This window comes from Mycobacterium sp. IS-2888 (assembly GCF_001954215.1).
Taxonomy (GTDB): Bacteria; Actinomycetota; Actinomycetes; order Mycobacteriales; family Mycobacteriaceae; genus Mycobacterium.
The window spans coordinates 1-56,974 of record NZ_MBET01000056.1 but is presented as its reverse complement, the minus strand read 5'-3'; the positions used below and the strand labels follow the sequence as shown (position 1 = coordinate 56,974).

53 protein-coding genes and 1 other RNA gene (1 of these 54 cut by a window edge) are annotated in these 56,974 nt (G+C 67.9%); 28 read left to right on the top strand and 26 right to left on the bottom strand.

Annotated features, from left to right (window positions below):
- Window positions 1-381, top strand: the 3' portion of a protein-coding gene (locus A5745_RS10050; RefSeq protein WP_076115931.1) for a CAP domain-containing protein. The gene continues 96 nt to the left of window position 1, outside the view; only the last 381 of its 477 coding nucleotides appear in the window; its start codon lies beyond the left edge, outside the window; the stop codon is at window positions 379-381.
- A 22-nt stretch (window positions 382-403) separates the two neighbouring features.
- On the top strand, window positions 404-604 hold the full coding sequence (locus A5745_RS10045) for a hypothetical protein (RefSeq protein ID WP_076058474.1): 201 nt from the start codon (window positions 404-406) through the stop codon (window positions 602-604).
- A gap of 3 nt (window positions 605-607) precedes the next feature.
- Here A5745_RS10045 and A5745_RS10040 read toward each other — a convergent pair whose 3' ends face one another.
- The 3 genes from A5745_RS10040 to A5745_RS10030 form a co-directional block, all read right to left on the bottom strand.
- A complete protein-coding gene (locus A5745_RS10040; RefSeq protein WP_076115949.1) occupies window positions 608-2,062 on the bottom strand; it encodes a molybdopterin-dependent oxidoreductase in 1,455 nt (484 codons plus the stop codon).
- Between the two features lie 88 nt (window positions 2,063-2,150).
- Entirely contained in the window at window positions 2,151-3,764 is a 1,614-nt protein-coding gene (locus A5745_RS10035) for an LCP family protein (RefSeq protein ID WP_076115930.1), read from the bottom strand.
- A 126-nt stretch (window positions 3,765-3,890) separates the two neighbouring features.
- Window positions 3,891-4,724, bottom strand: coding sequence for a lysophospholipid acyltransferase family protein (locus A5745_RS10030; RefSeq protein WP_076115929.1), 834 nt, complete (start codon window positions 4,722-4,724; stop codon window positions 3,891-3,893).
- A 64-nt stretch (window positions 4,725-4,788) separates the two neighbouring features.
- Between A5745_RS10030 and A5745_RS10025 the strand changes: the two genes are divergently transcribed.
- Genes A5745_RS10025 through A5745_RS10015 form a run of 3 tightly spaced genes read left to right on the top strand, consistent with a single transcriptional unit; the run spans window position 4,789 to window position 8,401 of the window.
- Window positions 4,789-5,667, top strand: a complete 879-nt coding sequence (locus A5745_RS10025) for an SDR family NAD(P)-dependent oxidoreductase (protein ID WP_076115928.1) — start codon at window positions 4,789-4,791, stop codon at window positions 5,665-5,667.
- Entirely contained in the window at window positions 5,664-7,427 is a 1,764-nt protein-coding gene (gene fadD6, locus A5745_RS10020) for a long-chain-acyl-CoA synthetase FadD6 (RefSeq protein WP_076115927.1), read from the top strand. Before A5745_RS10025 ends, fadD6 begins: the two co-directional genes overlap by 4 nt.
- Before the next feature lie 35 nt (window positions 7,428-7,462).
- Window positions 7,463-8,401, top strand: coding sequence for an alpha/beta fold hydrolase (locus A5745_RS10015; protein WP_076115926.1), 939 nt, complete (start codon window positions 7,463-7,465; stop codon window positions 8,399-8,401).
- A gap of 80 nt (window positions 8,402-8,481) precedes the next feature.
- Here the strand turns inward: A5745_RS10015 and A5745_RS10010 are convergent, their stop codons facing one another.
- Window positions 8,482-9,975 (bottom strand): aldehyde dehydrogenase family protein, encoded by a 1,494-nt coding sequence (locus A5745_RS10010; protein WP_076115948.1) that lies wholly within the window; start codon window positions 9,973-9,975, stop codon window positions 8,482-8,484.
- Window positions 9,976-10,028: 53 nt separating this feature from the next.
- Here A5745_RS10010 and A5745_RS10005 point away from each other — a divergent pair, with 53 nt between their 5' ends.
- A complete protein-coding gene (locus A5745_RS10005; protein ID WP_217695277.1) occupies window positions 10,029-11,135 on the top strand; it encodes a Zn-dependent alcohol dehydrogenase in 1,107 nt (368 codons plus the stop codon).
- 14 nt (window positions 11,136-11,149) lie between these two features.
- Here the strand turns inward: A5745_RS10005 and A5745_RS10000 are convergent, their stop codons facing one another.
- Both A5745_RS10000 and A5745_RS09995 read right to left on the bottom strand, forming a co-directional pair.
- Entirely contained in the window at window positions 11,150-11,344 is a 195-nt protein-coding gene (locus tag A5745_RS10000; RefSeq protein ID WP_076115924.1) for a ferredoxin, read from the bottom strand.
- Window positions 11,341-12,510: a cytochrome P450 gene (locus tag A5745_RS09995; protein WP_076115923.1), complete on the bottom strand. Its 1,170-nt coding sequence runs from the start codon at window positions 12,508-12,510 to the stop codon at window positions 11,341-11,343. Before A5745_RS09995 ends, A5745_RS10000 begins: the two co-directional genes overlap by 4 nt.
- Before the next feature lie 112 nt (window positions 12,511-12,622).
- Here A5745_RS09995 and rnpB point away from each other — a divergent pair.
- An RNA gene (gene rnpB / locus A5745_RS09990) (RNase P RNA component class A) lies at window positions 12,623-13,023 on the top strand.
- Between the two features lie 13 nt (window positions 13,024-13,036).
- On the opposite strand, the gene A5745_RS09985 is transcribed toward rnpB, so the two are convergent.
- The 3 genes from A5745_RS09985 to panB all read right to left on the bottom strand — a co-directional run bounded on the left by A5745_RS09985 (window position 13,037) and on the right by panB (window position 16,847).
- The gene (locus tag A5745_RS09985; RefSeq protein WP_076115922.1) at window positions 13,037-14,581 is read right to left on the bottom strand and encodes a CYTH and CHAD domain-containing protein; all 1,545 of its coding nucleotides are present in this window, start codon (window positions 14,579-14,581) and stop codon (window positions 13,037-13,039) included.
- Window positions 14,582-14,681: 100 nt separating this feature from the next.
- Window positions 14,682-15,845 carry a cellulase family glycosylhydrolase gene (locus A5745_RS09980; RefSeq protein ID WP_076115921.1) on the bottom strand — a complete coding sequence of 388 codons (1,164 nt, stop codon included), beginning with the start codon at window positions 15,843-15,845 and terminating at the stop codon, window positions 14,682-14,684.
- Window positions 15,846-15,989: 144 nt separating this feature from the next.
- Window positions 15,990-16,847 (bottom strand): 3-methyl-2-oxobutanoate hydroxymethyltransferase, encoded by an 858-nt coding sequence (gene panB / locus A5745_RS09975; RefSeq protein WP_076115947.1) that lies wholly within the window; start codon window positions 16,845-16,847, stop codon window positions 15,990-15,992.
- 131 nt (window positions 16,848-16,978) lie between these two features.
- Here panB and A5745_RS09970 point away from each other — a divergent pair, with 131 nt between their 5' ends.
- The 8 genes from A5745_RS09970 (at window position 16,979) to A5745_RS09935 (ending at window position 27,946) form a co-directional block, all read left to right on the top strand.
- Window positions 16,979-18,370, top strand: a complete 1,392-nt coding sequence (locus tag A5745_RS09970; protein WP_076062258.1) for a wax ester/triacylglycerol synthase family O-acyltransferase — start codon at window positions 16,979-16,981, stop codon at window positions 18,368-18,370.
- Window positions 18,371-18,429: 59 nt separating this feature from the next.
- A complete protein-coding gene (locus tag A5745_RS09965; protein ID WP_076115920.1) occupies window positions 18,430-19,986 on the top strand; it encodes an alpha/beta hydrolase in 1,557 nt (518 codons plus the stop codon).
- Between the two features lie 130 nt (window positions 19,987-20,116).
- Window positions 20,117-21,682 carry an alpha/beta hydrolase gene (locus tag A5745_RS09960; protein WP_139329533.1) on the top strand — a complete coding sequence of 522 codons (1,566 nt, stop codon included), beginning with the start codon at window positions 20,117-20,119 and terminating at the stop codon, window positions 21,680-21,682.
- A 104-nt stretch (window positions 21,683-21,786) separates the two neighbouring features.
- A complete protein-coding gene (glnA, locus tag A5745_RS09955; RefSeq protein ID WP_076062263.1) occupies window positions 21,787-23,127 on the top strand; it encodes a type I glutamate--ammonia ligase in 1,341 nt (446 codons plus the stop codon).
- A 51-nt stretch (window positions 23,128-23,178) separates the two neighbouring features.
- Window positions 23,179-26,187 (top strand): bifunctional [glutamine synthetase] adenylyltransferase/[glutamine synthetase]-adenylyl-L-tyrosine phosphorylase, encoded by a 3,009-nt coding sequence (locus A5745_RS09950; protein ID WP_076115918.1) that lies wholly within the window; start codon window positions 23,179-23,181, stop codon window positions 26,185-26,187.
- The gene (locus A5745_RS09945; RefSeq protein WP_076115917.1) at window positions 26,184-26,837 is read left to right on the top strand and encodes a PaaI family thioesterase; all 654 of its coding nucleotides are present in this window, start codon (window positions 26,184-26,186) and stop codon (window positions 26,835-26,837) included. Before A5745_RS09950 ends, A5745_RS09945 begins: the two co-directional genes overlap by 4 nt.
- Complete coding sequence (locus tag A5745_RS09940) at window positions 26,834-27,694, top strand: TIGR03619 family F420-dependent LLM class oxidoreductase (RefSeq protein WP_076062267.1); 861 nt, start codon at window positions 26,834-26,836, stop codon at window positions 27,692-27,694. The genes A5745_RS09945 and A5745_RS09940 overlap by 4 nt, the downstream gene beginning before the upstream one ends.
- Before the next feature lie 33 nt (window positions 27,695-27,727).
- Entirely contained in the window at window positions 27,728-27,946 is a 219-nt protein-coding gene (locus A5745_RS09935) for a hypothetical protein (protein WP_076062269.1), read from the top strand.
- 27 nt (window positions 27,947-27,973) lie between these two features.
- Here A5745_RS09935 and A5745_RS25035 read toward each other — a convergent pair whose 3' ends face one another.
- On the bottom strand, window positions 27,974-28,111 hold the full coding sequence (locus A5745_RS25035) for a hypothetical protein (RefSeq protein WP_254848539.1): 138 nt from the start codon (window positions 28,109-28,111) through the stop codon (window positions 27,974-27,976).
- A gap of 7 nt (window positions 28,112-28,118) precedes the next feature.
- On the opposite strand from A5745_RS25035, the gene A5745_RS09930 reads away from it, so the two are divergent.
- The 4 genes from A5745_RS09930 to A5745_RS09915 all read left to right on the top strand — a co-directional run bounded on the left by A5745_RS09930 (window position 28,119) and on the right by A5745_RS09915 (window position 31,059).
- The gene (locus A5745_RS09930) at window positions 28,119-28,490 is read left to right on the top strand and encodes a hypothetical protein (protein WP_254848538.1); all 372 of its coding nucleotides are present in this window, start codon (window positions 28,119-28,121) and stop codon (window positions 28,488-28,490) included.
- A gap of 180 nt (window positions 28,491-28,670) precedes the next feature.
- Window positions 28,671-29,939, top strand: coding sequence for a hypothetical protein (locus A5745_RS09925; protein ID WP_175879800.1), 1,269 nt, complete (start codon window positions 28,671-28,673; stop codon window positions 29,937-29,939).
- Between the two features lie 19 nt (window positions 29,940-29,958).
- Window positions 29,959-30,816, top strand: coding sequence for a phytanoyl-CoA dioxygenase family protein (locus A5745_RS09920; RefSeq protein WP_076115915.1), 858 nt, complete (start codon window positions 29,959-29,961; stop codon window positions 30,814-30,816).
- 24 nt (window positions 30,817-30,840) lie between these two features.
- Entirely contained in the window at window positions 30,841-31,059 is a 219-nt protein-coding gene (locus A5745_RS09915) for a hypothetical protein (protein WP_139329532.1), read from the top strand.
- Between the two features lie 16 nt (window positions 31,060-31,075).
- On the opposite strand, the gene A5745_RS24315 is transcribed toward A5745_RS09915, so the two are convergent.
- Window positions 31,076-31,450: a hypothetical protein gene (locus tag A5745_RS24315; protein WP_240563053.1), complete on the bottom strand. Its 375-nt coding sequence runs from the start codon at window positions 31,448-31,450 to the stop codon at window positions 31,076-31,078.
- A gap of 175 nt (window positions 31,451-31,625) precedes the next feature.
- The gene (glnA, locus tag A5745_RS09905; protein WP_076062279.1) at window positions 31,626-33,062 is read right to left on the bottom strand and encodes a type I glutamate--ammonia ligase; all 1,437 of its coding nucleotides are present in this window, start codon (window positions 33,060-33,062) and stop codon (window positions 31,626-31,628) included.
- Window positions 33,063-33,288: 226 nt separating this feature from the next.
- Between glnA (A5745_RS09905) and A5745_RS09900 the strand changes: the two genes are divergently transcribed.
- Window positions 33,289-33,714, top strand: a complete 426-nt coding sequence (locus A5745_RS09900) for an RDD family protein (RefSeq protein WP_076062281.1) — start codon at window positions 33,289-33,291, stop codon at window positions 33,712-33,714.
- Between the two features lie 10 nt (window positions 33,715-33,724).
- Here A5745_RS09900 and A5745_RS09895 read toward each other — a convergent pair whose 3' ends face one another.
- The 5 genes from A5745_RS09895 to sucB form a co-directional block, all read right to left on the bottom strand.
- Window positions 33,725-34,477, bottom strand: coding sequence for a DUF4191 domain-containing protein (locus A5745_RS09895; RefSeq protein ID WP_076115913.1), 753 nt, complete (start codon window positions 34,475-34,477; stop codon window positions 33,725-33,727).
- A gap of 31 nt (window positions 34,478-34,508) precedes the next feature.
- Window positions 34,509-35,462, bottom strand: coding sequence for a lipoyl synthase (gene lipA, locus A5745_RS09890; RefSeq protein ID WP_076115912.1), 954 nt, complete (start codon window positions 35,460-35,462; stop codon window positions 34,509-34,511).
- Window positions 35,462-36,166 carry a lipoyl(octanoyl) transferase LipB gene (gene lipB, locus A5745_RS09885; protein ID WP_076115911.1) on the bottom strand — a complete coding sequence of 235 codons (705 nt, stop codon included), beginning with the start codon at window positions 36,164-36,166 and terminating at the stop codon, window positions 35,462-35,464. Before lipB ends, lipA begins: the two co-directional genes overlap by 1 nt.
- Window positions 36,167-36,227: 61 nt before the next feature.
- Window positions 36,228-37,151, bottom strand: a complete 924-nt coding sequence (locus A5745_RS09880) for a TIGR01777 family oxidoreductase (protein WP_076062287.1) — start codon at window positions 37,149-37,151, stop codon at window positions 36,228-36,230.
- Between the two features lie 4 nt (window positions 37,152-37,155).
- On the bottom strand, window positions 37,156-38,967 hold the full coding sequence (gene sucB, locus A5745_RS09875; protein WP_076115910.1) for a 2-oxoglutarate dehydrogenase, E2 component, dihydrolipoamide succinyltransferase: 1,812 nt from the start codon (window positions 38,965-38,967) through the stop codon (window positions 37,156-37,158).
- A gap of 207 nt (window positions 38,968-39,174) precedes the next feature.
- Here sucB and A5745_RS09870 point away from each other — a divergent pair, with 207 nt between their 5' ends.
- Complete coding sequence (locus A5745_RS09870; RefSeq protein WP_076115909.1) at window positions 39,175-40,953, top strand: SDR family oxidoreductase; 1,779 nt, start codon at window positions 39,175-39,177, stop codon at window positions 40,951-40,953.
- Window positions 40,954-40,960: 7 nt separating this feature from the next.
- Here A5745_RS09870 and A5745_RS09865 read toward each other — a convergent pair whose 3' ends face one another.
- From A5745_RS09865 to A5745_RS09855, 3 genes are all read right to left on the bottom strand, one after another.
- Window positions 40,961-41,305 (bottom strand): aminopeptidase, encoded by a 345-nt coding sequence (locus A5745_RS09865; protein WP_076062292.1) that lies wholly within the window; start codon window positions 41,303-41,305, stop codon window positions 40,961-40,963.
- A gap of 190 nt (window positions 41,306-41,495) precedes the next feature.
- Entirely contained in the window at window positions 41,496-43,031 is a 1,536-nt protein-coding gene (locus A5745_RS09860) for a leucyl aminopeptidase (RefSeq protein WP_076115908.1), read from the bottom strand.
- An 11-nt stretch (window positions 43,032-43,042) separates the two neighbouring features.
- On the bottom strand, window positions 43,043-44,167 hold the full coding sequence (locus A5745_RS09855) for an adenylate/guanylate cyclase domain-containing protein (RefSeq protein ID WP_076062296.1): 1,125 nt from the start codon (window positions 44,165-44,167) through the stop codon (window positions 43,043-43,045).
- A 45-nt stretch (window positions 44,168-44,212) separates the two neighbouring features.
- Here A5745_RS09855 and gcvT point away from each other — a divergent pair, with 45 nt between their 5' ends.
- Both gcvT and A5745_RS09845 read left to right on the top strand, forming a co-directional pair.
- Window positions 44,213-45,310, top strand: a complete 1,098-nt coding sequence (gene gcvT / locus A5745_RS09850; RefSeq protein WP_076115907.1) for a glycine cleavage system aminomethyltransferase GcvT — start codon at window positions 44,213-44,215, stop codon at window positions 45,308-45,310.
- Between the two features lie 56 nt (window positions 45,311-45,366).
- Window positions 45,367-46,473 carry a branched-chain amino acid aminotransferase gene (locus tag A5745_RS09845; RefSeq protein WP_076115906.1) on the top strand — a complete coding sequence of 369 codons (1,107 nt, stop codon included), beginning with the start codon at window positions 45,367-45,369 and terminating at the stop codon, window positions 46,471-46,473.
- Between the two features lie 21 nt (window positions 46,474-46,494).
- On the opposite strand, the gene A5745_RS09840 is transcribed toward A5745_RS09845, so the two are convergent.
- The 4 genes from A5745_RS09840 to A5745_RS09825 are packed head-to-tail and all read right to left on the bottom strand — an operon-like array spanning window position 46,495 to window position 49,492.
- Window positions 46,495-47,229: an adenosylcobinamide-GDP ribazoletransferase gene (locus tag A5745_RS09840; RefSeq protein ID WP_076115905.1), complete on the bottom strand. Its 735-nt coding sequence runs from the start codon at window positions 47,227-47,229 to the stop codon at window positions 46,495-46,497.
- Entirely contained in the window at window positions 47,226-48,287 is a 1,062-nt protein-coding gene (gene cobT / locus A5745_RS09835) for a nicotinate-nucleotide--dimethylbenzimidazole phosphoribosyltransferase (RefSeq protein ID WP_175879798.1), read from the bottom strand. Before cobT ends, A5745_RS09840 begins: the two co-directional genes overlap by 4 nt.
- Window positions 48,284-48,832, bottom strand: coding sequence for a bifunctional adenosylcobinamide kinase/adenosylcobinamide-phosphate guanylyltransferase (locus A5745_RS09830; RefSeq protein ID WP_076115903.1), 549 nt, complete (start codon window positions 48,830-48,832; stop codon window positions 48,284-48,286). The genes cobT and A5745_RS09830 overlap by 4 nt, the downstream gene beginning before the upstream one ends.
- Before the next feature lie 27 nt (window positions 48,833-48,859).
- Window positions 48,860-49,492, bottom strand: a complete 633-nt coding sequence (locus A5745_RS09825) for a DUF3043 domain-containing protein (RefSeq protein ID WP_240563055.1) — start codon at window positions 49,490-49,492, stop codon at window positions 48,860-48,862.
- Between the two features lie 250 nt (window positions 49,493-49,742).
- On the opposite strand from A5745_RS09825, the gene A5745_RS09820 reads away from it, so the two are divergent.
- Both A5745_RS09820 and A5745_RS09815 read left to right on the top strand, forming a co-directional pair.
- Complete coding sequence (locus A5745_RS09820; protein WP_076062423.1) at window positions 49,743-50,819, top strand: glycerate kinase; 1,077 nt, start codon at window positions 49,743-49,745, stop codon at window positions 50,817-50,819.
- Window positions 50,820-50,891: 72 nt separating this feature from the next.
- Window positions 50,892-51,248 (top strand): iron-sulfur cluster assembly accessory protein, encoded by a 357-nt coding sequence (locus A5745_RS09815; protein WP_067920675.1) that lies wholly within the window; start codon window positions 50,892-50,894, stop codon window positions 51,246-51,248.
- Window positions 51,249-51,275: 27 nt separating this feature from the next.
- Here the strand turns inward: A5745_RS09815 and A5745_RS09810 are convergent, their stop codons facing one another.
- Window positions 51,276-51,908, bottom strand: a complete 633-nt coding sequence (locus A5745_RS09810) for a hypothetical protein (RefSeq protein WP_076062307.1) — start codon at window positions 51,906-51,908, stop codon at window positions 51,276-51,278.
- 182 nt (window positions 51,909-52,090) lie between these two features.
- On the opposite strand from A5745_RS09810, the gene A5745_RS09805 reads away from it, so the two are divergent.
- Window positions 52,091-53,065, top strand: coding sequence for a carbohydrate kinase family protein (locus A5745_RS09805; protein WP_076115902.1), 975 nt, complete (start codon window positions 52,091-52,093; stop codon window positions 53,063-53,065).
- A 69-nt stretch (window positions 53,066-53,134) separates the two neighbouring features.
- Here the strand turns inward: A5745_RS09805 and asnB are convergent, their stop codons facing one another.
- Complete coding sequence (gene asnB, locus A5745_RS09800; RefSeq protein WP_076115901.1) at window positions 53,135-55,081, bottom strand: asparagine synthase (glutamine-hydrolyzing); 1,947 nt, start codon at window positions 55,079-55,081, stop codon at window positions 53,135-53,137.
- Window positions 55,082-55,212: 131 nt separating this feature from the next.
- Between asnB and A5745_RS09795 the strand changes: the two genes are divergently transcribed.
- Complete coding sequence (locus A5745_RS09795; protein WP_076062313.1) at window positions 55,213-56,274, top strand: cytochrome c oxidase subunit II; 1,062 nt, start codon at window positions 55,213-55,215, stop codon at window positions 56,272-56,274.
- 13 nt (window positions 56,275-56,287) lie between these two features.
- Window positions 56,288-56,707: a cytochrome c oxidase subunit 4 gene (locus tag A5745_RS09790; protein ID WP_076062315.1), complete on the top strand. Its 420-nt coding sequence runs from the start codon at window positions 56,288-56,290 to the stop codon at window positions 56,705-56,707.
- Window positions 56,708-56,974 lie beyond the last annotated feature (267 nt).

The window sequence follows — 56,974 nt, the reverse complement described above, 5'->3', positions numbered from 1 at the left end:
GACTCGGGGGCCGCGGTGTACAGCGGCGTCAGCCGGGTTCGCGACACATGCGGGGCGCTCGGTGATGACCCGCGCTTGACGGTCGCGGCGCAGCGGCACGCCGACGACATGCTGAAAAACGGTGTGGGCGGCCATATCGGATCCGACGGCTCGTCACCGCAGGTGCGTATCACCGATGCGGGCTACCGGCCCACCTACACCGGTGAGATCGTCTACTGGGGCACCGGATCCGCTGCGAACCCGAACCTGGCGCTGGACATGTGGATGCAAAGTCCCGCGCACCGAGCGATCATCCTGAACTGCGCGTTCACCGCGGCCGGCTTCGCCACCGCCTCGGATGGCAACAAGATGACGGCCGTCGGTGACTTCGCGGGTCCTTGATACCTGGGCTTAGCATCCATATATGAGAAGGACTTTCGTCGCCACGTTCGCGTTTGGGTTGGTCGTCGCGCTGTTCGGGCTGATCTGGGCGCTGCAGGGATTCGGAGTGCTTGGTGGTAGCCCCATGAGCAACACCACGACCTGGTCCATCATCGGTCCGATCACCGCGCTGGTCGGACTCGTGATCGCGTTGTTCAGCTGGCGGAAACTCTCGTCGAAGTAACGCTCACGCCGCCGCCACGGTGAAATTCACCGTGTGCCAGCCGGTGGCGCCGTCCGGGACGGGACTAACCCGATCCGCCGTCTGGGTAGCTCCGGTGTTGTCGGTGGCGCGCACGGTGATGGTGTGTCTCCCAAGGCTTTTCGCCTGCCAGGGAAAGCTCCACAGCCGCCACGTGTCGTTGGAATAGCTCGTGCCCTGTTGCGCGGGTTGCCATGGGCCATCGTCGATGCGGACCTCCACGGCCCGCACCCCGCGATTCTGCGCCCACGCAACACCGCCGAAAACCACGGGCCCCATCGGCACCTTCTGGCCGTCTTTCGGCACGTCGATCCGCGACTCGGTCTTGATGGGTGCGCGCGGTGCCCAGCCCTGCCGCGTCCAGTACGCCTGCGCCTTGTCGAAGCGGGTGAGCTCCATCTCGACGACCCACTTGGTGGCCGATACGTACCCGTAGAGCCCGGGTACCACCAGCCGGGCCGGGTAGCCATGCTCGATCGGCAGCGGCTGACCGTTGAGGCCGACCGCCAACAGCGCGGCGCGGCCGTCGGTGAGCGCCTGCACCGGTGTGCCCGCGGTGAATCCGTCGATCGACGTCGAGAGCACCATATCGGCGTCGGCGTGCACCCCGGCCGCCGCCAGCAGGTCGGCCACCCGGTAGCCCGTCCACACTCCCGTCGAAATCAGGTTGCCCCCAACGGGATTCGACACGCAGGTCAACGTGGTCACCGTTTCGACGACGTCGAAGCGGGCGAGGTCGTCGAAGGTGTAGGTCGCTTCGTGGTCCACCATGCCGTGGATGTGCAGCCGCCAGTCGCCGTGGCTGAGTTGGGGAACGATGAGCGCGGTGTCCACCCGGTAGAAGTCGGCGCTGGCGGTGATAAAGCTGGGCAGCGCAACACCGTTCGGTTGCACGTCTGCGGGTATCGGTGGTGACGGTACGCGCGGTCGGGGAAATGCGAAGGTGGTGCGGTCAGCTGCCACCGAATGCACCAACCGCGTGATGACCGCGCCCGCAACCGCGCTGACCGCTCCGAGTCCGAGCATTCCCAACACGACCAACCTGCGTCTGACGGTGTCCGGCTCGTCGGGGCTGGCTGTGTCATCTGGGGCATCCGGTTCGGGCCAGAATCGACGAATGAGCAAGCGAAGGGTCGCCACGCCGCAGGCGGCGCCCGCGACGGTGGGGATGGTGTCGAGCGCCGTCGCACCCGGGCGCGACAGCACCGCAATGCATCCGAGGACCCCGGCCGCGGCGATCGTCACGAGCACGACGGCGGCCACGAAGAATTTGTCCTGAGAACCTAGGGCCTGAATGGCCGCCTCTTTGATGGATCCCGGTGTCAGGTCGACGGCCGCGGAGCCGATAGCGGCACGCGCATCGGCGCGCGCACCGAACGGGATGCCCACCAGCTCGGCCACCCCGAGCGAGACGGACGCGGCGGCGAGCCCCGCGAGCATCCGCGCATTGGACGGGCCGACGACCATCGACCCACTGTACTCGCACTCACCGCAACGACTGCGCGTGGAAAGGCTCTTGGGGCCCTTGTCATTTCACACAGGGAATGCCATCGGCGGTCATCCGTGTGAGGTTGGTCGCCGCCGGTTCCTGCGTGCCTGTGCCGGTGGCCGGTACCGTGCTGACGGGCGCCGCGGAGGTGGTGGCCGGCGATGCCGACGTGGGGTGGAAATTGTCAAATCTGGCGAAATCGGTCCCGACGGTCAGTCGCACCGTGTTGCGGTCGACGCCGTCGGATGCCGTGGCAGTTATGCCGAATTCATCGGCCAGCTCGGCGGCGGCGATCTTCGCTCCCGGCCCGTAGGCGATGGTGCTCGTCTGGCTGGTGGAGTCCGCGGTGCTGACCTTTCCCTTGCTGAAGTGCCCTGTGGCCAAGGCCATTTCGAGGTCCGCGGCCTCGCCTTGCCTGCCTGAGGCGTTGACCACGTCGAGCGCGACGCCCCCGGCGGCCAGCGAAGTGTCGTCGCCCGGTTGCGCTGTTGTGCTGGGGATGCTGGTCGAGGTGGCCGCCGACGGATCGGCGGCGACCAGGTTCTGCACGATGGAGCGCACTGCGGATACGTCGATGAAATTGACGAATGCACCGTTTGAGATTTCGCCGAAACCGGTGACCGGCAGCGTGTAGAGCGAGACCGACCGGCTCTGGAACGCGGACGCGTCACGCGCGAGTTCGTCAAGGTCGAAGCCGGCGTCAACGGCGACGTTTTGCTTGGCGACCTCCAGCAAGCCGTGCAGTCGGATGGGGTCCGACAACGCTCCGCCGCGGCGCAGCGCACTGACCAGCGAGGCGATGAAGGCCTGCTGACGGCGGGTTCGATCGAGGTCGGTGAACATCGCGTCGTTGGCGTCGCGGCGTTGGCGGACGAACGCCATTGCCTGGGTCGCGTTGATCTGCTGGATGCCTCGATGAAAGTCCGCGCCGGAGTAGTAGCGATCCGCAGTGTCTTCTTTCAGGCACACGGTGAGGGGTTCGACCACCCGCGCGATCTGAAAGAACCCGGCCAACGTGACCTCAATGAAGTGGTCGATCGGAATTTGCAGCAGACGCCTGACCGTGCCGATCTCCGCTTTGCGGCCCGCCTCGCGCGCCGCCTGTTCTTTCGCCGCGGAGTCCTGCCTTGCGGGCGAGGCGGCATCGGATTCCGGCTTGTAGGAGCCGCGCCCCTCCATCACGCGCTCGTAGGCGAGGCTGTAGGCCTCCTTGACCTTGCCGCGGCATTCCGAGGCCGGGCATCCAGCCAGATCGACATAGTCGTCCCGCGGGATTGAGATCGCCGTGGCCGGGCCGTCCCCGGCGGGCAAGTGCACGACGATGAGCGCATCGGCGTCGCCGTCAGCGGAATCCTCGTTGCCTGCGTGCAGCGCGTCATAGATGTCGGGCGGCAGCGGCCGGCCGTGCTGGTCGCGACGGCTATCCAACCCCATGATCAGGATGTTCTGATCACTTCCGGTCGACGCGGGTTCACCGGCCAACGCCTCGGATTTGGTGATGCCCGCCGATGCCCTGCGGTAAGTGATCCATCCGATGCCAATGGCGACAACCACCACGACCGCTATCAGCGCGGCGATCACCTTGGCGCCCAGCGCCCTCCCGTTTGGGCGATGTCGTCGCTGGTGCGTCGGTGAACGCGCTCGATCTGTCATGACCAGGCGAGAATAGCCAGGTCGCCGGGGTTCAAACCAGCGTTTGCCCAGGTGACGAGGCCGTACACTCCGTTGACGAGCTATTTCTCCCCTTGATCAAGGTGGTGTTTACCCGGCCCTCGCCGGTCAGCTGCCTTCAGAACCCCACGGGCTGAGGCGTTTGAGGAGCGACCGCTCTGGATCTTTTTCGCGTTCGTCGAACAGGAAATCGAGCCCGCCCTCGATCGAAGCGGCCGTGCGGGCCCTCAGGTCCTGTGCGTTGGCCTTGTCGGCGACACCCTTGTATTCGAGTGTCGAGATCGGTTCACCGAACCAGAAGTACAGCCGCTCGGGCCGGGGTACGGGTGTCAGTCCGATGCCCCGCACGATCGGCAACGGTTCAACGTTCAGCAGCTTCTCGCACAGTTTGCGCAGCGGAGCCATCAGCGGATGATCGTTGTCCAAGACGATGTCCAACGCGTCTTCAATGCCCAACGAGGCAAACGGGACGATGGGGTAGCGGCCTTCGATCGCCATCTTGGCGAATCCGAGACGGTTCTTCCAGATCAGTTGATACCGTTCGCCTTTGCGTTTGGCGACCTCGCGAGCACCACCCGGAAAAACCAGGATCAAGTCGCGACGGCGCATAAGTTCACGCATGTTGGCTCGGGTTCCCGGGACGATACCGCAGGCTTTCAAGAGCTCACCGCTACCCGGCACCCGGAACAGGACATGCTCTCCGAGCCCGCGAACCATAATTCCCCGCTCAATCAACTCCGCAGTCCACAACAGCAGGTCGAACACCCCGTACAAGGTGTGGTTGCCTACCAGCAGCGCGCCGCGTTTGGGCACATGTTCGATGCCGTAGACCTTGGGTTTGATGACGCGGCGCAAGGGCGCCAAGGCCTTTACGACCGGCGCGAATGATTTGGCGGACGGGGCGTCGGGGACCGCTTCGCGCGGGTTTGCGGCTTTCGCCACCCGTCGAGTCTAGCGCCGGCCATGATCAGAGGAACATCGCGGAGAAACGGGTACTTAGGTGCCAATGAGTCTGGCCAGCAAGGTAATGAATGCACTCGTAAGCCCGCCGCGAGTGGCGGATCAAGGCAGGCTCCGGAGAGCGGTGTCCGGCAAGTGCGTGCTGGTGACAGGCGCGTCATACGGCCTGGGGGAGGCGACTGCCCGCAAACTCGCCGCCGCAGGGGCAACGGTTTTGCTTGTCGCTCGCTCCGCGGACAAACTCGACGAGCTTCGCGACTCGATCTCTGCCGACGGTGGGCGCGCAGTCGCCTTCCCGACTGATCTGACCGACGCAGCGGCGATCACCGCGCTGACAACCCAACTGACCGAGACGTACGGGCCGTTGGACATCATTGTGAGTAACGCCGCCAAGTCGATTCGCCGATCGCTGAAGCTGCAGTACGACCGGCCGCACGACTTCGAGCGCACGATCGACACCAACTATCTCGGGCCGATCCGGCTGCTGCTCGGACTACTACCGGCGATGCAGGAGCGGGGAAGCGGACACATCGTGAATGTGTCCAGCATCGGTGTGCGGATGATGCCAACCCCGCGTTGGGGCACCTACCTGGCATCCAAGGGCGCATTCGACCTGTGGTTGCGCAGCGTCACCCCCGAGCTCCGCGCCGTCGGCATCGATGTCACCTCGGTGTACATGGGGTTGATCCACACCCGAATGAGCGAGCCCACCCCCAGCCTGCGCAGAATGCCTGGCATGCAACCGGATGAGGCTGCTGATGTCGTCGCGAAGGCGATTATCCACCGGCCGCGCAAGGTTCAGCCGCGCTGGACCCTGCCCGGTGAACTCGCATCGGTGCTACTGGCCCCAGTGTTAGAACGCGGGGCAGGGCTGGTCTACCGGCACTCAGAAGACTCCGATCGGGCGCGGAATGTGTATCGATGACTGAAGACACCGTTGGGCTGACCGATATCGCTGCCGGATTACCCGGTCTGATCAAGGATGCGCCCACCATCTTGCGTGGCGCGCTGACCGGCTTCATCGCCCATCGATCGATCAAGACCTCGATCGGCAAGGTCTTCCAGGACCGCGCGGCACGTCACGGCGATCAGGTGTTCATCCGGTTCGACGATGAAAGCTGGACCTATCGCCAGGCCAACGAGACGGTCAACCGCTACGCGGCGGTGCTTGTTGAGCGCGGCGTCGGGCGAGGCGATGTCGTGGGCGTCATGCTGAAGAACTCGCCGCGGATGGTGCTGGTAATGCTCGCGGCCGTGAAACTGGGCGCGATCGCCGGCATGCTGAACTACCACCAGCGCGACCAGGTGCTCGCCCACAGCATCGGCCTGCTTAATGCCAAGGTGTTGATCGGCAGCGATGAGTTGCTCACTGCCGCCAAGGAATCCGGGGCGCAGGTCGCAGACATGATTTCCGTGGACGAACTGGACCGGCTCGCCGCCGACGCGCCCGCGGACAATCCGGCGGTGACGACATCGGTGCGGGCCAAGGACAACGCCTTCTACATCTTCACCTCCGGAACCACCGGCGCGCCCAAAGCCAGTGTGATGACGCATTTCCGGTGGCTGTGGGCACTGGGTGGGTCGGGCGCGTTCGGCATGCGGCTGAAGAGCAGCGACACGCTGTACTGCTGCCTTCCGCTCTATCACAACAACGCGTTGACGGTGGCGTTGTCGGCGGTGGTCGGCGCCGGTGCCACTTTGGCTTTGGGGCGGTCGTTTTCCGCGTCGCGGTTTTGGGATGAGGTGATCCGGTATGACGCGACGGCGTTCGTGTACATCGGCGAGGTCTGCCGCTACTTGCTCAACCAACCGGAGAAGGACACCGACCGCCAGCACAAGGTGCGCGTAATCGCCGGAAACGGGTTACGCGCCGACATCTGGGACGAGTTCACCACTCGGTTCAATATTCCGCGGGTCTTCGAGTTCTACGGAGCCAGCGAGGGCAACACCGGGTTCGTCAACGTGTTCAACATTCCGAGGACCGCCGGGATGTGCCCGACGCCGGTGGCCTTCGTCGAGTACGACACGGAAACCGGTGAGCCAGTTCGTGATTCCAAAGGTCGGGTTCGCAAGGTGCGCGGCGGCAAACCGGGGCTACTGCTGAGCAAGGTCACCAGCGTTCAGCCGTTCGAGGGCTACACCGATGCCGAAGCTAGCGAAAAGAAGTTGGTGCGCAACGCTTTCCGCAAGGGCGACGTGTGGCTCAACAGCGGAGACCTGATGCGACCTCAGGGTTGGCGCCACGCCGCGTTTGTCGACCGGCTCGGTGACACCTTCCGGTGGAAGGGTGAAAACGTCGCCACAACCGACGTCGAAGCGGCCGTGTTGGCTGACCCGAACATCGAAGCCGCCACCGTGTTCGGCGTCGAGGTGCCCGGCACCGACGGACGCGCCGGGATGGCCGCCGTGGTGCTGCACGAAGGTAAACAGTTCGACGGTGTGTCGTTGGCCAACACGGTGTCCGAGGGCCTGCCGAGCTACGCTCGCCCGCTGTTCGTGCGGGTGGTCGACTCGCTGGAGCAGACCTCGACGTTCAAGAGCAAGAAGGGTGATCTGCGCAGTCAGGGCTACGGATCAGACGTCTCCGACCCTCTGTACGTGCTGGAAGGTCGCGAAGAGGGCTACGTGCCCTTCTACGACGAATACGCCCAGGAGGTGGCGGCCGGTTCCCGTCCGGCGGGCTGACGGCGCAATCGGGGTTGCTGTGCTGTAATGGCGGTATGGCTGGCTATCGCCGCCCGCTTGGCTTTCAGTGGCAACCGCCTCGGCTGCCCGGGTTTGCTCGGGTCGGTCAGGTGCCCAGCGGCCGGACGGTGGAGTTGCCTGGCCGCGGTTGCACTTATGTGGTCGATTCCGGGCCGGTTGCCGGGGCGCCGACATTCATGCTGCTGCATGGGCTCGCCTGTACCGGGCTGATGATGTGGTATCCGGTCTTGGAGATGATGCGCGGGTTTGGCCGCGTGGTGGTGTTCGATCAACGCTTCCACGGGCAGGGCATTTCATCGCCCCGGTTTCTGCTCGAGGACTGCGCCGATGACGTCGCCGCGCTCGCCGATGCGCTCGGCGTGGATACATTCGTCCCGGTTGGTTATTCGATGGGTTCGGCTGTGGCCCAGCTAGTTTGGCGTCGGCACCCGCAGCGACTCGATGGGCTGGTGCTGGGGGCGGCGCCAACCGGATGGTGGAATGGGGTGACGTGGGAACGGATGGGAGCCGGAGTGTTGGCGGGGCTGATTGAGGCGTTCAGCCCGCGTCCCGGGTTGGCGCGGCCCGCGGCGGCCGACGCCGAAACCCTCGTCCGCAGTGACCTTAAGTGGCTGCTGGGCCAGTTCCGAAGCACCAGGCCGGGTGGAATCGCCCGTGCGGTCGCCGAGATGACGCGGTTCGACTCGACTTCGTGGGTTGGGCAGATCGATGTTCCGACGTCGGTGCTGATTCCGCTGCGCGACAGGGCGATTCCGCCAAAACAACAGTTCTGGCTGGCTAAGCAGATACCCGATGCGCACGTGGTGACCGTCGATGCCGGCCATTCATGCAGCGTGTTGCAGTCCGAGCAGTTCGTGCCGGCGCTGCGCGAGGCCGTTGATTCAGTGCGGCGACGAATCGACCCCAAACCCGACAGCCGGGCGAGCGGCCAACTCAGGGCCTCGCACAAATAGACCATATTCGAGTCGGCGTCGCGCGGCCGCCCGGAAATGCGACCGAGCGCAAATCCCTTCCAGACCAACGCCAGCAGACGCTAACCCGGCGCCGGGTGGCGGACGAAGGTGCGCGGCTGGGTGAATGCCCGGATCCCCTCGACGCCCAGTTCCCGCCCGATGCCGGACTGGCCGCAGCCGCCGAACGGCAGCCGCGGGTCCTGGGCGGCCAGGCCGTGGCAGTTGACGCTGACCGTGCCCGCCACGAGTTGCCCGGCGACGCGGTCGGCGAGGGCGTCATCACCGGTCCAGACCGACGCGGTGAGGCCGAATTCGGTTGCGTTCGCGGCGGTTACGGCGTCATCGATGCTGTCGTAGCCGAAGATCGGCAGCACCGGACCGAACTGCTCCTCGGTGGCCAGCTTCGAGTCCGGCGCCAGATCGGTGACGACCGTCGGTAGCGCGAAGTAGCCGCCCGCGTCGGCGTCCTCGTCGCGGATGTGTCCCGCGGTCCGCACCGTCGCGTCCTGCGTCTCGGCCTCGGCGACCAGCGCGGTGACGCGGTTGCGGCCGGCGGCCGTGTGCAGTGGCCCCAGCGTCACCTCGTCGGCGAGGCCGTCGCCGAGCACCTCGCGCTCGCAGCGCGCCAGCACCGCCTCGGCCAGCTCACCGACGCGATCGGTGGGCGCATACAGCCGCTTGATCGCCATACACACCTGCCCGCCGGTGGTGTAGGTCGCCGTCACCAGCCGGTCGACCAGCTCGTCGCTGACCGCGATGTCGGGTGCGACGATCGCGGCGTCGTTCCCGCCCAGCTCGAGCAACACCGGGGTGAGCCGGCGTGCGGCGGCCGCCATGACGGCCCGCCCGGTGGCGACGCCGCCGGTCAGCGAGATGAGGTCGATGCCCGGGTGGGTGACCAGCGCCTGGGCGAGCTCGGTGCCCGGGCCCGCAAGCACGTTCACCACACCCGGCGGCAGTGCCTGCGCCAGCGCCCCGGCAAGTTGCAGCGCCGCCAGGGGACAGCTCGGCGGCACTTTCACGACGGCGGTGTTGCCGGCGGTCAGCGCCGACGCCAGCTTCGTCATCGTCAGCGCCAGCGGCCAGTTGAACGGGAGCACGAGCGCGGCCACGCCGAACGGCTCGCGGTGCAGCCGCGGGTATTTCGAGTGCGGATCGATCTGCTCGGGCGCCAGCGCGGCCTCGGCCATCGACCCGATCAGCGCGGCGAGCCCGGGTCCCGTGTCGATCTCGAAATTCGCTTCGGAGAGCACCTTGCCGTGCTCGCGGGTGTACCGGCGTGCGCCATCGCGTGCGGCCAATTGTTCGGCGGCAGTGGTGGCCGCGGCGGTGAAAGCGGCGATGCGTTCGGCGACGCCGAGGGCTCGCCATCCGGGCGCGGCCCGACGTGCGGCCGACACCGCGGCGTCGAGCTGGGCCTTGTCGGCGGCGGGCGCGTAACCGACGATCTCGGCCGGGCGGGCGGGGTTGTGGACGGGGTAGGTCCCCGCGGCACCCGGCTGCGCCTGGCCGCCAATCGTCAGTACCGCCTGATCGGCGTGGGTTTCCCGCGTGATCGTCGTTGATCCCGTCATGCCCGTCTCCCTTGACCCGGTGCGCATGTCCCGCCATCGTAAGTCGATATGACGTGGATCACACCGGCGGCCGTCCCATGAAAGCCGTCGTGCTGCGCGAGGTCGGCCAGCCCACCGCGGTGGAGGAACTCTCGCTACGGCCCCTCGGCAAGCAGGAGGTGCGGGTGCAACTGCGCGCCAGCGGCGTCTGCCACAGCGACCTGTCGCTGCGCGACGGGTCGATACCGACGCTGCTGCCATCGACGCTCGGACATGAGGGCGCCGGAATCGTCGCTGAGGTCGGCGACGACGTCACCACCGTGAGCCCGGGTGACCACGTCGTGCTGACGTGGAACGTGCCCTGCCGGGCCTGCCCGTATTGCCTGCGCGGCGAGGCCCAGCTGTGCGCGCATGGCTACGACCATGCCTACGGCGATCCGTACGCGGAGAGCGCCGGCGGGCCGGTGTGGCCTGGCATGGGCGTGGGGTCGCTGGCCGAACAGACTCTGCTCCCGGCGGCGGCGGTGGTGCCGGTCGACGAGTCGCTACCGCTCGACCTTGCCGCGCTGCTGGGCTGCGGTGTCACCACCGGGGTCGGCGCCGTGATGCGCACGGCGGCTGTGCGGCCGGGGGAGAGCGTGCTCGTGATCGGTTGCGGCGGTGTGGGTTTGGCCGCGATCCAAGGGGCGCGGCTGGCGGGCGCGTCGCCGATCATCGCCGCCGATCGGGTGACCGCCCAACTCCCGGCCGCCGTGGCCAACGGGGCGACCGACACCGTCGACGCGAGTGACGTCGACCTGGCCAAGGCGGTGCTCGACCTCACCGGCGGCGCCGGGGTCGATCACGGAATCGAGGTGGTCGGTAAGCCCGCCACGATGCGCGCCGCCTACGAGGCCACCCGCCGCGGCGGCCGGGTCACCCTGGTGGGCGCCGCCGGGATCGCGGAGGAGGTGACGTTTCCCGCGCTGTCATTGATGGCCGACGGCAAGACGATTCAGGGCAGCGTCTACGGCGCCAGCGATCCGGTGCGAGACATCCCAGTGCTCGCCGAGCTCGCCCGGCGCGGCCGCCTCGACCTCGAGGCGCTGGTGACGCGGCGGATCGGCATCGAGGACGTCGAGGCGGCCTTCACCGACATGGCCGCCGGGCGCGGGGCGCGCAGCGTCGTCTGCTTCGCCTAAATTCGCCGAAATGCTCAGCGAGACAACGTGATTGCCTGCTCCGGACAGTTCTGCTCGCCGACCGCGGCCTGCGCTTCGAGTTCACCGGAGACCTCGTCGACGAGCACGACGCAGTGACCCACCTCGTCCGCGTCATAGACGTTGGGCGCCAACGTGTAGCAGCGGCCGTGCCCCGTGCAGCGCTCGGCGTCAACCGACACGCGACTCATGACACCGGGAATACCAGCGGCAGCGACTCCACCGACCGCAGCGCTGCGGTGTAGGTCAGCTGCGCGCCCGGCTTGATCTCGTAATCCGGGATGCGCCGGTGGAATTCGCGCAGCGCCACCCGCAGCTCCATGCGGGCCAGGTGCGATCCGAGGCAGCGGTGCGGTCCGCCGCCGAACGCGCGGTGCCGATTTGGGCTGCGGTTGAAGTCGACGAGTTCGGGGTCGGGGAATTCGGCAGGGTCGGTGTTGGCCGCACCGAGCAGCGGGCTGATCCTTTCGCCCTTGCTGATCGGGCAGCCGCCCACTTCGGTGTCCTGGATGCAGACGCGGGCCACACCCGGCACCGGGGTCTCCCAGCGCAACAACTCCTCGATGGCGCTCGGCAGGATGTCGGGCTGCTCGACGAGCTGACGACGGTGGTCGGGATGGCACGCCAGGTACACGAAAAAGCAGTCGAGCGAGTCGGTCACCGTGTCCAGCCCCGCGATGAGGAACAGGATGCATATGTCGAGGAGCTCCTCGCGCGTTAGCGGTCTACCTTCCACGTTCGCGGCGATCATGGCGGAGAGCACGTCGTCGCGCGGGCTGGCGATGTGGTCGTCGATGGCGCGGTCGAAATAGTCGTAGATCTGTTGCGCCGTGCCCGCACAGGTGTCGTGGCGGCGGTCGAAGCCCGAGTCGCCCTCCGGCCGGATGATACCGTCCTTCCACTCCAGGAACTGGTCGAGGTCCTCCAGCGGCAGGCCGAGCAATTGCAGGAAGACGGTGCAGGGGAGGGGAACGGCGAACTCTTCGTGGAAGTCGCATTCGCCCCGGCCGGCGAAGCGGTCGATCATCTCGTTGACCAGCTCGCTGACGCGGGGCTCGCGCCGGGCCATTTCTCGCGGGGTGAACAACGGATCGAGGATGCGGCGGTACTTCGCATGGTCGGGCGGGTCGATTTGCAGCGGGATCATCGGTCGGACGTTGCCGAGGTCGACGGCGTCCATGTTCGACGAGAACAGCTCGGTGTGCTTGAGCGCCATCTCGATGTCGGCCAGGCGGCTGAGAACCACCGCCGTCGGGCCTCGGAACACCGGGGTGGATTCGCGCAACGCCTTGTACATCGGCTGGGGCTCGGCGATTCCCATGTACGCCTGATCGACATACCCTTCGGTTTCTGTCATCCGGTCAGCGTGACACCAACGTCGCTAATTAGGCAATGATTGAATAAATGGCGTAATGGACAAACGCCGCTGGCCAGCAGATTCCGCTGCGGGTACCGTGGATCGTCGCGGACGAGTTGGCCGGGCGGCCGCGGACCGTCGCAAGGCGGTTCGAGGAAAGTCCGGACTTCACAGAGCAGGGTGATTGCTAACGGCAATCCGAGGTGACTCGCGGGAAAGTGCCACAGAAAACAGACCGCCACCCTCGCGGTGGTAAGGGTGAAACGGTGCGGTAAGAGCGCACCAGCATTCCGGGTGACCGGAGTGGCTTGGCAAACCCCACCCGAAGCAAGGCCAAGAAGGCCGCACGAAAGTGTGGCCGCGCAGGCGTCCGAGGGTTGCTCGCCCGAGCCTGCGGGTAGGCCGCTCGAGGCACCCGGCAACGGTGTGTCCAGATGGATGGTCGCCGCCGCGTCGCCGTTGCTCAAGCGCGGCGGCGGGGAACAGAATCCGGCTTACAGGCCAACTCGTCCGCCCCCTTTGGGGCTCATTCCCGGGCTTTGCGCACCGACTTGGCGAGCTTGCGTAGCGCGTCGTCGAGCTGCTGGCGGCAACTCTCGGCGAGTTCGGCCTCCTGCTGATAGAGCAGACCGTAGGTGAAGGTGTCCTCGCCGGCGACGTGTGCGGCGTTGGCTTGTTGGTTCAGGTGCTCGCGGCTGACCACGCTGTCCTGGTGATCGCCGAGCAGCGTCTGGATGGCCTTGGCCTGCTTGGACACCTCGTCGTCGCCGGTGGCCGCCGCGGTGTAGCGAAGTCGCTTGGCGCGCTTGCGGATCCGGTGCAGCGCCTCGTCGCGATGATGCTCGTACTCCTGGTCGGTCTGATCGACTTGGTCGAGTTCGGCCGCGGCATTGGCCGCCTTTCGCACCTTCTTGTAGGCGCGCTCGATGGTTATCGCATGCGATTCCGCACCGGACGCGGGCGCCGGGACCTCGGCCACCATCGCATCGAGCGCGTCGAGCAGACGGAAGTATCGCTGCGAGCGCATCGCGATCAACGATCGCCGCAGCCCCGTCTGATAGCGGCGGCGGGCGCCCTCGACCAGGCGTTCCCAGATGGGTCCGCGCACCAGCTCCGGCGCCAACCGGTTCAGCTCCTGCTCGTAGCGCTGCCCGAGCACCTCGGCGTCGCGCGCCACGCCCAGCAAACCGGCCAACTCGCGCAGTTCGTCGAGGATCCAGGCGCCGTCGGACAACCCGAAGGACTCCGGCGATTCCCGCAGCAGGCTGCGGATCTTGCGGGTCGTCACCCGCATCTGGTGCACGGCGTCGTCGACGTCGGCGCGTACGGCACGGTCCCACGCCAGAAGCTCGTCAACCTGCTCGGCCACCGCGCGGTGCACGGGGTCGTCGGGCGGGCGGCTGCCGTTGGCCGGCAACGTCGCGCCGAGCACGCGGGCCAACTTCGAGCCGTGACCGGCCGGCGCGGCGCCCGCGTCGAGCAACCGATTGCTCAGCCGGCTCAACAATGACGCGTCGGCGGCCCCGTTCCCGGCGACGAGTTCGAGCTCCCACTCGCGCCACTCCTGTTCGGCCGGGGCGGAGCCAGCGTCCGCGGCCGCGCCGCCCGACCAGGCAGTGACGTGGTCATTGCTGAACTCCGCCAGCGCGGTGCCGTCGACGCTGTACAGCAGCTGGCTTTCCCGCTGGGTGGCAATCCGCGCGACGGGCTCGATCGGGCGGTCGCGGACGATCGCGAGCACGACGTCGAGCAACTCGCTCGGCACGGTGTTGTCGTCCGCCGAGTCGCCCAGCGGTGCCCGGACCTCGGTGCGCGCATCGGGCCCAGCGGGCAGCTTCAGGTGCCAGCCCGCATCGTGGCCGCCGGTGCGGCGCCGCAGCGTGATCTTGTGGCGCGCCAGGTCGTGCGACGGCGTGTCGAAGTACACCGCATCCAACGATTGGGTCGGCGACCTCTCTACGTGGGCCACCGCCGCGATGCCCTCGAACGAGGGCGACACCGTGGATTCGACGACGTCGAACTTGCGCTCGACCTCCAGATAGCGGGAGGTGTTTTGCGCTTCTGCAGGCATTTTCGGCTCCGTTGCGCGTTGCTGCGCTGTCAAAAGGTCGTCGGTGCTCGCGGCCGGGCACACACAGATTGCCACACCGCGGTGCCGCGCTTAAGCAGCCCTAAGGGCGCAGGTGCATCGCCAGGCCGTTGAGCTGACGAATCGCTTGGATTTCGTCGTCCTGAAACGGCCGTCCATCGGGCTGAAGCAGATCGTGAAACCAGACGTCCGGAAACGCCGTATACGGGTGATCCCACGAGTCCCACGGGAAGTAGGTCTGAGTCTTCCCCGCGACGAGTCCCCAATTGATCGCACCAACCTTGTAGCGTTTGGCGATTGGCAGGATCTCCGCAACGGTGCTGCCCAGGGGCCGGGCCAGGTACTCGGTGCACAGGATCGGTCGGTCCCCCGAGGCAAGATCGTCGATGCGCCTCTCGAAGTCCGCCGGTTCGCCGTAGGAGTGGAACGTGAGTATGTCGGAGTTGTCGAGCTGGATCCGGCTGATGGCGTCGGTACTTCCGGCGTCCGGCCACTCGCCCTGCCAGACGGCACTCGTCAGCGGTTGAGCGGGGTCCACCGAACGCGCCCACGCGAAAACCTGCGGAAGCAAGTCCGCGACCAGCTCCAACTTGTCCGGCCGCTCGACTGACGCATAGTGGCGCGAGGGATTGTCGGGCTCGTTCCACAGATCCCAACCCAAAACGCGGTCGTCATTGCGGAATTGGGTCAGCACACCGGTCACATAGTCGCGCAGCGTATCGAGGTAGCCGCGGTCGCCGAGGCGTTCGGCGCCCGGACTTTGCACCCAGCCCGAGTTATGGACGCCGGGCGTCGGGGCGCGCTGCGGGCCCGCTTTCGGGATCGGGTCCCAGCAAGAGTCGAGCAAGACGAAGAGCGGCTTGATGCCGTGGTCGGCCGCGAGGGCGACGAACTGGGCCAGACGGCCTTGGAACCCGCGCCGATCCTCGGTCCAAAGCTGGTCGTGCAGGAACACCCGCACGGTGTTGAATCCCGCGGCGCGGGCCCAGCCCAACTCGAGATAAATCCGCAGGGGGTTGAAGGTGTCGGGCTGGAACATCTCCAGCTGGTTGACGGCGTTCGACGTGACGTAGTTGGCGCCGACGAGCCAGCCTTGGGCTCGATACCAGTGGTCGGCGCGGTCGGTCGACCACCGGCTCGAGTCCGGCGGGTCAAGGGGCGGTTGCGCGGCGGCGCGAGGCGCTCGCGCCAGGGCGGTGCCTCCTGCCAGTAGCAGCGGCAACTTCAAGACCGTTCGGCGGTGCACGAAGCCACCACGATTGCCGACTATATGTTCAACCCCCCGCCCACGGAGTCGCGTTTGTATACAGGAGAAATCCTACCACCGTTGTCACACAACGATTTTCAGCAGAAGCGCTCCGGGTGGGGTTACGTGGGCGTCCGCCCGATGCTAGAAGCTGTGCTCGTCGGCCGGGAAAACCCCGCCCGCCACTTCCTGGGCGTATTGCGTTGCGGCCCGGCGCAATTCGGCGCCCACGTCGGCGAACCGCTTGACGAACCGCGCGGTCTTGCCGCCGCTCATCCCGGCCATGTCCTGCCAGACCAGGACCTGCGCGTCGCAGTTGGGGCCGGCGCCGATCCCGATCGTCGGGATGGTCAGCTTACCGGTGATCTGGGTGGCCAGCTCCGCGGGCACCATCTCCATCACGACGGAGAAGGCTCCGGCTTCCGCGACGGCGATCGCGTCCGCGATGGTTTGCTCCGCGCCGTCACCGCGGCCCTGCACCCGGAAACCGCCGAGGCTGTTGACGCTTTGCGGGGTGAAGCCGATGTGCGCCATCACCGGGATGCCCGCCGCGGTCAGGCAGGCGATCTGTTCGGCTACCCGCTCGCCGCCCTCGAGCTTGACGGCGTGCGCGCCGGCCTCCTTCATGAACCGCGTGGCGGTGGCCAGGGCGGCGTCGGGTCCGGCTTCGTAGCTGCCGAACGGCAGGTCGGCGACGACCAGCGCGTGCGGAGCCCCCCGGACGACGCCGCGAACCAGCGGGATCAGTTCGTCGACCGAGACGGGCACCGTGGTGTCGTAGCCGTACACGACGTTGGCGGCGGAATCACCGACCAGCAGAACCGGGATGCCGGCCTCGTCGAAGATGCGAGCGGTCGAGTAGTCGTAGGCCGTGAGCATGGCCCACTTGTGGCCCTCGGCCTTCATTTTCTGCAAGTGATGAGTGCGGATTTTGGCCGGCGGCTTGGCGTCGGTCGCCGAGTTTGCGGATGAGTTTGCACCGTAAACGTTGTGCTCAGACATCATTGTCCCTGGTAGTGGTCGGTCGATCCTCGTGGCCCCGCAGGGTCCCCGGGTTCGCTTGACGGTGCCATTGTGCCATCTCGGCTGCGCAATTGCACCGCCCCGGCGGTGTGAGACATACCATTCAGGCCATGCAGCGGCTCAGCGGACTCGACGCAAGTTTCTTGTACCTGGAGACCCCCTCTCAGCCCATGCATGTTTGCTCGATCGTCGATCTGGACACCTCGACGATGCCCGGCGGCTACAGCTTCGACCGGCTGCGCGACGCGCTGTCGCTGCGCCTGAAAGCGATGCCGCAATTCCGCGAAAAGCTCGCCAACAGTCCGTTGAACCTCGATCACCCGGTGTGGGTGGACGACGAGAACTTCGACGTCGACCGCCACCTGCACCGGATCGGGCTGCCACCGCCGGGAGGACGCGACGAAATGTCGCAAATCTGCGGGCACATCGCGTCGTTGCCGCTGGACCGGCAGCGGCCGCTGTGGGAGATGTGGGTCATCGAGGGCGTGGCGGGCACCGACTGCCATCGCGACGGGCGCGTGGCCGTGATGACGAAGGTGCACCATTCCGGAGTCGACGGGGTCACCGGCGCCAACCTGATGTCGCAGCTGTGCGCCACCGAAGCCGACGCGCCCCCGCCGGACCCGGTGGACGGGGTCGGCAGTGCCAGCGCCTGGCAGATCGCCGCGGGCGGCTTGTACCGCTTCGCCACCCGGCCGTTGCGTTTGGCCAACGCGGTGCCCGACACGGTGTCGTCGGTCGTCTCGACGCTGCGCAAAGCCCGCCACGGTCAGACGATGGCGCGTCCCTTCGCCGCGCCGCGGACCGTCTTCAACGCCCGGATCAATGGCCGACGCAACATCGCTTACGCCACATTGGATCTCGACGACATCAAGAAGGTGAAGAACCGTTTCGACGTCAAGGTCAACGACGTGGTGTTGGCGTTGGTTTCCGGGGTGCTTCGGCAATACCTGGCCGAGCGCGACGACCTGCCCGAGGCGTCGCTGGTGGCGATGGTGCCGGTCTCGGTGCACGGCAAGTCCGATCGTCCTGGCCGCAACAAGGTTTCGGGCATGTTCGCCAGTCTGCACACCCAGATCAGCGATCCGGTGCAGCGCCTGAAGGCCATCGCCGAAGCGAATTCGGTTGCCAAGCAACATAGTTCGGCTATCGGCGCTTCGCTGTTGCAGGATTGGTCGCAGTTCGCGGCGCCCGCGGTGTTCGGCGTGGCGATGCGGCTCTATGCCAGTTCCCGGCTGACCGAGAGCATGCCGGTGCACAACCTCGTCGTCTCTAACGTGCCGGGTCCGCAGGTTCCGCTGTACCTGCTCGGCTGTGCCGTCAAGGCGATGTACCCGTTGGGGCCGATCTTTCACAGCTCGGGTCTCAACATCACCGTGATGTCGTTGTGCGGAAATTTGGACGTCGGGCTGATCTCCTGCCCCGAGTTACTGCCCGACTTGTGGGAGATGGCCGACGAGTTCGCGGTGGGGATGGAAGAGCTGCTCGAGGCCGCTGGCTAGCGGGCCGACGTCCGGCCGCTGATCAGGCACTCGGTGCTGCTCTGGCAGCATATGTTGGCATGGGTTCGTCTCGCCGCGACATGATCGCGCGCTTGCTGCTGATCTGGACGGCGATTGCTGCCGTGGCGTTGCTCCTCGCGGGGTGTGTTCATGTGGTGGGCGGGCGTCCGGTCATGGCCGGGCCAAAGTTGGGCCAGCCGATCGAATGGACGCCGTGCCGTTCGTCCAACCCCAAAGCCAAGATCCCCACCGGCGCGCTGTGCGGCAAGCTGGCCGTGCCGGTCGACTACAACGATCCCAACGGCGACCTCGCGACCCTGGCGATGATTCGCTTCCCCGCGACGGGTGACAAGCTCGCGTCGCTGGTGATCAACCCCGGCGGCCCCGGCGAGTCGGGCATCGAAGCCGCGCTGGGCCTCGTCCAGACGCTGCCGAAGCGGGTGCGCGAGCGGTTCGACCTGATCGGGTTCGACCCACGCGGGGTGGGCTCGTCGCGACCGGCGCTGTGGTGCAACTCCGACGCCGAGAACGACCGGCTGCGGACGGAACCGAACGTCGACTACAGCCCGGCGGGTGTGGCGCACATCGAGGACGAGACCAAGCAGTTCGTCGGCCGGTGCGTGGACAAGATGGGCAAGAGCTTCCTGGCGAACGTCGGCACCGTGAACGTCGCGAAGGATCTGGATGCCATCCGTAAGGCGGTCGGCGACGACAAGCTGACTTACCTCGGATATTCCTACGGCACCCGGATCGGCTCCGCCTACGCCGAGGCCTTCCCGCAGAACGTGCGGGCGATGATCCTCGACGGCGCCGTCGACCCCAACGCCGACCAGATCGAGGCGGACCTGCGTCAGGCCAAGGGATTTCAGGACGCGTTCAACGCGTTCGCCGCGGATTGCGCCAAGCAGCCGACCTGCCCGCTGGGCACCGACCCGGCCAAGGCCGTCGACGTCTACCACAGCCTGATCGACCCGATGGTCGACCCGAACAACCAGCTGATCGGCAGGCCGATACCCACCAACGACCCGCGCGGGCTGAGCTACAGCGACGCCATCGTGGGCACCATCATGGCGCTGTACTCGCCGACGCTGTGGCATCACCTGACCGACGGCCTGACCGAACTGGTCAACCACCACGGGGACACCCTGCTTGCGCTGGCCGACATGTACATGCGCCGTGACCCGCACGGCCACTACACCAATGCGACCGACGCACGTGTGGCGATCAATTGCGTTGACCAACCGCCAATTGCGGACCGCGCCAAGGTTATCGACGAAGACCGCCGATCCCGGGAGATCGCCCCGTTCATGAGCTACGGGAAGTTCACCGGCGACGCGCCGCTGGGGACATGCGCGTTCTGGCCGGTGCCGCCTACCACCAAGCCGCATACCGTTACGGCGCCCGGCCTCGCGCCGACCGTTGTGGTGTCGACCACCCACGATCCGGCGACACCGTACAAGGCCGGGGTGGATCTGGCGAACGAGCTGCGCGGCTCGCTGCTGACTTACGACGGAACCCAGCACACGGTGGTCTTCCAGGGCGACAGCTGCATCGACGACTACGTGACGGCGTATCTGATCGGAGGCAACACGCCACCCAGCGGCGCGAAGTGCTGAGGCCCGGCTTCGCGCGCCGAGCGTGTACTGGTTGCGAAATTTCGGCGGATTTCTCGCACTGAGTACACGCTCGGCGAAGAGATCAAGGCGTAACCGTTTCGCGCTGCGACGGGTATTCGTGGATGCAACGATGACAGCCATGTCGCGCCGCAGACCATTGAGCTCGGCGCTGTTGTCGATGGGGCTGCTGGTCGCGGGGCAATCCGCGCTGCCGCTGGCCGGCGCGACTCCGGAACCCGGTGCGGGACAGACCCCGAGCCCGGCTCCGCCACCGGTCGCCGCGGCGCCGCAGAACTGGGGCGGCTGCGAGCAATTCGACGTCGACAGCAGCGATCTCCCCACCGCCAAGTGCACGACCGTGTCGGTCCCGGTCGACTACGCCAATCCCGGTGGGGCGCAAGCGAAGCTGGCGGTGATCCGGGTGCCCGCGACGGGCCAGCGGATCGGATCGCTGTTGATCAATCCCGGCGGACCGGGCGCGTCCGCGGTGGACATGGTCGCGGCGATGGCATCCGACCTACAAGGCACCGACATCAGGCGCGATTTCGACCTGGTGGGGTTTGACCCTCGAGGGGTGGGTCACTCAACCCCGGCGCTGCGCTGCCGCACCGATGCCGAGTTCGACGCGTTCCGGACCGAACCGATGGTCGACTACAGCCCGGCCGGTGTGGCGCACATCGAACAGCTCAACCGGCAGTTGGCCCAGCAGTGCGTGACCCGGATGGGCAACGGTTTCCTGGCCAACATCGGCACCGCGTCCGTGGCTCGCGACATGGACATGGTTCGGCATGCGCTGGGTGAGAATCAGATCAACTACCTCGGCTACAGCTACGGCACCGAACTCGGCACCGCATACCTCGAGAAATTCGGTGACCACGTGCGCACGATGGTGCTCGACGGCGCCATCGACCCGACCGTCGGGCCGGTCCAGGAGAACGTCAACCAAATGGCGGGATTCCAAACCGCTTTCAACGACTACGCCGCGGACTGCGCCCGTTCGAAAGCCTGCCCCTTGGGCACCGACCCGGCCCAATTCGTGAACCGGTATCACGCGCTGGTCGATCCGCTGGTCGCCAAGCCCGGGCATACGTCGGATCCGCGCGGCCTGAGCTACGCCGACGCGACCACCGGCACCATCAACGCGCTGTACACCCCGCAGCACTGGAAGTACCTCACCAGCGGTCTGCTCGGGCTGCAGCACGGCACCGACGCGGACGACCTGCTGGCCCTCGCCGACGATTATGAAGGCCGTGATAAAAACGGCCACTACAACAACGACCAGGACGTGTTCAACGCTGTCCGATGCGTCGACGCGCCGACGCCGACGGACGCCGCGAGCTGGGTGTCCGCCGACCAGCAGATCCGTCAGGCCGCCCCGTTCCTGAGCTACGGGCAGTTCACTGGCAACGCCCCCCGGGATCTGTGCGCGCTGTGGCCGGTGCCCGCGACGTCGATGCCGCACAGCGCGGCGCGGGTAGGGCCGGGCAAGGTCGTCGTGGTCTCGACCACCCACGACCCCGCCACGCCGTATCAGGCCGGGGTAAATCTCGCCAGCCAGCTGGGCGCCCCGCTGATCACGTACGACGGAACCCAGCACACCGCGGTCTTCAACGGCGACCAGTGTGTCGATACCGCGGTGACGCGCTATTTCGTTGCGGGGACGGCCCCGCCCCCAACGCTGCGGTGCAAGCCCTAAGGCCGGCTCCCAGCCGACCCACAGCCCCCCGTCTGAGCGGTCCGCAATGGTTCTGAGCGGGCATCGGTAACACGGATTTAACAGCTGTTGCCTACTGTCGGGGTATGGATCGACAGAAGGAATTCGTCCTCCGCACGCTGGAGGAACGGGACATCCGCTTTGTGCGGCTCTGGTTCACCGACGTGCTCGGCTACCTGAAGTCGGTCGCCATCGCCCCAGCAGAACTCGAGGGCGCGTTCGAGGAGGGCATCGGCTTCGACGGATCGTCGATCGAGGGCTTCTCGCGTGTTTCGGAATCCGACACCGTGGCCAACCCGGATCCGTCGACCTTCCAGGTGCTGCCCTGGGCCACCCCCTCCGGCCATCACCACTCGGCGCGGATGTTCTGCGACATCACGATGCCCGACGGTTCGCCGTCCTGGGCCGACCCGCGGCACGTGCTGCGGCGCCAGTTGCAGAAGGCCAACGATCTGGGCTTCTCCTGCTACGTGCACCCCGAGATCGAGTTCTTCCTGCTCGAGCCGGGCCCCAACGACGGGTCGCGGCCCATCCCCGTCGACAACGCCGGCTACTTCGACCAGGCGGTGCACGACTCCGCGTCCAACTTCCGCCGGGAAGCCATCGACGCCCTCGAATTCATGGGCATCTCGGTGGAGTTCAGCCACCACGAAGGGGCGCCCGGCCAGCAGGAGATCGACCTGCGCTTCGCCGATGCGCTCTCGATGGCCGACAACGTCATGACATTTCGCTACGTCATCAAGGAAGTCGCGATCGAAAACGGTGCGCGGGCCTCGTTCATGCCCAAGCCTTTCGCGGAACACCCCGGCTCGGCCATGCACACCCACATGAGCCTGTTCGAGGGCGACGTCAACGCCTTCCACAGCGCCGACGATCCCCTGCAGCTGTCGGACGTGGGCAAGTCGTTCATCGCCGGAATTCTCGAGCACGCCTCTGAGATCAGCGCGGTCACCAACCAATGGGTCAACTCCTACAAGCGGCTGGTGGTCGGCGGTGAGGCGCCGACCGCCGCGTCCTGGGGCGCGGCCAACCGGTCGGCCCTGGTGCGGGTGCCGATGTACACGCCGCACAAGACGTCGTCGCGACGGGTCGAAGTGCGCAGCCCCGACTCGGCGTGCAACCCGTACCTGACATTCGCCGTGCTGCTGGCCGCCGGGCTGCGCGGGGTGGAGAAGGGCTACGTGCTGGGACCGCAGGCGGAGGACAACGTATGGGACCTCACGCCCGAGGAACGCCGCGCGATGGGCTACCGTGAGCTGCCCACCAGCCTCGACAGCGCCCTTAAAAGCATGGAGGCCTCCGAACTCGTCGCGGAAGCGTTGGGAGAGCACGTGTTTGACTTCTTCCTGCGCAACAAGCGCACGGAGTGGGCGAACTACCGCAGCCACGTCACGCCGTACGAGCTGAGCACCTACCTGTCGCTGTAGGCCACCGGGTCGCCCGGTCGGTCCGAACGATCGGCGGCTTGCGCTACCGTCTTGATCGTGACCAAACCCGCGACGCAGCGCCCGCGGCTGCCCAGCGTCGGACGGCTCGGGTTGGTCGATCCCGCCGCGGGTGAGCGGCTGGAGCGGCTCGGCTGGTACGACCACGACGACCAGGCGCACATCGACCGGTTGTGGGCGTTGTCACGCGCACCGGACCCCGACGCCGCACTGCGCGCGCTTGTCCGAATATCGGAGCACCCCGAGGCCGGTTGGGACGAGCTCTGCGCCGCGCTGCTCACCGAGCGACCGCTGCGCGGGCGCCTGTTCGCCGTCCTCGGTTCGTCGCTGGCCCTCGGGGATCACCTCGCCATCCATCCGCAGTCCTGGAAACTGCTGCGGGGCACCGCGAAACTGCCGACTCGCGACGAGCTGCGGCGCGCGTTCACCGAATGCGCCGACGAGGCGTTGGCGGGACCCGGTTCTGCGCCGGGTTCGGCGATCCCGCCATTGCGCACCCTCTACCGCGATCAGCTGCTGCTGCTGGCGGCGCTCGACGTGGCCGCGACCGTCGAAGACGAGCCGGTGCTGCCGTTCCCCGTCGTCGGCGCACAGCTGTCCGACCTCGCCGACGCGGCGCTGGCGGCCGCCCTGCGGGTGGCCGAGGCAACCGTGTGCGGCGAGCGCACGCCACCGCGGCTGAGCGTCATCGCGATGGGCAAATGCGGTGCCCGCGAACTGAACTACGTCAGCGACGTCGACGTCATCTTCGTCGCCGAGCAGGCGGACACGCTCAGCACCCGGGTGGCCGGCGAGATGATGCGGGTGGCCTCCGACGCGTTCTTCACCGTCGACGCGGGGCTGCGGCCCGAAGGCCGCAGCGGTGAACTGGTCCGCACCGTCGAGTCGCACCTCGCCTACTACCAGCGGTGGGCGAAGACCTGGGAGTTCCAGGCGCTGCTGAAAGCCCGCGCCGCGGTCGGCGACGCCGAACTGGCCGAGCGCTACCTGACCGCGCTGACGCCCATGGTCTGGGTCGCCTGCGATCGCGAGGATTTCGTGGTCGAAGTGCAGGCGATGCGGCGCCGGGTGGAGGAGCTGGTGCCCTCCGATGTCCGCGCCCGCGAGATCAAGCTCGGCAGCGGCGGATTGCGCGACGTGGAGTTCGCCGTCCAGCTGCTGCAGCTGGTGCACGGCCGCAACGACGAATCGCTGCGCGTGGCGTCCACGGTCGACGCCTTGGCCGCGCTGGGCGACGGCGGCTACGTCGGGCGCGAGGACGCGGCGAACCTGACCGCGTCCTATGAATTTCTGCGGCTGCTCGAGCACCGGCTGCAGCTGCAGCGGCTCAAGCGCACCCATCTGCTGCCCGAGGTCGACGACGAGGAGGCGGTGCGCTGGCTGGCCCGCGCGGCGCACATCCGCCCGGACGGCCGCCACGACGCCGCGGGGGTGCTGCGCGAGGAGCTCAAGCATCAGAACCTGCGGGTGTCGCAGCTGCACGCCAAGCTCTTCTATCAGCCGCTGCTCGAGTCGGTCGGGCCCGGCGGCGTGGAGATCTCGCACGGCATGACGCCCGAGGCCGCGGAGCGGCAGCTGGCCGCGCTGGGCTACGAGGGACCGCAGACCGCGCTGAAGCACATGTCGGCGTTGGTCAACCAGAGTGGGCGGCGCGGCCGGGTGCAGTCGGTGCTGTTGCCCCGGCTGCTGAACTGGATGTCGTACGCGCCCGACCCCGACGGAGGGCTGCTGGCGTACCGGCGCCTGTCCGACGCGCTGGCCGCCGAAACCTGGTATTTGTCCACCCTGCGCGATAAGCCCGCGGTCGCCAGGCGGCTCATGCATGTGCTGGGGACCTCCGCGTATGTGCCGGACCTGTTGATGCGTGCGCCGCGGGTGATCCAGGACTACGGCGACGGGCCGGCCGGCCCGAAGCTGCTCGAGACCGATGCCGACACGGTGGCCCGCGCGCTGGTCGCCTCGGCGGCGCGGCACTCCGACCCGGTGCGGGCGATCGCCGCCGCGCGTTCGCTGCGGCGCCGGGAATTGGCCCGCATCGGTTCCGCGGACCTGCTCGGCCTGCTCGATGTCATCGACGTGTGCAAAGGACTCACCTCGGTATGGGTGGCCGTGCTGCAGGCCGCGTTGGACGCGATGATCAAGGCCAACCTCCCCGACGACGGCTCCCAAAAAGGAAAAGCCCCGGCGGCCATCGCGGTCATCGGGATGGGCCGGCTGGGCGGCGCCGAGCTGGGTTACGGGTCGGACGCCGACGTGATGTTCGTCTGCGAGCCGGCCGGCGGTGTCGAGGATTCCGAGGCCGTGAAATGGTCGACGTCGGTCGCCGAGCAGATCCGGGCGCTGCTGGGGACCCCCAGCGTCGACCCGCCGCTGGAAGTCGATGCCAACCTGCGGCCCGAGGGACGCAACGGCGCGCTGGTCCGCACGTTGGCGTCGTATGCCGCCTACTACGAGCAGTGGGCGCAGCCGTGGGAGATCCAGGCGCTGCTTCGCGCGCACGCCGTCGCCGGTGACGCGGACCTGGGCCAGCGCTTCCTGCTGATGGCCGACCGGACGCGGTATCCGTCCGACGGGGTGTCGGCCGAGGCGGTGCGCGAGATCCGCCGGATCAAAGCACGGGTGGACTCCGAGCGGCTGCCGCGCGGCGCCGATCCCAACACGCACACCAAGCTGGGCCGCGGGGGACTGGCCGACATCGAATGGACCGTGCAGCTGCTGCAACTGCAGCACGCGCACGAGGTTCCCGCCCTGCACAACACCTCGACGCTGGAATCCCTGGACGCCGCCGCCGCGGCCGATCTGATGCCCGAGGAAGACGTGGAGCTGCTGCGCCACGCCTGGCTGACCGCGACCCGGGCCCGCAACGCGCTGGTGCTGGTCCGCGGCAAGCCCACAGACCAGTTGCCGGGACCCGGACGCCAGCTCAACGCGGTCGCTGTCGCCGCGGGCTGGGGAACCGAAGACGGCAGTGAATTCCTGGACAACTACCTGAGGGTGACGAGGCGCGCAAAAGCCGTGGTACGCAAGGTGTTCGGGAGTTGAGCGACGCCGGCGCGTTCGGGGCCAACTTCGACGCCGTGTTCGAAGTGCTCAGCGCGGCCGAGGCCGACCGGGTGACGTCCCTGTACGCGCCGCTGGCCGACGCCGTGCGTGAACTCGTCGATGCCACCATTCGGACCGAGGCCGACGACGACGTCGTCGCCAGTGCCCGGACCGCGATCGAGGCCGTCACCCGGACGCTGCTGCAACGGACCCGGCCGGTCGGAGTGAGCTACCGCGTCGAGGATCGCCCGCTGCCGTTGGGCAACGCCGCGATCGGCGTGTGCAACCCGATCGCCCCGCCCATCGTCGTCCGTCACGACGGCAACGGGCGCTGCTGGAGCGAGTTCACCCTCGGGTCCGCATACGAGGGTCCGCCCGGGCGGGTGCACGGTGGCGTCAGCGCCCTGGTGCTCGATCACATGCTCGGCGAGGCGGCCAGCGACGGATTGTCCAAGGCGCGTTTCACCGGGACCATCACCGTCAAATACCTGCGCGGCACTCCGCTGGGACCGCTGCGCTGCGACGCGTGGATCGACCGCAGCGAGGGCGTCAAAGTCTTTGCGCGCGGCACCATTTCGGACGCGGACGGGGTAACCGTGGAGGCCGAAGGCATCTTCATCGAACCAGCCTGGGCACGGGGAACCGAATGAAGTTCTATATCAGCAGTGCCTTCTTGAACACCCGCGAGATCGTCGAGATCGCCAAGGCCGCCGACGAACTCGGCTATGACGGCATCGGCATCCCCGACCACGTCGTCAACCTGGAGACCCTGGAGACCCCGTACCCCTACACCAAAGACGGGCAACGGCGATGGCAGCCCTTCACCGACTGGCCCGATCCATGGGTCCTGGTCGGCGCGCTGGCGCAGGTCACCAAGCGGCTGCGGTTCGTCACCACCGTGTACATCCCCGCGATGCGCAATCCGTACTCCGCGGCGAAAGCCATTGGCACGGCCGCGGTTTTGGCCTCGGGACGGGTGGAGCTCGGCATCGGGGTCGGCTGGTGCAAAGAGGAATTCGCTTTGATGGGTGAGCAGTTCGGCGCCCGGGGCAAACGCACCGACGAAATCATCGATCTGATGCGGGCGCTGTGGCAGCCGGGCTGGACGGAGTTCGGGGGTCAGTTCTACCCGACGCCGCGGCTGGAGATGCAGCCCACGCCGCCGCCGATACCGGTCTACGTCGGCGGGCTCAGCGAGGCGGCATTGCGCCGCGCCGCTCGCAACGACGGCTGGATCGGGGACCTGATCAAGACCGATCGCGCCATCGAGGCGGTGGGCCGGCTGCGCGAACTGCGCGTCGAAAACGGCTTGTCCCTCGACGATTTCACCATCCTGACGCCGCTGACCGACGCATTCACCACCGCCGACTACCAGCGCGCCGCCGAGGCCGGTATCACCGGCATCATCACCATGCCGTGGATGTTTTACACCGGTCCCGACGCGGCCCTGGCCGACAAGATCGACGGGATGCAACGGTTCCGTAAGGATTTGGCGCTGGACGGCTAGACGCGAAGTTTCGACCACGCCATACTCGGACCCATGTCATTCACGGTGGTGTTCAAAAACGGTGTGCCGCGGGACTATGGCGTGTTCGACAGCTTCGAGATCACCGACGCGGGCGTGTTACTGATCCGAATGCAGCGCCAGGATGTCAGCAGGCACTATGTAGCTCCCGGTGGTTGGCTAGAGGTCGTCGAGATGGCCGAAGGACAGCCCGTCAAGATGTCACGCGGGATAATGGGCTGCCAAAACCCCTAATTACTTTGCCCCACAACATAGTTCGCGTCATCCAAGGACGATCGGAGGGATCATGAAATACCGAACCGGTGTCGCGGCGATCGCCATGGGTTTGGCCTTGGCCGGGTGCAGCAGTTCGCCGAATTCCAGCACGGCCACGACTACGACGGCGTCCAAGACGGCCACGGCCTCCGTGTCACAAGCGACGACGACCGCCAGCACGGGCGGGGACCTGAAATCGCTGATCCCCACACCAGCCAACGCCACGAGGACCGACGGTCCCGACTCGATACACGACAACGGCATCCATCTGCATTTCTTCGTCAACGGATCGCCGAAGGATGTGATGAGTGTGTACAAGGCTGCGCTCGAAGGCATGCAATGGTCAGTGTCCGTCCAGAGTGCAGGTGGCAGCGGCGGAGGCGGCGGCGCGACCATCACCGGCATCAACGGCAACGCCTACGGCGTGTTCGCCGGTGGCGGCTACGGCGGCACGACCGACGTCGACGCCTGCGCATGGCCATCACAGCCCACCAACACCGACTGCGGCCGCGGCGGCCGATGAACTGACGAGACGGCGTCCCGTTCGAATCCTCGGGGGCATTGCGGCGTGGTCCAGCTCAATTCCGGAAAACAAAAGTGCGACACTGGTTGAAGTAGCGGTAAAACCGCCGCTACCCGTCCGCACCACAACTCTCGGTGGTAGCAGCCCTCCCAGCCGGTGCGGTTCCCGGAAGGTCACACGATGAAAGCACTCGGGATTGCGGTGGCAGCCGTCTTGGCGTTCGCCCCGTTCTCGGTGATAGCCACCGCGCCAGGTGTGGCGCAGGCGGCGCCGTGTGCCGGCGCCGGGGCGGACCCCGGACGCTGCCAGTACTGCCAGTTTCTGGTTGGCGCTTACCACACGTCGAACGGGGGCGTGTGCAGCGAAGACCCGCCGCCCCGCCCGGCCCAGGCGCCGCCGAGCAGGGTGCCGGTACCGCTTCCGGCGGCCCCGGCGCCCCCCGTGCCGGTGAATGTGCCGCCGGTGCCTACCCCGGAGGTCGTTCCGCCCAGCCCGGCGCCCCCGACCACAGCAGCCGTCCAGACCCCGAAGATCCCGCCCAACACCGGCGTGCCGGGAGGCGCGGCGGTGGTGACACCGCCAAAGGGTCTGGAGGCGTCGCCGCAGGCGATCGCCGCCGCCAAGGACGCCCCGGCGACCAGGGTCAATCCCGGCACCGCGCACCAGATGCAACAGCTGGTGGACTTCAACCGCCAGGTGCAAAACGTGGTCAACGCCCACGGCGGCAACGTTGATGTCGTCAAGGCCGACAACCAGACGCTGGCCCGCCCGCGGCACTGGGACTACCTCGACTACGACACCTACCATCGCCCGAGCCTGTACAACCCGCTCAACCAGGCGATGACCTTCCGCTTCACTTACAACGGCGCCGCCCGGGAGGCGTACGTGCCAGCCGGCGGCCGCGTCGTGCTCGACGTCGCCACCGCGGGCCTGTTCCCGTTCACCGCGGTCGGCGACAGCTATGTGGCGTCGGGCAGTTTCTACGGCGGGGCGTGGATACCACCGGACGGCTGGGGCGGTCCGCCGCCGCCGAGCTACACGCCACCCGCGCCGGAGGTGTACCAGGACGTCTCGGTGGCTGTCCCCGCCGCCGCCCAGACCGTGCAGGTCGGCCAGGTGGTGCTGGTCGGGCACGACCCCAGCCAATCCGCGGGCAGCCAGGACACCTTCCTGCTCGACGACACCACGTTGGCCTGGGGTCAAATCAACGATCCCGGCAGCAGCGCCCAGATCAAGGTGACCAAGACGCAGTCACTGCCCGGCGTCGGTCCCACCGACAACGGCAGCTACCTGGTGGCGTTGACCTCTCAACACGACGCACCCGCCCAGCCCAGCGAGCCCTGGTGGCCCATTCCGCTTCGGTTCGGGGGCTTCGCGTTGGTCGTGGGCCTCGTCGCCTGGGTGATCAACCGCCGCAGGCGCAGCGCGGAGCCGACCGCGGGCCCCTAGGAACGAAGGGCCAGGACCGATGAACCTCGACGACGACTCCGTGACCACGCTGGAGGATCTCAGGGGAGATCTCGCGCAACGGTACAAGCGGACACCAACCGGCGGGAGCACGGTCGACGGGTCGCTTGCCGAGGCCGACATGGCGGCACTCGAGCGCGACGGCTACGTCATCTGGGAGAACCTGCTCAGTGCCGAGGAGTGCGCACAGATCCGCGAGGTCGTGCGGCCGTGGCTCAGGCACACCGGACGCAACTCGTTCGAGGGCCGTCGCACCCAGCGCATCTACAGCGTGCTGAGCAGGACCCGGGTGTGCGATCGCCTCGTCGATCATCCCCGGGTACTCGCCGTGCTCGACCGGCTGCTGATGCCCAACTATCTACTTTCGGCGTTGCAGGCCATCAACATTCAGCCCGGCGAGGCCGCGCAGCTGGCTCACCATGACGACGGCTTCTACCCGATCCCGCGGCCACGGGCACCGCTGGCGGCGGCAACGATTTGGGCGATCGACGATTTCACCGCCGACAACGGCGCCACGGTCCTATACCCCGGCAGCCACCGCTGGGGCAAGCGCCGGCCCGGCCCGGGCGATCACGCGCTACCGGTCGTCATGCCCTCCGGCTCGTGCGTCTTCTTCGTGGGCACCCTGTGGCACGGCGGGGGAGCCAATAACAGTGATCGGGAGCGCCTTGCGGTCACCGCGCAGTACTGCCAACCGTGGCTGCGGCCAATGGAAGCCTTCACGCTGTCCATATCGCGCGATATCGCTCGCAACGTCTCCGATGACCTCCGCCGCATGCTGGGCTACAGCATCCACCCGCCGTTCGTCGGCGCGGTCGACGGCCTGCACCCACTGCGGCTGTTGGAACCGGACCCGTAGGGCCCGTGAGAAAAAGGAAAAACCATGAAGAGGGCAATATTGACCGTGTTGGCGGGAGCAGCCGTAGCGCTGGCGCCCGTCGGCATTCCGCCGGCACAAGCACACGCCGGCGACGACCCCTGTGCCGGCATCACCAATCCCGCTGCCTACCAGGATTGCATCAGCGATTACATCACCAGACGCGAGCAGACCCAGTGCGATGCGAGCTCCAATCACGGACAGCTGGGCCAACTTTGCGGCTGACACCGCTACCGCTAGATCACGGACACCAAGGGGGGATTGGGCAGAATTTGAGGCCGGGTGGTGCCGGCGGCGGTGGCGGCGGACTGTCGCCCTCGAAAATGTTTTGAGCAACATTTCCCTGCCCAGGCGTGACATACCAGTAGGTGTGGCAGACGTTGTTGTCCCAAATGACTGGGTTGACGCGCTGATTTCCGGTGTGCACCGGCGCCATCCCGGGGCACCAGCGGCATGGCCCCGCGGGATGGTCATCGGGGCAGCCCGGCCAGGCGTGGTTATCCAGCGGCACGGGACCGGGCTGGGCCTGGGCGGTTCCGGCGCTCATCGCCACCACGCCCGCGACGCCGCCCCACAGCAGCGCCGCGGTCGATAAGCCGACGATCGTTCGCTTCACTAACCTGGGATTAATCTCCGAGCCGGCATTCATGGTGGTCCCTTTGCTTCCCTTCGGCCCGTAGTCGGACTCGAAGCAAGTGGACACCGCCCGCGCTGCTACCGATCCCAAGTTCTCGCGGACCCCTGACCCGTGGCTGGGCCGCGGGTCAGGGGTTTCGCGGATTTACACGTCTCTAGACGTCGAAGTACAGCGAGAATTCGTAGGGGTGCGGCCGGATCTGGACCGGCAGGATCTCGTTCTCGCGCTTGAAGCTGATCCACGTCTCGATCAGGTCGGGCGTGAAAACCCCTCCCTCGGTGAGGTATTCGTGGTCCTCTTCCAGCCGGTCGATCACCGCGGACAGCTGCGTGGGCGCCTGCGGGATGTTGGCGGCCTCTTCGGGCGGCAGCTCGTAGAGGTCCTTGTCGACCGGGGCCTGCGGCTCGATCTTGTTCTTGATGCCGTCCAGGCCGGCCATCAGCATCGCCGAGAACGCCAGGTACGGGTTGCCCGACGAGTCGGGGCAACGGAATTCCAGCCGCTTGGCCTTCGGGTTGCTGCCGGTGATGGGTATGCGGACACACGCCGAACGGTTGCGCTGGCTGTACACCAGGTTGATCGGCGCCTCGAAGCCCGGAACCAGCCGCTTGTAGGAGTTCACCGTCGGGTTGGTGAACGCCAGCAGCGAGGGCGCGTGGTGCAGCAGTCCACCGATGTAGTGGCGTGCGGTGTCCGACAGACCGGCGTAGCCCGTCTCGTCGTACATCAGCGGGCTGCCGTCCTTCCACAGCGACTGGTGCGTGTGCATGCCCGAGCCGTTGTCGCCGAACAGCGGCTTCGGCATGAAGGTGACTGTCTTGCCCGCCTGCCACGCGGTGTTCTTGACGATGTACTTGTACAGCTGCATGTCGTCGGCCGCATGCAGCAGGGTGTTGAACTTGTAGTTGATCTCGGCCTGGCCGCCGCTACCCACCTCGTGGTGGCCCTTCTCCAGGCTGAAGCCCGACGCGATCAGGTTGTGCAGCATCCGGCTGCGCAGGTCGACGTAGTGGTCGACGGGGGCAACGGGGAAGTACCCACCCTTGGGGCGGACCTTGTAACCGCGGTTGGGGCTCCCGTCGGTTTCGTTGGGAGCGCCGGTGTTCCACCACCCCGAGATCGCGTCCACCTCGTAGAAGGAGCCATTGGTGCGCGAGTCGAAGCTCACCGAGTCGAAGATGTAGAACTCCGCCTCCGCGCCGAAGTACGCGGTGTCGGCGACGCCGGTACTGATCAGGTAGTTCTCCGCCTTACGCGCGATGTTGCGGGGGTCGCGCGAGTAGGGCTCGAGGGTGAACGGGTCGTGGACGAAGAAGTTGAGGTTCAGCGTCTTGGCTTCGGTGAACAGGTCGATGCGCGCGGTCGCCGGATCGGGGAGGAGCAGCATGTCGGATTCGTGGATCGACTGGAAGCCGCGAATCGACGAGCCGTCGAAGGCCAAACCATCCTCGAAGACGCTCTCGTCGAAGAACGAAATCGGAATCGTGAAGTGCTGCATGATGCCGGGCAGGTCACAGAACCGGACGTCGACAAATTCGACGTCCTCGTCCTTGGCGAGTTTGAAGACGTCGTCGGGCGTCTTTTCCGTCACTGAATGCTCCTTTACCTTGGTAATCCGCGGCCTGACGCTATGGAGACGATATTGCCCACCCGTCAACCACGTGTTGCACGGAGGTTACGTGACCACGCGTCCCACGACAGAAAGCGGAGCACAGGTCGGGTTCTATTGTGGGGCCCATGGACCGCAAGATCGTAACTGGTCTCGCCCCGCGGCGCAGCGTCGGGCCGTCCTCTTTTCGGACCGAGACGGCCGGCCGATGACGGCGGGGACACCGGGATCGCGCCCGGCCTATCCCGGCGAGGCGCTCGGGCTGCCCGAACGCGGGCCGGGATCGCTGGCGCCGATGGGACGTCGGCTGGTGGCGCTGCTCATCGACTGGCTGATCTCCTACGGCCTGGCGGCCCTGGCGATGGGTTTCGGTGTCATCTCCAAGGAGATGTTGGCGACGTCGGTGCTGGTCGTTTGGTTGGTGCTCGGCGTCGTCGCAGTCCGCCTGTTCGGTTTCACACCGGGGCAGTTGGTGCTGGGGCTGGGCGTGGTGGCTCTCGACGGCCGGCTGGGGCTGGGCCGGCTGGTGGCGCGGGGGCTCCTGGTCGGGTTGGTGGTCCCGCCGTTGTTCACCGACTGGGACGGCCGCGGGCTGCAGGATCGGGTGACCGGCACGGCCGTCGTGCGGCGCTGAAACCGCAGGGCTATTTGCGGCGCACGGTGCGCTGCACGCCGCGCATCTTGCCGGCGTTCGGCAGCGGCCCCTTCGGCATGACGGCGGCACCGGCACGCGTTCCCAGCGCCGCCAACCGCGACTCCAGGTTGTCCATCTGCTTGACCGTGATGTTGGCCGGAAGCCGGGTCAGGTGGCGCTCCAGCTTGCCCAGCGGAATCTCGCCCTCGCCGGTGCCGACGATGATGTCGTAGATCGGCACGTCGCCGACCAGTCGAGCGGTGCGCTTTTTCTCCTGGGCCACGAGCGGTTTGACCCGGGCCGCCGCGCCCTCGCCGACCAAGATGACGCCGGGCCGGCCGAGAACCCGGTGCACGGCATCGAAGTGACCCGTCGCGGCAACACCCGGGGTTACCCGCCACTTGCCGCGCAGATTGTCCAGCACCCACGCCGCGGCGCCGGTTTGACCTTCGGCTTTGCGGTAGATCGATCGCTGCGCGCGGCGGCTGAAGATGATGAAGGTGACCAAACCGCCCAGCACCACGCCGAGCAGGATGAGGCTGATCATGGTGAATCCGCCGACCAGGATGCCAGCCGCCACCGAGGCGCCCACGATCAGCACGAACGCGCCGATCATGTACGGCAGCAGGCGCTTGTCCTCCCGGCGCTGAATGTTGAACGCCTGCCACAACTGGGTGCGGCGCTCCCGCGCGGCCGCTTTGCGCGCGGCCTGCGCCTGCGCCCTGGCGGCCTTGTTCTCGGCGGCAGTGCGGGGTTTAGCCATAGTCACCAAGGATACGTACGTGCGGAGTCGGCTAGCGTGCCGAGGCGCCCGAGGCCCGGGTGCGTGCGGCCTGCTCGTAGAGGCGGCCTGCCCGGTACGACGACCGCACCAGCGGCCCGGCCAGCACCCCGGAGAATCCCAACCCGTCGGCGTGCCCCGCGAACTCGACGAACTCCTCGGGCCGCACCCAGCGCTCGACCGGATGGTGACGCGTCGACGGCCGCAGGTACTGGGTGATGGTGACGATGTCGCAGCCGGCTTCACGCAGGTCGGCCAGGGCGGTGCGCACTTCGTCGGGCGTTTCGCCGAGGCCGAGGATGAGGTTGCTCTTGGTGACCAGGCCCGCGTCGCGCGCCGCGGTGAGCACCGAAAGGCTGCGCTGGTAGGTGAAGGCGGGCCGAATCCGTTTGAAGATCCGGGGCACGGTTTCGACGTTGTGCGCCAACACTTCTGGGCGCGACTCGAAGACCTCCGCGAGTCGCGCGGGCTCGCCGTTGAAGTCCGGGATCAACAGCTCGACGCCGGTCGACGGGTTCAATTCCTTGATGGCGCGCACGGTTTCGGCGTACAGCCACGCCCCGCCGTCGTCCAGGTCGTCGCGGGCGACGCCGGTGACGGTGGCGTAGCGCAGCCCCATGGTGCGCACGCTTTCGGCGACGCGGCGGGGCTCGTCGCGGTCCAGCGGCGCGGGTTTTCCGGTGTCGATCTGGCAGAAGTCGCACCGGCGCGTGCACTGGTCACCGCCGATCAGGAAGGTGGCCTCGCGGTCCTCCCAGCATTCGAAGATGTTGGGGCAGCCGGCCTCTTCGCAGACCGTGTGCAGGCCCTCCCGCCGGACCAGGCTCTTCAGCTCGGTGTACTCGGGTCCCATCCGGGCCCGGGTCTTGATCCACGGCGGTTTGCGCTCGATCGGGGTCTGCGCGTTGCGCACTTCGAGGCGCAGCAACTTGCGCCCTTCGGGCGCCACAGACTTAGGCGAGCTCACTATGTCGATGCTACGCGGGCGGGGGTTGGTCGCCAGGTAAGGGCGAGGCGTCCGTCCAGCGCGTGGCAGACGGCTTCGGCGACCGCGGCCCGGACGTCGTCGACGGTGACCGTGCGGCCGAGTTCGGCGGACAGCGACGTCACGCCGGCATCGCTGATGCCGCACGGCACGATGGCCTTGAACGCGTTGAGATCGCAGTCGCAGTTGAGCGCGAAGCCGTGCAGGGTGGTCGCACGCGCCACCCGCACCCCGATGGCGGCGACCTTGCGCGCGGGCCGGCCGGCGCCGGCGGGTACCCACACCCCAGACCTGCCCTCGATTCGGCTCGTGTCCAGACCGAGGTTGCCGCACACCATGATGAGCGATTCCTCAAGGCGCCGAACGTAATTGACGACGTCGAGCGGTTCGGCCAGCCTGATGATCGGGTAGCCGACCAACTGTCCCGGGCCGTGCCAGGTGATCTTGCCGCCGCGGTCGGTGTCTATGACATCTGCGACGCGAGCGTCGCTGACCGGCCGTTCGTGCGGCTCGGTCCGGCGCCCGGCGGTGTAGACCGACGGGTGCTCGAGCAGCAGCAGCGTGTCCGGGCCCCCGGCGACCCTGGCGTCGGCCAGGTCGCGCTGCAGCTGCCAGGCGGTGCGGTAGTCGACCGTGCCCAGCTGGCGGACGTCGATCGCGGTCGGCGTCGACCGGATGGAATCCATCACGCTCGTGACGGTACTCGGGCCTGGTGCGGTTTGCGACGCGACGGTCGGGTGATGTGGCTCAATCGCGCTCACGCCGGGCGGTGGCGTAGCCGAGCGCTTCGCCGATGGTGTTGTGATGGAACTGGAAACCGGCGCGCTCCAGCACGGCGGGGATGGCCCGCTGACCGATCAGCAGTCCCTCGTCGGCGAATTCGCCGAGCGCGGCCCGCACCGCGAAACCGGGCAACAGCAACGGCGTTGGACGGTTGACCGCGCGGCCGAAGGCGGTGGTGAATTCGGCGTTGGTGACGGGCGCCGGCCCGGTCATGTTCACCGGGCCGGACAGGGTTGGGTTTGAGATCGCGAACAGCAGCGCCCGCACCTCGTCCTCGAGACTGATCCACGACATGTATTGGCGGCCGCTACCCAGCCGGGCGCCGAGCCCGGCCGAGAACAGTGGCCGCATCCGGCGCAGCGCACCGCCCGCGCGGGCCAGCACCAGGCCGGTGCGGGCCAGCACAACCCGGACGCCGCCGTATTGGGCCGGCAGCGTGGCGGCTTCCCAGTCTTCGCACAGCTGGGCCAGGAAACCCGTTCCGGCACGGTCGTTTTCGTCGACCACTCGGTCCTTGGTGTCGCCGTAGAAACCGACCGCGCTGGCATTGACCAGCGTTTCGACCCCGGCGTCGACGACCGCGTTGGCCAGCACCTCGGTGGGGGCGATCCGGCTGTCGCGCAAGCTCTGCTTGAAGGCGCCCGACCACCGGCGCTGGCCGACGTTGACGCCGCAGAGGTTGACGACCGCGTCGACGTCGGTCAGCGCGTCGACATCGAACTCGCCGCTTTCCGGATTCCAGTGCAGTTCTTCGGAATTCGCCGGTGTGCGGCGCACGATGCGCAGCACCGTGTGATCGGCCGCGCGCAGCGCCGCCGCCAGGGCCGAGCCGATCAGGCCGGACGACCCCGCTATCGCGATGACGGCGTGATGACCAGCTCGGGACACGTCGTCACAACCCGAGGTCTGCCTCGAACGCTCCCTCTTCGAGCCGGTGTTTGATCGTGGTGAGGAAACGTCCGGCGTCCGCGCCGTCGATCAGCCGGTGGTCATAGGTCAACGGGAGATAGCACACCGAGCGCACGCCGATCGACTCGTTGCCGCTTTCGTCGACGACCACGCGCGGGCGTTTGACGATGGCGCCGGTGCCCAGCATGGCCGCCTGCGGCGGGACCAGGATCGGGGTGTCGAACAAGGCTCCCTGGCTGCCGATGTTGGTGATCGTGAAGGTGCCACCGGACAACTCGTCGGGTTTCAGGTTGCTCGACCGGGCGCGGGCGGCGATGTCGGCGATTGCCCGCGCCAGCCCGGCCAGCGACAGGTCACCGGCGTTGTGGATCACGGGGGAGAGCAGGCCCTGATCGGTGTCGACGGCGAAGCCCAGGTGCTCGGCGTCGTAGTAGGTGATCTCCTTGGTGTCCTCGTTGTAGCTGGCGTTGATGTTGGGGTGAATCTTCAGCGCATCGATCACGGCCTTGGCGATGAACGGCAGGAACGTCAGGTTCACGCCCTCGCGCTCGGCGAACGCGGCCTTGGCCCTGGCCCGCAACCCGACGATCCTGGTCATGTCGACCTCGTGGGTCTGGGTGAGTTGCGCTGTGGCCTGCAGGGATTCGCGGGTCTTGGCCGCGGTGAGCTGACGGATCCGGCTGGCCTTTTGCGTGGTGCCGCGCAGGTGTGCCAGCGCGGGCGCCGGAGTGGGCGCGGCGGGTGCGGACGGGGCGGCGGCGGGGGCCGCCGCGGCCGGGGCGGGCGCCTTCTGCGCCTCTTCCTTCTTCTCGGCGGCGGCCAGCACGTCCTGCTTGCGGATGCGCCCGCCCACGCCGGTGCCCGTGACCTCGGCGAGGTCGATGTTGTTCTCGCTGGCCAGTTTTCGTACCAGCGGGGTGACGTACGGGACGCCGTCGGTTGAGGTCTCCGCCGCCGGCCGCTGGGGAGCGGCGGGCTCGGCTTTCGGCGGCGGCGCAGGTTGGGGCTTGGGCTCCGGTGCGGGGGTCGGCTTGGCGGCGGGTTCGGGCTTCGGTTCGGGTTTCGGCTCGGGCTCGGGCTTGGGTTCGGGTTGGGGAGCGGGAGCGGGAGCCGCCGGGGCGCGATCCTCGGTCCCGACGCCGATCCGCGCCAACTCGCCGCCCACCGGGACCGTGGCGTCCTCGTCGGCGGTGATGCTGACCAACACGCCGGCCACCGGCGACGGGATCTCCGTGTCCACCTTGTCGGTGGACACTTCCACCAGCGGCTCGTCCACCTGCACGGAATCGCCGACCTTCTTCAGCCACCGAGTCACGGTGCCCTCGGTCACCGACTCGCCGAGCTCGGGCATCAGTACCGGCTGCCCGTCACCCGAGTCGCCGCTGGGCGCTTTGGGAGCCGCCGCCGCGGGTTCGGGTTCCGGCTGGGCCTGGGGTTCCGGCTCGGCCTGCGGCTCGGGTTGGCTGGGCGCTTCGGGTTCTGCTTGGGCTTCGGGTTCTGCTTCGGCTTCGGGTTGGGCCTCGGGCTGGGTTTCGGGCTGGCCCTGGGTTTGCTCGCCGGCGTCGCCGATCACCGCCAGGTCGCCGCCAACCTCGACGGTGTCGTCCTCCTGGGCAATGATCTTGGTCAGCACACCCGCGGCGGGCGACGGGATTTCGGTGTCGACCTTGTCGGTCGACACCTCGACCAGCGGCTCGTCGAGCTCGACCGTATCGCCTTCCTGCTTGAGCCAGCGCGTGACCGTTCCCTCGGTGACGCTCTCACCGAGGGCCGGCATCTGCACGGAGAAGGCCATCTCTATTGACTCCTCGATCGGTTGTCGGCGCAGGTCGACATCTGGCTTACCACACCGCGGTGTAGGCGGCGTGGAGGCCAAGTTTCGAAACTATCCTGTCATTGCTCCCGCACCGGCACACATCCAGGGCGGACCGCGCTCGGCGCCAGGTCAGCCCCGGCCCGCTTGCTACGGTGTGGCCACTGCCAGTAAGAGCGGGGAGGTCCGATGCCGGCAATTCAACAGGTACCCCAGCGGTTCGTCGACAGCGCGGACGGCGCACGCATCGCGGTCTACGAAGAAGGCAACCCCGACGGGCCGCCCGTCGTGCTGGTGCACGGCTTTCCCGACTCGCATGTGCTGTGGGACGGCGTCGTCCCGCACCTGGCCGAGCGCTTCCGGGTCATCCGCTACGACAACCGCGGAGTCGGGCTGTCGTCGGTGCCCAAGCCGGTTTCGGCGTACACCATGGACCGGTTCGCCGACGACTTCGCCGCGGTGACCGGTGAGCTGAGCCCCGGCAGCCCGGTCCACGTGCTGGCCCACGACTGGGGATCGGTGGGGGTGTGGGAGTACTTGAAACGACCCGGTGCCGGTGATCGGGTCGCTTCGTTCACCTCGGTGTCGGGTCCGAGCCATGAGCAATTGGTCGACTACATCTTCAGCGGCCTGCGGCGACCGTGGCGGCCGCGCAGGTTTGCGCGCGCGATCAGCCAAACGTTGCGCTTCAGCTACATGGTGTTTCTTTCGATCCCGGTGCTGGCGCCGTTGTTCCTGCGGCTGACGATGTCGGTCCCCGCGCTGCGGCGCAACGTGGTCGACAACATCCCCGACGAGCTGATCCACCATTCCGAGAACCTGGCCCGCGACGCCTCCCAGTCGGTTAAAACGTATCCCGCCAACTACTTTCGCTCGTTTGCCAAACGCCGCGAGGCCATCCACATCGTCGACGTACCGGTGCAGCTGATCGTCAACACCCAGGACAAGTACGTGCGGCCCTACTCCTACGACGAGACCGCGCGCTGGGTGCCACGGCTGTGGCGACGCGACATCAAGGCCGGTCACTTTTCACCGATGTCGCACCCACAGGTGATGGCCGCCGCGGTGCATGACTTCGCCGACCTGGCCGAGGGCAAGCAACCCAGCCGCGCGCTGCTGCGCGCCCAAGTCGGGCGTCCGCGCGAGTACTTCGGCGACATGCTGGTCGCGGTCACCGGCGCGGGCAGCGGCATTGGGCGCGAGACCGCCTTCGCCTTCGCGCGCGAGGGCGCCGAGGTGGTCGTCAGCGACATCGACGAGGCGGCCGTCAAGGAAACCGCGGCCCAGATCGCCTCGCGGGGCGGCGTCGCCCACCCCTACGTGCTCGACGTGTCCGACACCGAGGCGGTCGAGGCCTTCGCCGCGCGGGTCAGCGCCGACCACGGCGTGCCCGACATCGTGGTCAACAACGCCGGCATCGGGCAGGCGGGCAACTTCCTGGACACCCCGGCCGAGCAATTCGACCGGGTCCTGGACGTCAACCTCGGCGGCGTCGTGAACGGCTGCCGGTCGTTCGGGCGGCGCCTTGTCGAGCGCGGCACCGGCGGGCACATCGTTAACGTGTCGTCGATGGCCGCCTACGCACCGCTGCAGTCGCTGAGTGCTTATTGCACGTCCAAGGCCGCGAGTTACATGTTCTCCGACTGCCTGCGGGCCGAACTCGACGCCGCCGGTGTCGGCTTGACCACCATCTGCCCCGGGGTGATCGACACCAACATCATCAACACCACCCGGTTCGACGCGCCCGCCGGAAAGCAAGAGGAGGATGTCGACGGCCGGCGGGGCCAGCTGGGCAAGATGTTCGCGCTGCGCCACTACGGGCCTGACAAGGTCGCCAACGCAATCTTGTCATCGGTCAAGAAGAACAAACCGATCCGCCCCGTCGCACCGGAAGCCTATGCGCTCTACGGCATTTCGAGGGTACTGCCGCAGGCGCTGCGCAGCACCGCCCGGATGCGGGTGATCTAGACCGCGCTCACGGGCCGGTTGCCGCTCGAGGACCGCGTGATACCAGCAGCGCGCCGCCGATCCCGAGGATCCCGATAACCGCCAGCGGGATGGCCCACATCTGCCGACCGTGCACCGCCGAATTGCATTGCGCCACAAAGTCGGTGTGCGGGAGGACCTGGTTGAGGATCGGGATGTTCGCCCCGTTCTTGTCGTTGGCGTTGCGTGCCGCGGAGGAATCCGGGGCAATTCCGTTGCCGCATGAAATGGATGTGCCGCTGCTGTCAGACACCGACACCGGCACGAGCAGCCCGATGACACCGGCCAGCAAAAGCACGGCGCCCAGCGCCATGATCAACCGTCGCGCAGTCACAGTTTGCCTCCTGTCGAACACCGACCCGTGAGAGGGTTATCCGCTGCGCCGCATGGCTAAACAGAAATTTGCTCATCGGTTGCGCGACGCGGCCCAATTGCCTTCGGTGGCAACTATCACCGACCGTGGGTGCTATGGCCGTTTTCCGCTAGCCGTTTACCGCGAGCCCGTTTCAGCTAGCCGTTTTCTGCTAGCCACTTTCCGCTATGTCGGCCAGCACCGCGAACATCGTCCGGGTGGGAACGCCGGTGGCTCCCTTGGGCGTGTATCCCCATGGGCTGCCGGTGTTATAGGCCGGGCCGGCCACGTCGATGTGCGCCCAGGCCACTCCGTCCGCGACGAATTCGCGAAGGAACACGCCGGCCACCAGCATGCCGGCGAAGCGCTGCCCGCTGATGTTGGCAAGGTCGGCAACGGTGGACTTCAGGTCGTCTTTGAGCTCGTCGGGCAGCGGCATGGGCCAGCCGTTCTCCCCGACCCGCTGCGAGATCGCCGCGACCCGGTCGCGGAACTCGTCGCTGCCCATCACTCCGGGGATGCGTGCGCCCAGCGCCACGGTCTGGGCGCCGGTGAGGGTCGAGGTTTCGATCAGATAGTCGGGATTGTCCTCGCACGCGCGGACGATGGCGTCGGCCAGGATGAGCCGGCCCTCGGCGTCGGTGTTGAGCACCTCGACCGTCGTACCGCCGTATTGCGTCAACACGTCGCCGGGGCGCTGCGCGGTCGCCGACGGCATGTTCTCGGCCATCGGGACGGTCGCGATCACGTCGATCGGCAATTCGAGCTGCGCGGCCAGCGTGACGGTCGCGATGACCGCGGCCGCCCCGCCCATATCCGAGGTCATGTAATGCATCGACGCGGCAGGCTTGATCGAAATGCCGCCGGTGTCGAAGGTGACGCCCTTACCCACCAGCGCCACCTTCTTGGCCTGCTTCGGTTTTTTGGCCAGCCGCGAACCCCGGTGGATCAGCCGCACCAGCCGTGGCGGGCGCGACGAGCCCTGGCCGACGCCGATCACCCCGCCGTAGCCGCCCTTCTGCAACGCCTTGTCGTCGAGCACCTCGACCTCCAGGCCCGCGGACTCGCCCAAAGCCCTTGCGCGCTTGGCGAATTCGGCGGGGAAGAGGTGGCTCGGCGGGGTGTTGACCAGATCGCGGGCGGTCGCGACCGCGGTCGCGATGGCCGCGGCATGGGCCGCCTGGGATTTGGCGCCCTTGGCACTGGACAGCACGGTGATCTTGCGCAGGCCTTGGTCCTTCGGTGCGGTCTTGTCGCTGCGGAAAGCGGTGAATCGGTAGCTGCCCAGGATCAACCCCTCGACGGCTGCCTCCAGATCCAATTCGGTCAGCGTGGTGATTGCGGCCTCGGCGCTGTTCAGCGCGCGCGCCGCCGTGCCGGCCGCGCGCCGGATCGTGTCCGCGGGCCACTCCGATCGCGGCTTGCCCAGGCCGACCGTGAGCACGCTGGCCACCGGAAGCGACGGCACCACCAGGCGGTGCACCTGATCACTGCCGCCGGTGGCCTCGAGCGCCCGCAGGCCGGCCTCGATCTCGGCGATCGCGGCGGCGGACAGGAACGCCTCGGCGGCGGTAACGACGGCCCCCGGCCGGTCTTCGTCGCCGGTCGAGACGACCGGCACAACCAACACCGAAGAACCCGCGCCACGTTTCGGCAGCGATGTGGCGACCTGGACGGACGGGGATTGGTAACTCGGTTCGGTGGTCACGGGCAATCACCCTAGTCACCGGGACCGGGCCCGGGGCCGGCACCGCCCTTAGCGCGCAACTCGAAGGCGGTGACCGGCTCGTCAAAACCCTTGAGCGTCAGCGGAGGGTGGGCGACCGCGGGCCAATCCGGCAACTCGTCGTGCAGCGCCGAGTCGGCGAGGATCTGCCGGGGCGCCGCCGCGGCGACCAAGCGCGCGGCCAGGTTGACCGGGTTGCCGAAGTAGTCCCCGTTGGTGGCCAGCACGCTGCCGTAGGCAAGGCCGGCACGAACGTGCAGGCCCTCCTCGCGCGCCCGCGGATGCTCGACAAGATCGACCGCCGCCGTGACCAGCTGCTCGGGCGACGCGCTGACCCACATCACCTCGTCGCCAATGAACTTCACCAGCCGCCCGCCGTCGGCGTGCACCACGTCGGCGACGGTGCCGCCGAATTCGGTGAGTAGCAGCGACAATTGCGCCGGCGTGAGCGCTTGGGTCAACGCGGTGAAACCGGACAGATCCGCAAAACCGACGCCGCAGATCACGCTCGCCGACGTGCCGAGCAGGACGCCCTCGAAATACGTTCGGGCACTGATCAAGTGGTGACGGTGCACGACGTCGATCAGGGCGCCGATGCGGGGAATGAACTCGGCGACCGCGCGGTAGGCCTGCGCCGTGGCGAGCTCGTCGTGGGTGTAGTTCATCTGGATGTCCGGCGTCCCGGCGCGGATCATCGTCCCCTCGGCCTCCGCGAGGCGGGCCATCGCGGCGCCGAGCACCCGCAGCAGGCCGAACGCCCCGTCCTCGCCCACCACCGCCTTCAGCCCGACCCACGTCGATAGGGCGTCGACGTCGGCCTCGCTCAGCACCGGAACGTCAGGACCGGCGATGGTCAAACCGAGCAAACCCCACGCCTGCGCCACGTCGTCGGCCGACAAACCGAGCTTCTCGGCCGCGGCCTGCACGGTGTAGATGGGGCGTCCCGACCACGACAGGGCGTCACCGGCGAGCCCGAACAGCCTGCCGCGGCGCTCGGCCTCGACCATCTCCTCGACGCTGAAGCCCAGTCCATCGAGGTACTTGATCAGGTCGGTTCGCTCGCGCGGGTTTGCGATTCCGGCGGCCTCGAGCGCGTCGAAGTCCAGGTGATCGGACACCTACCCAAGTGTGCCAGCAATACCGCTGGATTAGGGTGAGACGCCGTGACCGACGACGCGCAGCACGGACCGCTGGAAGACCGCCACCGCGAATTGGGTGCCAGCTTCGCCGAGTTCAGCGGCTGGCTCATGCCGGTGTCGTATGCCGGCACCGTCAGCGAACACAACGCCACCCGAAACTCCGTCGGCCTGTTCGACGTCAGTCACCTCGGCAAGGCGCTGGTGCGCGGGCCGGGCGCGGCGAAGTTCGTCAACTCCGCCCTCACCAACGATTTGGGCCGCATCGGCCCGGGCAAGGCCCAATACACGTTGTGCTGCACCGAATCCGGCGGTGTCATCGACGACCTGATCGCCTACTACGTCGACGACGACGAAATCTTCCTGGTGCCCAACGCCGCCAACACCACCGCGGTGGTCGACGCGCTGCGGGCGGCCGCGCCCGCCGGGGTGACCATCAGCAACGAGCATCGCTCGTATGCGGTGCTGGCGGTGCAGGGCCCGCGATCCGCCGACGTGCTCGGCGAGCTGGGGCTGCCGACCGACATGGACTACATGGGTTACGCCGACGCCGCCTTCTCCGGTGTGCCGGTGCGCGTGTGCCGCACGGGATACACGGGCGAGCATGGCTACGAACTGCTGCCGGCCTGGGATTCCGCAGGCGTGGTGTTCGACGCGCTGGCGGCGGCGGTCAAGTCCGCCGACGGCGAGCCCGCCGGGCTGGGCGCCCGCGACACGCTTCGCACCGAGATGGGCTACCCGCTGCATGGGCACGAACTTTCGCTCGACATCTCGCCGCTGCAGGCCCGATGCGGCTGGGCGATCGGATGGAAGAAGGACGCGTTCTTCGGTCGCGACGCGCTGCTGGCCGAAAAGGAAGCCGGGCCGCGACGGCTGCTGCGCGGGCTGCGGATGGTCGGTCGCGGGGTGTTGCGTCCCGGGCTGACGGTGCTCGATCACGAGGCGCCGGTCGGGATCACCACGTCGGGCACGTTCTCGCCGACGCTGCAGGCCGGCATCGCGCTCGCGCTGATCGACACCGACGCGGGAATCGAAGACGGCCAGCAAATCACCGTCGACATCCGCGGCCGCGCGGCCGAGTGCGAAGTCGTGCGTCCGCCCTTCGTCGCCGTCAAAACTCGTTAGCCGGCACCGATTCCCGTGGCACAAACCCGTTCGCGCGCAGGGATACAATCGGCGCCATGACCAGCGGCTCGCATGAGTTCACGGTGATGCGCGCGTCGAATCCGGCGAGCGACGCCGAACGTGCGGCGATTCTGGCCGACCCTGGTTTCGGCAAATACTTCACCGACCACATGGTCTCGATCGACTACGCCGAGGACCAAGGTTGGCACAACGCGCGGGTCATCCCGTACGGCCCGATCCAGCTGGACCCGTCCGCGATCGTGCTGCACTACGCGCAAGAGGTGTTCGAGGGACTCAAGGCCTATCGGTGGGCGGACGGTTCGATCGTGTCGTTTCGCCCCGACGCCAACGCGGCCAGGATGCGCTCGTCGGCGCGGCGGCTCGCGATTCCCGAGCTGCCCGACGAGCTGTTCCTCGAGTCCCTGCGCCAACTCGTCGCCGTCGACAATGCGTGGGTGCCCCGGGCCGGCGGCGAAGAGGCGCTGTATCTGCGACCGTTCATCTTCGCGACGGAGTCGGGGCTGGGGGTGCGGCCGGCCAAGCTGTACCGCTACCTGCTGATTGCGTCGCCGGCCGGCGCCTATTTCAAGGGCGGCATCAGCCCGGTCACCGTCTGGGTGTCGACCGAATACGTGCGGGCCTGCCCCGGCGGCACCGGGGCGGCCAAGTTCGGCGGCAACTATGCCGCCTCGCTGCTGGCTCAGGCCCAGGCCGCGGAGAACAGCTGCGACCAAGTCGTCTGGCTCGACGCCGTGGAGCGTCGCTTCGTCGAAGAGATGGGCGGCATGAACCTGTTCTTCGTGCTGGGCAGCGGCGGATCGGCGCGGCTGGTCACCCCCGAGCTGTCCGGGTCGCTGCTGCCCGGGATAACACGGGATTCGTTGCTGCAGTTGGCCATTGACGCCGGATTCGCGGTCGAGGAACGCAAGATCGATATCGACGAGTGGCAGAAGAAGGCCGCCGCGGGGGAGATCACCGAGGTGTTTGCCTGCGGCACCGCGGCCGTCATCACCCCGGTCTCGCAGGTGAAGTACGGCGATGCCGAGTTCAGCATCGCCGACGGCCAGCCCGGGGAAGTGACGATGGCGCTGCGCGACACGCTGACCGGGATACAGCGCGGCACCTTCGCCGACACCCACGGCTGGATGTCGCGGCTGGGCTAGCGCGACCGCCCTGCCCGCCCGCTAGAACCGCACCAATGCCGCGAGCGCCACGGCGCCGACCGTCGTCGTCAATTCGATGGCCGCCCCCAACACGTCGCCGGTGATGCCGCCGAAGCGGCGCACGCAGTGCGCCACCAGCGCCGCGCCGCAGCACACCGCCAGCAGCACCGCGACCGGGCCCTGCCACGGCCGCGGACCCGCCGCCAGCGATGCGACGAGCAACACCGCGAGCCAGGCCGCCACCACCGGCGCGGGCTGCGTTCCCGCAACCCGCGCCCCCAGCGCGCTGCCCTCGGCCGCGGGCACGGACCGCCGGCAGGCCAGCACCGCGGTGACGCGGCCCGCCGCGACGGCCACCACGATCGCGGCGGCACCGAGCGAGGCAAATGCCAGGCCCTGCAACGTGATCACGAGCACGACGGCGGCCACGCCGAACGGTCCGGTCGAGCCGTCGCGCATCACCGCCAGCGCGCGCGGCGCGGGCCCGTAACAACCCAGCCCGTCGGCCGTGTCGGCCACACCGTCGATGTGCAGGCCGCGGGTGGCCAGCAGCAGCGCCGCCACCGCGAGGAACCCGGGCAGCGGGCTGGACGCGCCGAAGGCGTGCGCACTGCCCCACGTGACCGCCGCGCCCAGCCCACCCAGCGCGACGCCCACCACCGGCAGCGCGGTCATGGCGCCGCGGCCCATCGGCCCCGCCCCGACACGCGGCGCAATCGTGCCGAACGCGAAAGCCGTTGCCAGCGAACGCATCACGGCGGGGGAGCACCATCGGAGCGCGTGGACACACCGGCGTCGGTGAACGTCGCCATCGACGACAGCGCGGCCACCGCGCCGCGCAGCAGCGGCAGCGCCGCGGTGGCGCCGGTGCCCTCGCCGAGCCGCATGCGCAGATCCAGAATCGGGTCCAGCTCGAGAGCCGCCAAGGCCAGCGCGTGCCCCGGCTCGGTGGACCGGTGACCGGCCTGCCACCAGTGCCTAGCGCCCGGCGCCAGGCGCTCGGCCACCAACGCGGCGGCGGTCACCGCCATCCCGTCCAGCAGCAGCGGCGTGCGCCGCACCGCGGCCTGCGCGCAAAAGCCCGCCATCGCGGCCAGGTCCGCGCCGCCGCAGCAGCGCAGCAGCCCGACCGGGTCGGGCAGCACCCGCTGGGTCCGAAACAGGGCGTCGCGAACCGCGGCGGTCTTGCGTGACCAGCCGGCGTCGTCGACCCCGGTCCCGAAGCCGACCACCGCAACCGGCTCGGCATTCGTCAGCGCCGCCACCAAAACCGCTGCCGCAGTGGTGTTTCCGATTCCCATGTCACCGGCGATCAGCAAGTCGGCCCCGGCATCGACCTCCTCGTCGGCGATAGACCGCCCGGCCGCGATCGCCCGGGCGGTCTCCTCGTCCGTCAGTGCGTCCTCGACGGCGATATCGCCGCTGCCGCGCCGCACTTTGTGGGCGCCGATGCGTTCCGAGAGCGAGTCGGCGTCCACCGCCAGGTCGGCGACGCGCACGGTCGCCCCGGCGACATCGGCCAGCACGTTGATCGCCGCCCCACCCGCGTCGATGTTGGCGACCATCTGCGCGGTCACTTCCGGCGGGTAGGCCGACACGCCGGAGCGAGCGACACCGTGGTCGCCGGCGAACACCACCACCCGCGCGCGCTCGAACTGGCGCGGCGGGCATTGCCCCTGGCACGAGCAGACCCAGACCGACAGGTCCTCGAGTCGGCCCAGCGCGCCCCGCGGCTTGGTCAGCGTGTCCTGCCGCGCGCGGGCGGCGGCCGCGGCGGCGGCGTCGGGCGGCGAAATCGCAGTGAATTCCATCACGTTCCCGGCGGTTTGATCGGGACCGCCTGGCCGGCGACCACCAGCACGACGCGGTCACACAACGCGGCCAGGCGCTGGTTGAGGTTGCCCAGTTCGTCGGCGAACCGCCGGCCCGACGCGGTGGCCGGCACTACGGTCAGCCCGACCTCCGGGCTGACGAGCACCAGCGTCGATCCGAACGCGCCGATCGCGGCGACCATGTCGTCGATCGTCTCCGCGACCGACGTCGCCGCCGACCCGTTCTCCCACGCATGATGGCGGTCCAGCGTGCCGGTGAGCCAGGCGCCGAGGTCGTCGACGAGCGTCGGGGTGTCCGGCGACCCCCGCAATTGGGTTGTGATGTCGTCGGTTTCGATCGTCGACCAATGCGCGGGACGACGGTCGCGGTGCTGCGCGACGCGGCGTGCCCACGCCTCGTCGGTGTGCCCGGCGGGCCCGGGGGCCAGGTAGCGGACCGGCTGACCGGGCGCCAGCGACGAGGCGATGGCCTCCTCGGCCCACCGGGATTTGCCCGATCTGATCCCGCCGAGCACCAGGGTGCGCACCGGGGTCAGACGGCTTTCAGGCGAGGGTCAATCGACACTGCTGCCGTGCTTGACTTGGGGCCGGGGCGTCCGCATCCGGCGCATTTGGGAGGCCCGGCTGGCGGCGTAAAGCCCTAGCTTCCAACGGCTTTCGGTGTTGTTCGGGAACTTGACGTCGACGAGCTTGTTGACCTTGCGGCCCAGAATCAGCCCGTCGACGCTCATCACGGCCATCAGGACCAGCATCGCCGGAGAGATGTAGAGCTGCAGTTGCGGGACACCGAACATGATGAACAGCAACGCCAGCGTGGACGGCATGAACAGCCCCAGGAAGTTGCGCCGGGAATCCACCACGTCGCGCACATACCGGCGCACCGGTCCCTGATCGCGCGGCAGCAGGTAGGCCTCTTCGCCGGCCATCATGCGCTCCCGGCGATCCGACATCCGCGCCCGGCTCACGGCTCGTTCGGCCCTGCGCTCCTCGCGGGACAATTTCGGGCCGGCCAGCGATTTGCGCCGGGCCCGCGCCTCGGCGGCGGTCATCGGCGCCGGCGCGACCGGACCCTTGCGGCTGCTGCGCCGGGCATCGGTGCGCTTGGGCGTCGGCCGACCCTTGGGACCGGTCTTGCGCGACCCCCGGGCCGCGGTTTCGGCGGGATCGGCCGGCTCGGGCGCGACCAGCTCCGCCGAACCCTCGTCGAGGTCCTCTTCATGGGTTTTCTTGCGGCCCAGCAACTTCACAGTCGCCAGGTTACTTCGCGGGCCGTCCGCGCCGAAATGGCCCCGGACGGCGTCGTGATTATTCATGCTCCAGCACGCCGATGCACCTACGCTTACCTCTGATGAATGGCTGCCTGTGATGGACGACGGCTCGATGGCCTCGGATGATGCTGCCGCTGGCCTCGCACCCGGTCGCCTCCAGCTGCCGGCCATGCAGGTCCTGGTGGCCCCGGATTGCTACGGCGACAGCCTCACGGCCGTCGAGGCGGCCGCTGCCATCGCCACGGGCTGGACCCGGTCGCGTCCGGGGGACCGCTTCATCGTCGCCCCTCAGTCCGACGGCGGACCAGGCTTCATCGACGTGCTGGCCAGCCGGCTCGGCGAGAAGCGGCGAGCGCGGGTATCCGGGCCGCTGAACGCCCCGGTCGACGCCGAGTGGGTGTTCGATCGCGGCTCGGCAACCGCGTACCTGGAGTGCGCGCAGGCGTGTGGTCTGGCGTTGCTGGGCGTTCCACCTTCGCCGGAGACCGCGATGGCTGCGCACAGCAGGGGAGTCGGCCAGCTCATCGCCGAGGCCCTGGGCGCCGCGCCCAGGCGGATCGTGGTCGGGCTGGGCGGCAGCGCGTCCACCGACGGCGGGCAGGGCCTCGTCGCCGAGCTGGGCGGCCTGGAAGTCGCGCGGCAGCAACTTGCCGACGTGGAGCTGATCGCCGCCTCGGACACCGAATATCCGCTGTTGGGCCCCTGGGGAGCCGCCAGGATGTTCGGGCCGCAGAAGGGCGCGGACACCGCGACCGTCGCGGCGCTCGAAGTCCGCCTCGAGGCGTGGGCGCTGGAACTCGAAGCGGTCGCCGGGCGCGATGTGAGCTCCGAGCCGGGCGCGGGCGCCGCCGGCGGCATCGGCGCCGCGCTGCTGGCGCTGGGCGGCCGCAGCGAGTCCGGCGCGGACATCATCGCCGAGCACACCAACCTGGCCGACGACCTCGAGACCGCCGAGCTGATCGTCACCGGTGAAGGCCGGTTCGACGAGCAATCCCTGCACGGAAAGGTCGTCGGCTGGCTCGCCGGTAGGGCCCGCCCGCTGGGCATTCCGGTGATCGTGCTCGCCGGCCAGGTCGATTTGGAGAAATCGACGGTGCGATCGGCGGGCATCATGGCCGCCCTGTCGATCGCCGACCACGCCGGATCGGTGCGCCTGGCGCTGGCCGACGCGGCGAATCAGCTCATGGGGTTGGCGTCGGAGGTGGCCGAGCGACTCGGGAATAGCGGTCCCGCAAGGTACCGTTGAGGGAGTGAGTTTCCCCGCGTGGTCTCCGATCGCGGCTGACCCACCCAAACAATGAGGCATGTAGGAGAAGCAATGACGGTGCAGAACGAGTCGAGCGCCAAGACCCACGGCGTGATCCTGACCGAGGCCGCCGCCACCAAGGCGAAGTCCCTGCTGGACCAGGAGGGACGTGATGACCTGGCGCTGCGTATCGCGGTTCAGCCGGGTGGATGCGCCGGGCTGCGCTACAACCTCTTCTTTGACGACCGCACCCTGGACGGCGATCTGACCGCCGACTTCGGTGGTGTGACGTTGACCGTGGACCGGATGAGCGCGCCGTACGTGGAAGGCGCCTCCATCGACTTCGTCGACACCATCGAGAAGCAGGGCTTCACCATCGACAACCCCAATGCCACGGGTTCGTGCGCCTGCGGGGACTCGTTCAACTGAGCCGCTTGAACTGACCGTCCGGCCGGGCTAGTACGAGCCCCCGGTACGTAGCACGTACGAGCACACCAGCGTCTCTCCGCGCTGGAAAAGCAGCTGCGCGACGCCCTGCACGTCGCCGCGCATCGGGCCGCCGGCCGCGGGTGACACCTTCATCGTGAACAGCGCCTGGGCCTGGTACTGCGACAGAAACACGATCTTGTCGACCGAGGTCACCTCGACCTCGGAGAACTGCTTGCGGAACGCGTCGCTGCTCAGCTTGGCCAACGCCTGGTCGGACCGCTTGTCGCGCACGGCGTCGTACAGGCCGCACAGCGCGTTGCGGACGATGTTGTCGGTGTCGCGGCGCTCGAGCGCGTCGAGGTAACCCTGTATGGCCGACTTGGCCGATGCCTCGGAGAACGCGGCGCCGGTACTGGCCCCGTTCGTGCGGACCCCGAACACGATCGCCACCGTCGTCGCGGCGACCAGCACGAAGGCCAGCAAAACGCCGATGATCCATCGCCGCTTGGACCGCCGCTTGGGATATCCCTGGGGCGGGGACGGCGGCGGCGCGAAGGTGGGGTCGCCGGCACCGGGCTCCTGCGGGAACTCGACCGGCTGCGCGTAGGGCGCGGGTCCGTCGGCGCCGACAGCGTGGTTCGGCGGGTGCGGACCGCCCATGTGGTTCTCCTACGGTGGTAGACGGGACACGAACCGATAGCGCCCGAGTATTCGGGTCCCGGCGACTTGAGTGAGTTCCCTTGGCAGGCTAGCGCACGGCCGCGCGCGCCGACCGCGGGCGCAACGACAGTGGATATGCCTGAGTAAGCTAGATAACCTTACTAACGAAGGATGGAGATTTCGTGACGATCGCGGTGACTGGTTCGATTGCGACCGATAACTTGATGCGGTTTCCCGGCCGATTTTCCGAACAGCTACTGCCCGAGCACCTGCAGAAGGTATCGCTCAGTTTTCTCGTCGACGACCTGGTTATTCACCGCGGCGGGGTGGCCGGAAACATCGCCTACGCCATCGGCGTGCTGGGTGGTGACGTGGCGCTGGTCGGCGCGGCGGGCGACGACTTCGGCGACTACCGCGACTGGTTGCAGGGCCACGGCGTCAACTGCGACCACGTGCTCATCTCCGAGACCGCGCACACGGCGCGGTTCGTGTGCACCACCGACATCGACATGGCGCAGATCGCCTCGTTTTATCCGGGCGCGATGTCGGAGGCCCGCAACATCAAGCTCGCCGACGTCGTGTCGGGCATCGGGACTCCAGACTTGGTGATCATCGGGGCCAACGATCCGGACGCGATGGTGGTGCACACCGAGGAGTGCCGTGAGCTCGGGCTACCCTTCGCCGCGGACCCGTCCCAGCAGCTGGCCCGGCTGTCGGGAGCCGAGATCAGCAAGCTCATCGACGGCGCCACCTACCTGTTCACCAACGACTACGAGTGGGACCTGATGCGGTCCAAGACGGGCTGGTCGGAGGAAGACGTGATGGCGCAGGTCGGCCTGCGGGTGACGACGCTGGGCGCCAAGGGCGTGGACGTGGTCGACCGCGACGGCACCACCGTCCACGTCGACGTGGTGCCCGAAACCAGCCAGGTCGACCCCACCGGCGTGGGCGACGCGTTCCGGGCCGGGTTCCTCACCGGGCGCAGCGCGGGCCTGACCGTGGAGCGTTCGGCGCAGCTGGGGTCGCTGGTCGCCGTGCTGGTGCTGGAGTCGACCGGAACCCAGGAGTGGACCTGGGACCACGGGGTCGCGAAGAGCCGGCTGGCCGGCGCGTACGGCGACGACGCGGCCGACGAGATCGCCGCCGTACTGCCCTAGTTCTCCGGCGAGCAGACGCAGAATCGCATTGCGCGGCCCGTCCGCGTGCGATTCTGCGTCTGCTCGCGGTTACAACTGCACCGGGTAGAGCGGCTCGCGGATCTCGGGTACCACGCTGTGCTCAACGAAGATCGCGTGCCAGAGCATGAAGATCAGCACCGTCCAAAGCCGGCGGCTGTGATCGCTGCTGCCGCTTCGGTGTTCGTCGAGCATCCGGCGCACTGCGGCGGTGTTGACCAGGTGATCGGCCTGCGACGAGTCCACCATCGCGTAGGCCCACTCGACGAGTTCGCCCGCGCGCAGCCAATGCCGGATCGGGACCGGAAACCCGAGCTTGGGCCGGTGCAGCACGTGCGCCGGGACGATGGGCTCCAGGGCGCGCCGCAGCGCGTACTTGGTGGTCGTTCGTGTGATTTTCGCCTCTACCGGCAGCCGCGAGGCCACCGCAAACACCTCGGGATCCAGGAACGGCACCCGGAGCTCCAGCGAGTTGGCCATCGTCATCTTGTCGGCCTTGACCAGGATGTCGCCGCGCAGCCAGGTGAACAGGTCGATGTGCTGCATGCGGGCCACCGGGTCCCAGCCGCGCGATTCGGCGTAGATCGGCGCGGTCACATCCGTATGGGTCCACTCATCGCGGAATCCCGGCAGCACGTCGCGCAGCTGCGCATCGGAGAAGCTGCGGGCGTTGCCGTAGTAGCGCTCCTCGAGCGTGAGCGATCCGCGGTGCAGCAGGCTCTTGCCGCGCATGCCCTCGGGCAACGGCTTGGACACCTTGCCCATCGAACGGCGCAGCGGCCGCGGCAGATACTCGAAGGGCTTGAGCGACAGCGGTTCCCGATAGATCGTGTAGCCACCGAATAGCTCGTCGGCCCCCTCACCCGACAGCACCACCTTGACGTGCTTGCGGGCCTCGCGGGCGACGAAGAACAGCGGCACCAGCGCGGGGTCGGCGACGGGTTCGTCGAGGTACCACACGATCTCGGGCAGGGCGGCGACGAACTCGTCGGGGGTCACGACCTTGGCGATGTGGCGGGCACCGATCGCCTCCGCGGAGGCCACCGCCACGTCGATCTCGGAGAACCCTTCACGCTCGAAGCCGGTGGTGAACGTGATCAGCCGGGGATTGTGCCGGATGGCCAGCGCCGCGATCGCGGTGGAGTCGATCCCGCCGGACAGGAACGCGCCGACGGTCACGTCGGCGCGCATGTGCTTGGCCACCGAATCCTCGAGCACCGCGGTGATTTCGTCGTAGCGGGCCTGTTCGGTATCGCGGGTGATCGGCGTGGCGGCAAACCGCGGCACGAAGTAGCGGGTGACCTCGGGCTCGAGCTGCCCGGGACGAATCATGGCGTAACAGCCCGATTCCAGGCGTCGCACCCCGCGGTGCAGCGTCTCGGGCTCCGGGACGTACTGCAGCACCGTGTAGTGCTGCACCGCCCGCTCGTCGATGGCGGTGTCGAAGCCGATCAGCTCGGCCAGATCCAGCAGGCATTTCTTCTCGCTGGCCACCGCGGTGCCGCCGGGGCCGGTGGCCGTGAAAAGCGGTTTGATGCCGAAAGGGTCACGCGCGCAGAACAATTCGCGGTTGACGGTGTCCCACAACGCGAAGGCGAACATGCCGCGCAGCCGTGTCACGACGCCGGTGCCCCAGTGGTGGAAGCCCGCGACGATCGCCTCACCGTCACCCTCGGTGGCGAAGGCGGCTCCGTGGACAGCGGCCAGCTCGTCGCGCAGCTCCAGGTAGTTGTAGATCTCGCCGTTGAACACCAGCACGTAGCGGTCGCGCGCCTCCGGCGGTCCCCAGCGCAGCGGCTGATGGGAATGGGCGATGTCGATGATGGACAGCCGGTTGAAGCCGAACACGACGGATCCGTCGGCGCCCGGGTCGGCCCACGTGCCCGGCTCGTCGGGTCCGCGATGCCGCATCAGGTGCAAGGCGCGGGCGACCTCGGCATCGGCTCGGGCGGCGTCGGCGCCCTCCGGGGCCGCGACGAACGCCAGCAGACCACACACGGCGCCCCAGTATGCCGCACTTTTGCGCGGCGCGACGCCGCGCGGCCGCGGCGGGCCGGGGTTTCGTCGCCGCGCTGAGTGGCGTGGTCTACGCTGCGTAGTATTCGATTTTCCAAGCAGGAGGCGCCAACGTGACACCTCGCGAGCAGGCCCGTTCGCAACGTTTGTCGCAGCGCAGGTTCTCCGGCCTTCGGCCGCTGGCGCTGGCCCTGATGCTGGGCGTGCTGGCGGTGAGCCTGAGCGGATGCAGCTGGTCGGAGGCGCTGGCCATGGGCTGGCCGGAGGGCATCACCCCGGAGGCCCACCTCAACCGCGAGCTGTGGATCGGCGCGGTGATCGCCTCGCTGGTCGTCGGCGTCATCGTGTGGGGCCTGATCTTCTGGTCCGCTACCTTCCACCGCAAGAAGGCGACCGACACCGAGCTGCCCCGCCAGTTCGGCTACAACATGCCACTGGAGCTCGTGCTCACCGTCACGCCGTTCCTGATCATCTCGGTGCTGTTCTACTTCACGGTCGTGGTTCAGGAGAAGATGCTGCATCTGGCCAAGGACCCCGAGGTCGTGATCGACATCACCTCCTTCCAGTGGAACTGGAAGTTCGGCTACCAGAGGGTCAACTTCAAAGACGGCACGCTGACCTACGAGGGCGCCGACGAGGCCAAGAAGAAGGCGATGGTGTCCAAGCCCGAGGGCAAGGACAAGCACGGCGAGGAGCTCGTGGGCCCCGTGCGAGGCCTCAACACCGAGGACCGGACCTACCTGAACTTCGACAGGGTCGAGACCCTGGGAACCAGCACCGAAATTCCGGTGCTGGTGTTGCCGGCCGGCAAGCGCATCGAATTCCAGATGGCGTCGGCCGACGTCGTGCACGCGTTCTGGGTGCCCGAATTCCTGTTCAAGCGCGACGTGATGCCCAACCCCGTCGCGAACAACTCCGTCAACGTGTTCCAGGTCGAAGAGATCACCAAGACCGGGGCATTCGTCGGGCACTGTGCCGAGATGTGCGGCACGTATCACTCGATGATGAACTTCGAGGTTCGCGTGGTCCAACCCAACGATTTCAAGGCCTACCTGCAGCAACGGATCGACGGGAAAACCAACGCCCAGGCGTTGCAGGCGATCAACCAGTCCCCGGTAGCCGTGACCACCCACCCGTTCGAAACCCGCCGCGGCGAAATGACGGCAAGCCAGTAGGTTAGGACACTCAATGCACATCGAAGCGAGGCTGTTCGAGTTCGTCGCCGCGTTCTTCTTGGTCACGGCGGTGCTGTACGGGGTGCTGACCGCGATGTTCGCCACCGGCGGCGAGGAGTGGGCGGGGACCACCGCGCTGGCGCTGACGGGCGGTCTGGCGCTGATCGTGGCGACTTTCTTCCGCTTCGTCGCCCGCCGTCTCGACACCCGGCCTGAGGACTACGAGGGCGCCGAGATCAGCGACGGTGCAGGCGAATTGGGGTTCTTCGCGCCGCACAGTTGGTGGCCGATCCTGGTCGCGCTGTCCGGCTCGGTGGCCGCGGTCGGTATCGCGTTGTGGCTGCCGTGGTTGATCGTCGCCGGAGTCGTGTTCGTCCTTGCGACGGCGGCGGGTCTGGTGTTCGAGTACTACCTGGGTCCCGAGAAGCACTGAATTGCGACTCGAAGGTCACAATCCGGGCATCAGTTGACCGGCGGCCCCGCCGCTAAAGTCAATTGCCCCACTCGGTTCGGTAGGGTTTGCCCAGGCACAATGACAATTTCCCGAGCGCGCGCACAACGGCTCGACCGTAGAGCCCCGCGCGCTGGTGAGGCAGTTGGACAGGGCAGACAGACATGAACGGGCCGAAACCCCCGGGACGGGAACCTGAGGAACCCGAATCCGCCAGCGAGCTCAGCCACGAACCCGATTCCGGCGGCG

Excerpts from the sequence above, each read along its gene's own strand:
- A5745_RS10045 (WP_076058474.1), top strand. The coding sequence starts at position 404 with ATGAGAAGGACTTTCGTCGCCACGTTCGCGTTTGGGTTGGTCGTCGCG.
- A5745_RS10040 (WP_076115949.1), bottom strand. The coding sequence starts at position 2,062 with ATGCTCGCGGGGCTCGCCGCCGCGTCCGTCTCGCTCGGGGTGGCCGAG.
- A5745_RS10035 (WP_076115930.1), bottom strand. The coding sequence starts at position 3,764 with ATGACAGATCGAGCGCGTTCACCGACGCACCAGCGACGACATCGCCCA.
- A5745_RS10025 (WP_076115928.1), top strand. The coding sequence starts at position 4,789 with ATGAGTCTGGCCAGCAAGGTAATGAATGCACTCGTAAGCCCGCCGCGA.
- fadD6 (WP_076115927.1), top strand. The coding sequence starts at position 5,664 with ATGACTGAAGACACCGTTGGGCTGACCGATATCGCTGCCGGATTACCC.
- A5745_RS10015 (WP_076115926.1), top strand. The coding sequence starts at position 7,463 with ATGGCTGGCTATCGCCGCCCGCTTGGCTTTCAGTGGCAACCGCCTCGG.
- A5745_RS10010 (WP_076115948.1), bottom strand. The coding sequence starts at position 9,975 with ATGACGGGATCAACGACGATCACGCGGGAAACCCACGCCGATCAGGCG.
- A5745_RS10000 (WP_076115924.1), bottom strand. The coding sequence starts at position 11,344 with ATGAGTCGCGTGTCGGTTGACGCCGAGCGCTGCACGGGGCACGGCCGC.
- A5745_RS09995 (WP_076115923.1), bottom strand. The coding sequence starts at position 12,510 with ATGACAGAAACCGAAGGGTATGTCGATCAGGCGTACATGGGAATCGCC.
- A5745_RS09985 (WP_076115922.1), bottom strand. The coding sequence starts at position 14,581 with ATGCCTGCAGAAGCGCAAAACACCTCCCGCTATCTGGAGGTCGAGCGC.
- panB (WP_076115947.1), bottom strand. The coding sequence starts at position 16,847 with ATGTCTGAGCACAACGTTTACGGTGCAAACTCATCCGCAAACTCGGCG.
- A5745_RS09970 (WP_076062258.1), top strand. The coding sequence starts at position 16,979 with ATGCAGCGGCTCAGCGGACTCGACGCAAGTTTCTTGTACCTGGAGACC.
- A5745_RS09965 (WP_076115920.1), top strand. The coding sequence starts at position 18,430 with ATGGGTTCGTCTCGCCGCGACATGATCGCGCGCTTGCTGCTGATCTGG.
- A5745_RS09960 (WP_139329533.1), top strand. The coding sequence starts at position 20,117 with ATGACAGCCATGTCGCGCCGCAGACCATTGAGCTCGGCGCTGTTGTCG.
- glnA (WP_076062263.1), top strand. The coding sequence starts at position 21,787 with ATGGATCGACAGAAGGAATTCGTCCTCCGCACGCTGGAGGAACGGGAC.
- A5745_RS09940 (WP_076062267.1), top strand. The coding sequence starts at position 26,834 with ATGAAGTTCTATATCAGCAGTGCCTTCTTGAACACCCGCGAGATCGTC.
- A5745_RS09935 (WP_076062269.1), top strand. The coding sequence starts at position 27,728 with ATGTCATTCACGGTGGTGTTCAAAAACGGTGTGCCGCGGGACTATGGC.
- A5745_RS09925 (WP_175879800.1), top strand. The coding sequence starts at position 28,671 with ATGAAAGCACTCGGGATTGCGGTGGCAGCCGTCTTGGCGTTCGCCCCG.
- A5745_RS09920 (WP_076115915.1), top strand. The coding sequence starts at position 29,959 with ATGAACCTCGACGACGACTCCGTGACCACGCTGGAGGATCTCAGGGGA.
- A5745_RS09915 (WP_139329532.1), top strand. The coding sequence starts at position 30,841 with ATGAAGAGGGCAATATTGACCGTGTTGGCGGGAGCAGCCGTAGCGCTG.
- A5745_RS09900 (WP_076062281.1), top strand. The coding sequence starts at position 33,289 with ATGACGGCGGGGACACCGGGATCGCGCCCGGCCTATCCCGGCGAGGCG.
- A5745_RS09895 (WP_076115913.1), bottom strand. The coding sequence starts at position 34,477 with ATGGCTAAACCCCGCACTGCCGCCGAGAACAAGGCCGCCAGGGCGCAG.
- lipB (WP_076115911.1), bottom strand. The coding sequence starts at position 36,166 with ATGGATTCCATCCGGTCGACGCCGACCGCGATCGACGTCCGCCAGCTG.
- sucB (WP_076115910.1), bottom strand. The coding sequence starts at position 38,967 with ATGGCCTTCTCCGTGCAGATGCCGGCCCTCGGTGAGAGCGTCACCGAG.
- A5745_RS09870 (WP_076115909.1), top strand. The coding sequence starts at position 39,175 with ATGCCGGCAATTCAACAGGTACCCCAGCGGTTCGTCGACAGCGCGGAC.
- A5745_RS09845 (WP_076115906.1), top strand. The coding sequence starts at position 45,367 with ATGACCAGCGGCTCGCATGAGTTCACGGTGATGCGCGCGTCGAATCCG.
- A5745_RS09820 (WP_076062423.1), top strand. The coding sequence starts at position 49,743 with ATGCAGGTCCTGGTGGCCCCGGATTGCTACGGCGACAGCCTCACGGCC.
- A5745_RS09815 (WP_067920675.1), top strand. The coding sequence starts at position 50,892 with ATGACGGTGCAGAACGAGTCGAGCGCCAAGACCCACGGCGTGATCCTG.
- A5745_RS09810 (WP_076062307.1), bottom strand. The coding sequence starts at position 51,908 with ATGGGCGGTCCGCACCCGCCGAACCACGCTGTCGGCGCCGACGGACCC.
- A5745_RS09790 (WP_076062315.1), top strand. The coding sequence starts at position 56,288 with ATGCACATCGAAGCGAGGCTGTTCGAGTTCGTCGCCGCGTTCTTCTTG.